The organism is Jeotgalibacillus sp. ET6 (assembly GCF_029667115.1).
In the GTDB taxonomy this organism is placed as follows: domain Bacteria; phylum Bacillota; class Bacilli; order Bacillales; family Jeotgalibacillaceae; genus Jeotgalibacillus.
The window spans coordinates 115,343-173,013 of record NZ_JARUIU010000001.1 but is presented as its reverse complement, the minus strand read 5'-3'; the positions used below and the strand labels follow the sequence as shown (position 1 = coordinate 173,013).

At 42.2% G+C, this 57,671-nt stretch carries 57 protein-coding genes and 1 other annotated feature (2 of these 58 running past the window's edge); of the genes, 2 read left to right on the top strand and 55 right to left on the bottom strand.

Annotated features, from left to right (window positions below; genetic code table 11):
* The 27 genes from sucC to P6709_RS00725 form a co-directional block, all read right to left on the bottom strand.
* Positions 1 to 444, bottom strand: the beginning of a protein-coding gene (gene sucC, locus P6709_RS00855; RefSeq protein ID WP_278238989.1) for an ADP-forming succinate--CoA ligase subunit beta. The gene continues 717 nt to the left of window position 1, outside the view; 444 of the gene's 1,161 nt are visible here — the first part of the coding sequence; its start codon is at positions 442 to 444; its stop codon lies beyond the left edge, outside the window.
* Positions 445 to 593: 149 nt separating this feature from the next.
* Positions 594 to 878, bottom strand: coding sequence for an EscU/YscU/HrcU family type III secretion system export apparatus switch protein (locus tag P6709_RS00850; protein ID WP_278238988.1), 285 nt, complete (start codon positions 876 to 878; stop codon positions 594 to 596).
* A complete protein-coding gene (locus P6709_RS00845) occupies positions 875 to 2,704 on the bottom strand; it encodes a hypothetical protein (RefSeq protein WP_278238987.1) in 1,830 nt (609 codons plus the stop codon). Before P6709_RS00845 ends, P6709_RS00850 begins: the two co-directional genes overlap by 4 nt.
* Positions 2,705 to 2,716: 12 nt before the next feature.
* Positions 2,717 to 3,484, bottom strand: a complete 768-nt coding sequence (locus P6709_RS00840) for a ribonuclease HII (RefSeq protein ID WP_278238986.1) — start codon at positions 3,482 to 3,484, stop codon at positions 2,717 to 2,719.
* 123 nt (positions 3,485 to 3,607) lie between these two features.
* Positions 3,608 to 4,483: a ribosome biogenesis GTPase YlqF gene (gene ylqF, locus P6709_RS00835; RefSeq protein ID WP_278238985.1), complete on the bottom strand. Its 876-nt coding sequence runs from the start codon at positions 4,481 to 4,483 to the stop codon at positions 3,608 to 3,610.
* 106 nt (positions 4,484 to 4,589) lie between these two features.
* Positions 4,590 to 5,153 (bottom strand): signal peptidase I, encoded by a 564-nt coding sequence (gene lepB / locus P6709_RS00830; protein WP_278238984.1) that lies wholly within the window; start codon positions 5,151 to 5,153, stop codon positions 4,590 to 4,592.
* A 147-nt stretch (positions 5,154 to 5,300) separates the two neighbouring features.
* On the bottom strand, positions 5,301 to 5,645 hold the full coding sequence (gene rplS / locus P6709_RS00825) for a 50S ribosomal protein L19 (RefSeq protein WP_278238983.1): 345 nt from the start codon (positions 5,643 to 5,645) through the stop codon (positions 5,301 to 5,303).
* A gap of 123 nt (positions 5,646 to 5,768) precedes the next feature.
* On the bottom strand, positions 5,769 to 6,515 hold the full coding sequence (gene trmD / locus P6709_RS00820) for a tRNA (guanosine(37)-N1)-methyltransferase TrmD (protein ID WP_278238982.1): 747 nt from the start codon (positions 6,513 to 6,515) through the stop codon (positions 5,769 to 5,771).
* Positions 6,512 to 7,030, bottom strand: a complete 519-nt coding sequence (rimM, locus tag P6709_RS00815; RefSeq protein WP_278238981.1) for a ribosome maturation factor RimM — start codon at positions 7,028 to 7,030, stop codon at positions 6,512 to 6,514. The genes trmD and rimM overlap by 4 nt, the downstream gene beginning before the upstream one ends.
* 1 nt (position 7,031) lies before the next feature.
* On the bottom strand, positions 7,032 to 7,424 hold the full coding sequence (locus P6709_RS00810) for a YlqD family protein (protein ID WP_278238980.1): 393 nt from the start codon (positions 7,422 to 7,424) through the stop codon (positions 7,032 to 7,034).
* Positions 7,425 to 7,481: 57 nt separating this feature from the next.
* Positions 7,482 to 7,718 (bottom strand): KH domain-containing protein, encoded by a 237-nt coding sequence (locus P6709_RS00805; protein WP_278238979.1) that lies wholly within the window; start codon positions 7,716 to 7,718, stop codon positions 7,482 to 7,484.
* Between the two features lie 8 nt (positions 7,719 to 7,726).
* Complete coding sequence (rpsP, locus tag P6709_RS00800) at positions 7,727 to 7,999, bottom strand: 30S ribosomal protein S16 (RefSeq protein WP_104056010.1); 273 nt, start codon at positions 7,997 to 7,999, stop codon at positions 7,727 to 7,729.
* 108 nt (positions 8,000 to 8,107) lie between these two features.
* Entirely contained in the window at positions 8,108 to 9,457 is a 1,350-nt protein-coding gene (gene ffh / locus P6709_RS00795) for a signal recognition particle protein (RefSeq protein ID WP_278238978.1), read from the bottom strand.
* A gap of 14 nt (positions 9,458 to 9,471) precedes the next feature.
* On the bottom strand, positions 9,472 to 9,804 hold the full coding sequence (locus P6709_RS00790) for a putative DNA-binding protein (RefSeq protein ID WP_278238977.1): 333 nt from the start codon (positions 9,802 to 9,804) through the stop codon (positions 9,472 to 9,474).
* Positions 9,805 to 9,895: 91 nt separating this feature from the next.
* Entirely contained in the window at positions 9,896 to 10,900 is a 1,005-nt protein-coding gene (ftsY, locus tag P6709_RS00785) for a signal recognition particle-docking protein FtsY (protein ID WP_278238976.1), read from the bottom strand.
* A 15-nt stretch (positions 10,901 to 10,915) separates the two neighbouring features.
* Positions 10,916 to 14,485 carry a chromosome segregation protein SMC gene (gene smc / locus P6709_RS00780; protein ID WP_278238975.1) on the bottom strand — a complete coding sequence of 1,190 codons (3,570 nt, stop codon included), beginning with the start codon at positions 14,483 to 14,485 and terminating at the stop codon, positions 10,916 to 10,918.
* Positions 14,485 to 15,240, bottom strand: coding sequence for a ribonuclease III (gene rnc, locus P6709_RS00775; RefSeq protein ID WP_278238974.1), 756 nt, complete (start codon positions 15,238 to 15,240; stop codon positions 14,485 to 14,487). The genes smc and rnc overlap by 1 nt, the downstream gene beginning before the upstream one ends.
* A gap of 137 nt (positions 15,241 to 15,377) precedes the next feature.
* The gene (gene acpP, locus P6709_RS00770; protein WP_278238973.1) at positions 15,378 to 15,611 is read right to left on the bottom strand and encodes an acyl carrier protein; all 234 of its coding nucleotides are present in this window, start codon (positions 15,609 to 15,611) and stop codon (positions 15,378 to 15,380) included.
* A gap of 67 nt (positions 15,612 to 15,678) precedes the next feature.
* Positions 15,679 to 16,422 (bottom strand): 3-oxoacyl-[acyl-carrier-protein] reductase, encoded by a 744-nt coding sequence (fabG, locus tag P6709_RS00765; protein ID WP_278238972.1) that lies wholly within the window; start codon positions 16,420 to 16,422, stop codon positions 15,679 to 15,681.
* The gene (gene fabD / locus P6709_RS00760) at positions 16,423 to 17,367 is read right to left on the bottom strand and encodes an ACP S-malonyltransferase (protein WP_278238971.1); all 945 of its coding nucleotides are present in this window, start codon (positions 17,365 to 17,367) and stop codon (positions 16,423 to 16,425) included.
* A gap of 15 nt (positions 17,368 to 17,382) precedes the next feature.
* Positions 17,383 to 18,366 carry a phosphate acyltransferase PlsX gene (gene plsX, locus P6709_RS00755; RefSeq protein WP_278238970.1) on the bottom strand — a complete coding sequence of 328 codons (984 nt, stop codon included), beginning with the start codon at positions 18,364 to 18,366 and terminating at the stop codon, positions 17,383 to 17,385.
* Position 18,367: 1 nt separating this feature from the next.
* Complete coding sequence (gene fapR / locus P6709_RS00750; RefSeq protein ID WP_278238969.1) at positions 18,368 to 18,943, bottom strand: transcription factor FapR; 576 nt, start codon at positions 18,941 to 18,943, stop codon at positions 18,368 to 18,370.
* 78 nt (positions 18,944 to 19,021) lie between these two features.
* A complete protein-coding gene (gene recG, locus P6709_RS00745) occupies positions 19,022 to 21,058 on the bottom strand; it encodes an ATP-dependent DNA helicase RecG (RefSeq protein ID WP_278238968.1) in 2,037 nt (678 codons plus the stop codon).
* A 5-nt stretch (positions 21,059 to 21,063) separates the two neighbouring features.
* Positions 21,064 to 21,951, bottom strand: a complete 888-nt coding sequence (gene sdaAA, locus P6709_RS00740) for an L-serine ammonia-lyase, iron-sulfur-dependent, subunit alpha (RefSeq protein WP_278238967.1) — start codon at positions 21,949 to 21,951, stop codon at positions 21,064 to 21,066.
* A 53-nt stretch (positions 21,952 to 22,004) separates the two neighbouring features.
* Complete coding sequence (sdaAB, locus tag P6709_RS00735; protein WP_278238966.1) at positions 22,005 to 22,667, bottom strand: L-serine ammonia-lyase, iron-sulfur-dependent subunit beta; 663 nt, start codon at positions 22,665 to 22,667, stop codon at positions 22,005 to 22,007.
* A gap of 113 nt (positions 22,668 to 22,780) precedes the next feature.
* Positions 22,781 to 24,454: a DAK2 domain-containing protein gene (locus P6709_RS00730; RefSeq protein WP_278238965.1), complete on the bottom strand. Its 1,674-nt coding sequence runs from the start codon at positions 24,452 to 24,454 to the stop codon at positions 22,781 to 22,783.
* Positions 24,455 to 24,470: 16 nt separating this feature from the next.
* Positions 24,471 to 24,833, bottom strand: coding sequence for an Asp23/Gls24 family envelope stress response protein (locus tag P6709_RS00725; RefSeq protein ID WP_278238964.1), 363 nt, complete (start codon positions 24,831 to 24,833; stop codon positions 24,471 to 24,473).
* Positions 24,834 to 25,202: 369 nt separating this feature from the next.
* On the opposite strand from P6709_RS00725, the gene rpmB reads away from it, so the two are divergent.
* Complete coding sequence (gene rpmB, locus P6709_RS00720; protein ID WP_039808810.1) at positions 25,203 to 25,391, top strand: 50S ribosomal protein L28; 189 nt, start codon at positions 25,203 to 25,205, stop codon at positions 25,389 to 25,391.
* A gap of 58 nt (positions 25,392 to 25,449) precedes the next feature.
* Here rpmB and spoVM read toward each other — a convergent pair whose 3' ends face one another.
* From spoVM to P6709_RS00645, 15 genes are all read right to left on the bottom strand, one after another.
* Positions 25,450 to 25,548, bottom strand: a complete 99-nt coding sequence (gene spoVM, locus P6709_RS00715) for a stage V sporulation protein SpoVM (RefSeq protein ID WP_278238963.1) — start codon at positions 25,546 to 25,548, stop codon at positions 25,450 to 25,452.
* A 12-nt stretch (positions 25,549 to 25,560) separates the two neighbouring features.
* The gene (locus tag P6709_RS00710) at positions 25,561 to 26,205 is read right to left on the bottom strand and encodes a thiamine diphosphokinase (protein ID WP_278238962.1); all 645 of its coding nucleotides are present in this window, start codon (positions 26,203 to 26,205) and stop codon (positions 25,561 to 25,563) included.
* 101 nt (positions 26,206 to 26,306) lie between these two features.
* Positions 26,307 to 26,963 carry a ribulose-phosphate 3-epimerase gene (gene rpe, locus P6709_RS00705; RefSeq protein ID WP_278238961.1) on the bottom strand — a complete coding sequence of 219 codons (657 nt, stop codon included), beginning with the start codon at positions 26,961 to 26,963 and terminating at the stop codon, positions 26,307 to 26,309.
* Between the two features lies 1 nt (position 26,964).
* Positions 26,965 to 27,846 (bottom strand): ribosome small subunit-dependent GTPase A, encoded by an 882-nt coding sequence (rsgA, locus tag P6709_RS00700; RefSeq protein ID WP_278238960.1) that lies wholly within the window; start codon positions 27,844 to 27,846, stop codon positions 26,965 to 26,967.
* Positions 27,847 to 27,866: 20 nt separating this feature from the next.
* Positions 27,867 to 29,903 carry a Stk1 family PASTA domain-containing Ser/Thr kinase gene (gene pknB, locus P6709_RS00695; protein WP_278238959.1) on the bottom strand — a complete coding sequence of 679 codons (2,037 nt, stop codon included), beginning with the start codon at positions 29,901 to 29,903 and terminating at the stop codon, positions 27,867 to 27,869.
* A complete protein-coding gene (locus tag P6709_RS00690) occupies positions 29,900 to 30,661 on the bottom strand; it encodes a Stp1/IreP family PP2C-type Ser/Thr phosphatase (protein WP_278238958.1) in 762 nt (253 codons plus the stop codon). Before P6709_RS00690 ends, pknB begins: the two co-directional genes overlap by 4 nt.
* Positions 30,662 to 30,829: 168 nt before the next feature.
* Positions 30,830 to 32,164, bottom strand: a complete 1,335-nt coding sequence (rsmB, locus tag P6709_RS00685; RefSeq protein ID WP_278238957.1) for a 16S rRNA (cytosine(967)-C(5))-methyltransferase RsmB — start codon at positions 32,162 to 32,164, stop codon at positions 30,830 to 30,832.
* Positions 32,157 to 33,110, bottom strand: coding sequence for a methionyl-tRNA formyltransferase (gene fmt, locus P6709_RS00680; RefSeq protein WP_278238956.1), 954 nt, complete (start codon positions 33,108 to 33,110; stop codon positions 32,157 to 32,159). The genes rsmB and fmt overlap by 8 nt, the downstream gene beginning before the upstream one ends.
* Positions 33,107 to 33,592: a peptide deformylase gene (def, locus tag P6709_RS00675; protein ID WP_278238955.1), complete on the bottom strand. Its 486-nt coding sequence runs from the start codon at positions 33,590 to 33,592 to the stop codon at positions 33,107 to 33,109. Before def ends, fmt begins: the two co-directional genes overlap by 4 nt.
* Positions 33,593 to 33,618: 26 nt before the next feature.
* Entirely contained in the window at positions 33,619 to 36,024 is a 2,406-nt protein-coding gene (priA, locus tag P6709_RS00670; RefSeq protein ID WP_278238954.1) for a primosomal protein N', read from the bottom strand.
* Positions 36,021 to 37,235 carry a bifunctional phosphopantothenoylcysteine decarboxylase/phosphopantothenate--cysteine ligase CoaBC gene (gene coaBC, locus P6709_RS00665; RefSeq protein ID WP_278238953.1) on the bottom strand — a complete coding sequence of 405 codons (1,215 nt, stop codon included), beginning with the start codon at positions 37,233 to 37,235 and terminating at the stop codon, positions 36,021 to 36,023. Before coaBC ends, priA begins: the two co-directional genes overlap by 4 nt.
* A 141-nt stretch (positions 37,236 to 37,376) precedes the next feature.
* The gene (gene rpoZ / locus P6709_RS00660; protein ID WP_278238952.1) at positions 37,377 to 37,604 is read right to left on the bottom strand and encodes a DNA-directed RNA polymerase subunit omega; all 228 of its coding nucleotides are present in this window, start codon (positions 37,602 to 37,604) and stop codon (positions 37,377 to 37,379) included.
* A gap of 1 nt (position 37,605) precedes the next feature.
* A complete protein-coding gene (gmk, locus tag P6709_RS00655; protein WP_278239779.1) occupies positions 37,606 to 38,220 on the bottom strand; it encodes a guanylate kinase in 615 nt (204 codons plus the stop codon).
* A 5-nt stretch (positions 38,221 to 38,225) separates the two neighbouring features.
* Entirely contained in the window at positions 38,226 to 38,489 is a 264-nt protein-coding gene (remA, locus tag P6709_RS00650; protein WP_041057365.1) for an extracellular matrix/biofilm regulator RemA, read from the bottom strand.
* Between the two features lie 29 nt (positions 38,490 to 38,518).
* A complete protein-coding gene (locus P6709_RS00645) occupies positions 38,519 to 39,394 on the bottom strand; it encodes a YicC/YloC family endoribonuclease (RefSeq protein ID WP_278238951.1) in 876 nt (291 codons plus the stop codon).
* A gap of 134 nt (positions 39,395 to 39,528) precedes the next feature.
* Here P6709_RS00645 and P6709_RS00640 point away from each other — a divergent pair, with 134 nt between their 5' ends.
* Complete coding sequence (locus P6709_RS00640) at positions 39,529 to 41,238, top strand: Rqc2 family fibronectin-binding protein (RefSeq protein ID WP_278238950.1); 1,710 nt, start codon at positions 39,529 to 39,531, stop codon at positions 41,236 to 41,238.
* A 189-nt stretch (positions 41,239 to 41,427) separates the two neighbouring features.
* On the opposite strand, the gene pyrE is transcribed toward P6709_RS00640, so the two are convergent.
* The 13 genes from pyrE to ileS all read right to left on the bottom strand — a co-directional run bounded on the left by pyrE (position 41,428) and on the right by ileS (position 57,450).
* Positions 41,428 to 42,036 carry an orotate phosphoribosyltransferase gene (gene pyrE / locus P6709_RS00635; protein WP_278238949.1) on the bottom strand — a complete coding sequence of 203 codons (609 nt, stop codon included), beginning with the start codon at positions 42,034 to 42,036 and terminating at the stop codon, positions 41,428 to 41,430.
* Positions 42,017 to 42,742, bottom strand: coding sequence for an orotidine-5'-phosphate decarboxylase (pyrF, locus tag P6709_RS00630; RefSeq protein WP_278238948.1), 726 nt, complete (start codon positions 42,740 to 42,742; stop codon positions 42,017 to 42,019). The genes pyrE and pyrF overlap by 20 nt, the downstream gene beginning before the upstream one ends.
* Positions 42,714 to 43,655 (bottom strand): dihydroorotate dehydrogenase, encoded by a 942-nt coding sequence (locus P6709_RS00625; protein ID WP_278238947.1) that lies wholly within the window; start codon positions 43,653 to 43,655, stop codon positions 42,714 to 42,716. Before P6709_RS00625 ends, pyrF begins: the two co-directional genes overlap by 29 nt.
* Positions 43,652 to 44,431 carry a dihydroorotate dehydrogenase electron transfer subunit gene (locus tag P6709_RS00620; RefSeq protein WP_278238946.1) on the bottom strand — a complete coding sequence of 260 codons (780 nt, stop codon included), beginning with the start codon at positions 44,429 to 44,431 and terminating at the stop codon, positions 43,652 to 43,654. Before P6709_RS00620 ends, P6709_RS00625 begins: the two co-directional genes overlap by 4 nt.
* Positions 44,428 to 47,631, bottom strand: a complete 3,204-nt coding sequence (gene carB, locus P6709_RS00615) for a carbamoyl-phosphate synthase large subunit (protein WP_278238945.1) — start codon at positions 47,629 to 47,631, stop codon at positions 44,428 to 44,430. Before carB ends, P6709_RS00620 begins: the two co-directional genes overlap by 4 nt.
* Complete coding sequence (locus P6709_RS00610; RefSeq protein WP_278238944.1) at positions 47,624 to 48,715, bottom strand: carbamoyl phosphate synthase small subunit; 1,092 nt, start codon at positions 48,713 to 48,715, stop codon at positions 47,624 to 47,626. The genes carB and P6709_RS00610 overlap by 8 nt, the downstream gene beginning before the upstream one ends.
* Positions 48,712 to 49,986: a dihydroorotase gene (locus P6709_RS00605; protein ID WP_278238943.1), complete on the bottom strand. Its 1,275-nt coding sequence runs from the start codon at positions 49,984 to 49,986 to the stop codon at positions 48,712 to 48,714. Before P6709_RS00605 ends, P6709_RS00610 begins: the two co-directional genes overlap by 4 nt.
* On the bottom strand, positions 49,970 to 50,878 hold the full coding sequence (locus P6709_RS00600; protein ID WP_278238942.1) for an aspartate carbamoyltransferase catalytic subunit: 909 nt from the start codon (positions 50,876 to 50,878) through the stop codon (positions 49,970 to 49,972). The genes P6709_RS00605 and P6709_RS00600 overlap by 17 nt, the downstream gene beginning before the upstream one ends.
* 132 nt (positions 50,879 to 51,010) lie before the next feature.
* On the bottom strand, positions 51,011 to 52,336 hold the full coding sequence (locus P6709_RS00595) for a solute carrier family 23 protein (protein ID WP_278238941.1): 1,326 nt from the start codon (positions 52,334 to 52,336) through the stop codon (positions 51,011 to 51,013).
* A 138-nt stretch (positions 52,337 to 52,474) separates the two neighbouring features.
* Positions 52,475 to 53,014, bottom strand: coding sequence for a bifunctional pyr operon transcriptional regulator/uracil phosphoribosyltransferase PyrR (pyrR, locus tag P6709_RS00590; protein ID WP_278239778.1), 540 nt, complete (start codon positions 53,012 to 53,014; stop codon positions 52,475 to 52,477).
* Positions 53,015 to 53,174: 160 nt separating this feature from the next.
* Positions 53,175 to 54,086 (bottom strand): RluA family pseudouridine synthase, encoded by a 912-nt coding sequence (locus tag P6709_RS00585; RefSeq protein ID WP_278238940.1) that lies wholly within the window; start codon positions 54,084 to 54,086, stop codon positions 53,175 to 53,177.
* Positions 54,052 to 54,540, bottom strand: coding sequence for a signal peptidase II (gene lspA / locus P6709_RS00580; RefSeq protein ID WP_278238939.1), 489 nt, complete (start codon positions 54,538 to 54,540; stop codon positions 54,052 to 54,054). Before lspA ends, P6709_RS00585 begins: the two co-directional genes overlap by 35 nt.
* 132 nt (positions 54,541 to 54,672) lie before the next feature.
* Positions 54,673 to 57,450 (bottom strand): isoleucine--tRNA ligase, encoded by a 2,778-nt coding sequence (gene ileS, locus P6709_RS00575; RefSeq protein ID WP_278238938.1) that lies wholly within the window; start codon positions 57,448 to 57,450, stop codon positions 54,673 to 54,675.
* Between the two features lie 102 nt (positions 57,451 to 57,552).
* Positions 57,553 to 57,671: a binding site (T-box leader), on the bottom strand (it continues 106 nt past the right edge of the window).

Below are 57,671 nucleotides of genomic sequence, written 5' to 3'. Positions count from 1 at the left end.
TGTTTCACGGAAGATCTTTTCAGGAGTCGCTTCTGCAACCTCTTCAATTTCTGTTCCGCCTTCTTCAGATGCCATCAGCGTAATGCGGGAAGTTGCGCGATCAAGTACCAGTCCGATATAGTACTCACTCTTGATATCACAGCCTTCTTCAATGAGAATACGCTTAATTTCTTTGCCTTCGGGTCCTGTTTGATGTGTAACAAGCGTTTTACCGAGCAATTCTTTAGAATATGTACGCACATCATCTAAGTTTTTAGCTATTTTTACGCCGCCTGCCTTGCCTCTTCCTCCGGCGTGAATCTGTGCTTTAACCACTGTCACAGCAGAGCCTAATTCTTTAGCTGCATCTACCGCTTCTTTCGGTGTAAATGCAACAAATCCGCGTGGAACGGATACCCCATATTTCCTGAGGAGTTCCTTGCCTTGATACTCATGGATATTCATGTTCCATCCTCCTATCAAACTCTTTTGAAAATAGACTGCGCTTTCATTGTAATAAATGACAGAGCAGGTGTCTACCATTTATGACAAACTAGTGAAAAAACCGACAACCTGTGCTTTTTAAAGGTATTCAATTAATCGATGCGATTCGTTTATTTTTCAGTTTCTGTCTGATCAAGTCTGTATATAAACGCGAACACTTCTGCTACAGCCTGATATAAATCATCTGGAATTGATTCGTTTACCTCCAGCTGACTGAGGAGTTCAACTAATGCAGGGTCTTCCTGAATCGGCACATTATGTTCACGCGCTTTTTCAATAATGTTTTCAGCTGTTAAGCCTTTTCCTTTACCCGTGACCACAGGCGCAGCACTCAGCTCCTGGTTATAAGTAAGAGCTACCGCCTGTTTTCTTTTGTAGACTGGTTTCTTTTTCATATTCTGATATCTACTCCTGAAGAAAAAGTATTCATTTGCGCTGCCGCCGGATCCAGAGGCGGTGGTGAAGCCTGCTTTGAAGACAAAAATTTAATATGTGAAAGCTGATAATCAGCCTTTTCCAATTGCGATTTTAAAAAAGGCTTTAAAGATTCACCGAGCTTCTGCAACCCTTCTTTATGCGTATATACATCTATTGAAATTATTCTTTTTTGAACGGTCATATCAATAACGGTTTCTTTTAAGTTTTCCAGATTTATATAAAATAAAATTCTTGAGTGATCCGCATCGAGCTTTCCGTTTTTTTGCTTTTTTCCAGTCCACTGCATCGTCAAGTCCAGCAGCTTTTCTTTCATGTAAACGGGAAGCTGAAAAAAAATGTGTGATGTGTTTCCTGATTCGGAGGATAGGAGCTGCTGGCCGTTAAATTTATTAATTAGCAGCTGCACTGTTTCTTTAGCAGATAGTGATAAATTAGGATCTTTTAACAGCATCGTTAATTGCGGCTTTAGACCTTCTGAAATCTGTTCGATCGATTGCGGGGAACCGGTCAGCCTGCTTTCATAATCGATGCCGAGTACTGAAAAAATCCCCCTGAACATCTCTGTCAGCTGCCGCCCTGATGGCAAAGAATTAAAGGCTTTTTCTGCTTCACTTGATACAGACAGAATGAGATCGTGAACTTCTTTTACAGCAGGGCTCTGCCTATTTGAATGTAAAAGAGCAGGGTTTAATAAGCGATCTTTTGGAGTTAAGTGAAGCTCTTCAAAAATAAACGTTTTGCCTGCAAAGGGATTTTTTTGAGAAGATTCATGCATCGCCTGAATTTCTATCATTCGTTCAAAGAGCTGTTTAGATAGAGTTTTCACCGTTTCATCTGAGCTGTTTTTCACAAATGAAACCAACTCCTCTGCCCTTTCACTGACGCGGCCCTCTGACTTCAGTAAAGCGGATCGCTGGACTGCTTCTTCAGTGAGGCTTAGGAAAAGTCCCTTACTATCTTTCTGAACTTCTCTTCCGCTCATATAAGCCTCTCTAAGGCCCTCTGACCAATCCGATAGGTTTACCGACCAGGGCAGAACTTCAAGCTGTTTTAGGGTGTGCAGAGCGGTTTCACGAACGTGTGAGGCGGTTGAGGGATCAGTTAATAATCCGAAAAGTTTTGCCGTCATTTGCTGGGATATAAAATACTGTGAAGGATTTTGAATTTTTTTCAGCGTATGTATGACCTGGGAAGCTGCAGCAGACTTTTCACTGGAAAGTGATTCAACTAAGCGTGATAAATCGGCCTGCAGGTTTTGTTCGGTTCCCTGCATTCCTCTTTGATAGGAATGAAATACCGCATCAGTAAACGGCTGTTTTTTTAAAAACATCAGGTTGATAATGGAACGTGCCTGTTCCTTGTTAATGGATGCAGCAGTCCAGTCAGTTGCTTTAGCTTGCTGTTCCCTGCTTAACGGAAGCGGGTCTTTCAGGAATTCAGCTGATACACCCCTATTTTCCTTTAAAAAATCCAAACGGGGGGGCCTCATGGTCTGGTCGGTTCTGTTTATCTTGTCAGCGCCTGCTTTTTCGCTGATTGGTTTTAACTCAATTTCGTCTTCGTTTACCGAAACCTGATACAGTCCTTTACTCCCTTCTCTCATCTCTTTGGAAACGTTCACTGTTACATGCTGGCTGCCGATTTTCATAATGGCTTTTTGTTCAGAAACTTTTTTCTCAACCAGCCCAAGTACCAATTGTCCGTGTTTTAATGTTTGAGGTTTTTGAGAATACATACGGGAGAGGTTATATTCACTTTTTGCACCGGCTTTATTATGCTCCATCTCTTCACCTCTTTACTTATTTAAGGACTTAACCGGGGCAAACGACATTCTATGCTCTGCGCAGGGACCGTGAGTCTGCAGCCCTTTTAAATGTTCTTTTGTTCCGTATCCTGCGTTTTTTTCAAATTTATAATAAGGATACGATTGTGCAAGTTCCCCCATATACCGGTCTCTAGTAACTTTTGCCACTATGGACGCCGCAGCTATAGAAATGCTTCTGGAATCGCCTTTAATAATGGACTTCTGAGGGATTTCAGTTTCAATAGCCATCGCGTCAATGAGCAGCATCTCCGGCACCATCCCTAAATCGTTAACAGCTCTGTTCATTGCCAGTTTAGTTGCCTGGTAAATGTTCACATCATCTATTTCTTGTGCCTCTGAAAATCCGATGCCAATCGCTGTTGCCTGGTGGTGAATTTCTTTATATAAATACTCTTTTTTTACATCGGTTAGTTTTTTTGAATCATCCAGTCCAGGGAGGTAAAAGCCTTCCGGCAAAACCACAGCTGCTGCTACTACTGGTCCTGCAAGAGGTCCTCTTCCCACTTCATCGATACCAGCGATACTTTCATACCTTTTTAATCTCGCTTCTTTTTCAAACACTTGCATTTGTGTAAATTTTTTGTGAAGTTCCTTCTTCTTTTCCATCCTTAAGTAGAATGACTTTAAAAGCTTTATGACTCCTTTTCGCGAATCTTCCTTCCACTCATTGAGCCTTACATCATCATCTGTTTCCAATGAATTTAGGATTCTTTCAATTTCCTTAATTGACTGATTCATTCCATTATCCATCCTTATCTTGTTTATCGGTTATGTAAGAAAAAATTAAAGACCCCGCTGCTGCAGGGTCCAAGGCATTAAAACTACTTTTACGATCTGCAAATAAGTGATTCTTTGAACTGTTTAATTACTGTCCGCTGATTCAGACTGCTCTAAAAGATCCAGATCGAATGTTATGGGTCCGAATTGTACATTTCTGATATCCCTTACGATGACGTCAGCTGTCTTGTCAAAGTCGATCAATCCGCCTCCTGAAAGGCAGCCCCTTCTTTTGCCTATTGCTTCAAATAATTGAACAAGATCCTCAGGGATGTCTTCAATCTCATAACGTTTTTTTAATCGGTCAGGATAATATGTTTCCATAAACCTTAAACCATATGTTGCAATATCCTGCAGGTTGAGCAGCGTATCTTTAATCGCTCCTGTCAATGCTAGGCGGTAGCCAACTTCAGGATCTTCAAATTTAGGCCATAAGATCCCTGGAGTATCAAGAAGCTCCATTTCTTTTCCTACTTTAATCCATTGCTGCGCTTTTGTAACACCGGGGCGATTGCCAGTTTGTGCAATGTTTTTCTTCACAAGACGATTTATAAGCGTTGATTTCCCTACGTTTGGAATTCCAACTATCATGGCCCGGACTGCTCTTGGCCGAATGCCCCTGGATTCCATGCGGCTCCATTTTTCCTTCAATATTTCCATTGTGACTTTATGGATAGACTGGAGCCCCACTCCTTTATCTGAATTAATAGCAAGAGCACGTATCCCTCTTTGTTCAAAATAGGAGATCCATTGTTTCGTTCGGACAGGATCAGCCATGTCTGCTTTGTTAATTAAGATCAGCCGGGGTTTCTGATTAATAATTTCATCAATCATCGGATTTCTGGAGGAAACAGGGATCCGTGCGTCTACCAGCTCAAAAATAATATCCACAAGCTTTAATTTTTCAGTTACTTGCCGTCTTGCTTTTGCCATATGGCCCGGAAACCATTGTATTGTCATACTAACACTCCTGACTCGTTGTCATCAGTCTTCTGTTTTATTTATCAAATACTATACCTATTTTGAAATTGATTCTGTATAGAGTTTTTTCCTGAAGCATCTTGATTTAATTTTTTTCACTTTCGTTTACCATACCCATGTCATTCAATGGCCAAAAAACAATGTTCGTGGTTCCCATAACTTCATCCATCTCTACAGTTCCGATATGTCTGCTGTCCTTGCTGTATCGTCTATTATCTCCCAGAACAAAAATTTCCCCCGGCGGGACTTTTTGTTCTCCAGTCAATTCCTCTAATGTGAAGTCTCCAGTTAAGATCTCCCCATTAAGTTCACGTTTATAATTCTCAAGAAATGGTTCGTCTATGGGTTCCTCATTAATATAAAGCTGATCATTTTTATAGACTATTTCGTCACCAGGTAAACCAATGACTCTCTTTATATAATCAGAGTTTTCAGTTGTATGAAAAACGATCACGTCAAAACGGGATGGCTGAGAAATTGAATAGCTGAATTTGTTTACAATCATTCGATTTCCGTCATGCAGCGTCGGCATCATAGAAAGACCTTCTACAACAATTGGGGTAAATAAAAAGAAGCGAATTACACCAGCAACGGCAACTGCAATCAGCAACGCTTTTGCCCATTCCCACCACTCATTTTTTCCGTTCAACGTTCACCCTCCGTACTTATAATAATCTAAATCCTGCTTTTATATTGTAGCATAATTGAGAAAATGAATCTGATGCAATTATGCTTTTAATCATGAGACTCAAAAAAAAAAGAAGCTCGCAAAAGCAAGCTCCTTTTTAAAAAACCATTATCGAATTTCTTTAATGCGGGCCGCTTTACCACGCAGATTGCGTAGGTAGTAAAGTTTCGCACGGCGAACTTTACCGCGACGCACAACCTCAAGCTGGGCAATTTTAGGCGTGTGTACCGGGAATGTACGCTCAACACCTACGCCGTAAGAGATCTTACGAACTGTAAATGTTTCACTGACACCACCACCACGGCGTTTAATCACAACACCCTCATACACCTGAATACGCTCACGGGTTCCCTCAACAACCTTAACGTGTACTTTAACAGTATCACCAGGCTTAAATGACGGAAGATCCGAACGCAGCTGCTCTTGAGTAATTTCTTGAATTAAGTTATGCATCGATTTCAACTCCTTCCAACAGATGCTCTTGCCTCTATTGCGTTTGCAGCGGAACACCGTTTTCAATGGCCTGTTTACTTCAGTAAACTTGGCACAAAATCTATAATACCACAGTGAGGATATTCAATCAACATTCTTTTTATCTTTTTCAAAATGATGAAGCCATTCCTGCTGCTGTGAATCCAAATTGATTTCTTTAAGCAAATCAGGTCTCCGTTCCCAGGTTCTTCTTAGGGATTCCTTCTTTCGCCACTCTTCTATATTCGCGTGATTTCCTGAGGTTAAAACTGCAGGGACTTCAAGACCTCTGTAAGCAGCAGGACGTGTATAATGAGGGTGTTCAAGAAGGCCGCTTGAAAACGAATCTTTTGCTGCAGACTCTGCATTTCCAAGCACTTCCGGAAGAAGACGGACAATGCTGTCGATCGCGACCATGGCACCGAGCTCTCCTCCTGTCAAAACAAAGTCTCCTATTGAAATTTCGTCCGTTACGAGATGCTCACGGATCCGCTCATCATACCCCTCATAATGACCACATATAAAAACCAGATGCGATTCAGTCGAAAGTTCTTCCGCTTTCCTCTGGGTAAATCTTTCTCCCTGAGGACACATCAGGATCACTCTTGGTTTTTCAGTATTGGATGTTGTAATGGCGTCGACTGCTTCAAAAACAGGTTCCGGTTTAAGGACCATTCCTGCTCCTCCGCCATAAGGGTAGTCATCAACAGATTTTTGCTTATGAGGGGAGAATTCTCTGAAATCAATCACATTGAAACTCACAGCTTCTTTTTCCTGCGCCTTTTTTAAGATCGACTCTCCGAAAACACCTTCAAACATTGCCGGAAACAGAGACAATACATCTATCTTCATTCCAGCAAACCCTCCATAACGGTTATAATAACTTGCTTGGAAGAGACATCAACTTTTTTTACGACGGATTCGATATAAGGGATTAACAGTTCTTTTCCCTCATGAGTCTGAACCACCCACACATCATTGGCTCCAGGTGACAGAATCTCTTTTATGACGCCAAGTTCTACCTGTTCGTCTGTCCATACATGGCAGCCCACAATCTCGTGATAGTAAAATTCATTTTCATCCAGTGAGGTTAATTGGTCCTCAGAGATTTTCAGCATACCTTCTTTAAAAGGCTCGACTTCATTCACATTATCAAAGCCTTCAAATGTGAGGAGATCAAAGTTTTTATGCTTTCTGTGTGACTTAATGATCAGTTCTTTTGCATCCTGCTGCCCATCTTTAAACAAAAAAAGAACGTTTCCAGGCACATAGCGCTCATCCGGGAAGTCCGTTCTGGAAATGACACGCACTTCACCGCGTATGCCATGCGTATTAACAATTTTACCTACATTAAACCATGTTGTCATTTTACCACCTCTGCCGTATCTCTTTCACCATGCCGTCCTCAAGAACAATGACCGGCTTTTGTTCAGGATGCCATATACTGCCCTCATGCAGTTCAACGACGGTGTCTGTTTCCATCAAAGTATACTCTGTTCCAAGCGGTGTTTCTTCAATTGATTTTAACTGAGTATTTATCGAGCGGACAAGCTGCTTTCTTTTATTAATTTCCTGCTGAATTTTTTGTTTAACGGCTTCTGAAGATTGTTCAAATTGTTTTTCAAGCTTTTTTTGCTGAAAAACAAGCTGGTCCATTTCTTTTTCCGCCCGTTTAATTTTTTCATTTAATGTTTGTTTGAGTCGGGATTTAGATGAGTTTGTCATTATTTCCTTTATAATCGTTTTTTGTGTAACTTGCATGATTATTTTCCCCCTAACAAATCTCTATATGGAAAAAGGGAGGACGGAGCCTCCCTTTTATTGATCCACTATTTCAATGACGGTTCGCTTTTGCTGATGTGCAGGCACACCAGCAAAAGCGACTGTACGTATAGCTTTCGCAACTCTGCCTTGCTTGCCAATGACTTTTCCCATATCGTTCTTGTGAACGAAGAGCCTGAAGGTGATCAAACGGTCTGTTTCATCTTTTTCAATCCTTACCGACTCCGGGTGAGCTACAAGTGGCTTGACAATCGTTTCGATAAGCTCTTTCATACAGTCTCTTACTTGCCGTGCTTAGCGTTATGGAATTTTTCCATAATGCCTTCATTTGATAATAGGTTGCGTACTGTATCAGACGGCTTAGCACCGTTGTTCATCCACTTAAGAATCAAGTCTTCTTTAAGGTCAACGATTGCTGGGTTTGCAACCGGGTTGTACGTTCCAACTGTTTCAATGAAACGTCCATCACGTGGTGAACGAGAATCTGCTACTACGATACGATAGAATGGGTTTTTGTTAGCTCCCATACGCTTTAAACGAATTTTTACTGCCATTTTAATTGCACCTCCGAATAGTTTCACACAAGATAGTATAATATCAAGGGTTTGTTTCTTTGTAAAGTCTTTTTTCTTAACACACTAATTTTTTTATAAAAAAAGTGATTATTGCATAAACGGAAAGTTAAAACCGCCGCGTTTTTTCCCTTTTTGCTGGGAGTTGGTCATCTGCTTCATCATTTTTTTCATATCTTCAAATTGTTTTAGAAGGCGGTTTACTTCCTGGATCGTTCTTCCGCTTCCTTTAGCAATCCGTTTTCTGCGGCTGGCGTTAATGACTTCGGGCTGTTCTTTTTCCTTCATTGTCATGGATTTAATAATGGCTTCCACGTGCCCGAGCTGCTTTTCATCAACCTGAAGATTGTCAATGCCCTTCATCTTGTTGGCTCCGGGAATCATCTTGATTAATTCATCAAGCGGACCCATTTGCTTTACCTGCCCCAGCTGCTCTAAAAAGTCGTCAAGCGTAAACGAAGCCGTTCGGAGTTTTTTCTCCATTTCTTTTGCTTTTTCTTCGTCTACATTTGTCTGTGCTTTTTCAATCAGGGACAGCATATCGCCCATTCCAAGAATTCTTGAAGCCATACGTTCGGGGTGAAATGCCTCTAAAGCATCCATCTTTTCCCCCATACCAACAAATTTAATCGGTTTTTCGGTTACAGAACGGATGGATAATGCAGCACCGCCTCGCGTATCTCCATCAAGCTTGGTTAAAACAACACCTGTTACACCAAGTGCGTCGTCAAAATTCTTCGCAACATTAACCGCATCCTGACCGGTCATTGCATCAACCACAAGAAAAATTTCTTCTGGTGATGACAGTTCTTTAATCTGCTTTAATTCATCCATAAGGTCTTCATCAATATGAAGTCTGCCCGCAGTATCAATCAAAACATAGTCCTGATGTTCTTCTTTGGCTTTGGCTATGCCCGCCTTCGCAATTTCAACCGGACTCACCTGATCCCCCATCGAAAAGACAGGAAGATCCAGCTGTTTCCCAATCGTTTCAAGCTGTTTAATAGCAGCTGGTCGATAAATGTCAGCAGCTACGAGCAAAGGTTTACGATTATGTTTTTTTCGCAAAAGGCTGGCCAATTTTCCAGCAGTCGTTGTTTTACCTGCCCCTTGAAGCCCGACCATCATAATAACGGTTGGCGGCCTTTTCGCCACAGCAATATGGCTTTGCTCTCCGCCCATAAGTTCCGTTAACTCGTCCTTAACCACTTTAATTACCTGCTGTCCAGGTGTCAGGCTTTGCATTACTTCCTGACCTACTGCCCGCTCACTGACTTTTTTTACAAAGGTTTTTACAACCTTAAAGTTAACATCAGCCTCCAAAAGTGCGAGACGGACTTCTCTCATCATTTCTTTGACATCCGCTTCATTTACTTTTCCTTTTCCGCGGATTTTCTGTATGGAGCCCTGCAGCCGGTCGGCTAATCCTTCAAATGCCATTATCGTGCCGCCCCCTATTCCAGTTTCTCGAGTGAATCAACAATCGAAAGCAAAGTAGATGTATCTGCCGGTTTTTCTCCTGCAGCTTCCCGTAATTGATCGATCATTTTTGCTCGTTTTTGAAATTTTTCAAAAAGCAGAAGCTTGGACTCATATTCCTCGAGCATTGCTTCTGTCCTCCGAATATTATCATAGACAGCCTGTCTGCTCACGTCATATTCATCTGCGATTTCTCCAAGAGAGTAGTCATCGAGATAATAAAGGGACATATAACTGCGCTGCTTTGCTGTTAACAACATCTGATAAAAATCAAATAAAAAATTTACACGGGTCGTTTTAGCAAGCATCCTTCGCCCTCCCTTTGTTAAGTGAAAAGCCTTTACACTAAAATCATACCGACTCTATTCCTCTGTGTCAAGTACTGGACAGGCAAATCATTTACACGTCTGAGTGATCCTGTTCATCCTCGATTAAATCTGCAAATAATCCATAAACGTATTTTTCAGCATCAAAAGGCTGCAAGTCATCCATTTTTTCTCCCAGACCCACAAATTTAACTGGTATGCCAAGCTCCTGCTTGATGGCAAGAACGATACCCCCTTTTGCAGTACCATCAAGCTTGGTCAGTACAATTCCGGAAACGTTTGTTGCTTCCTTAAATATTTTTGCCTGTGTTAATGCGTTTTGACCGGTTGTTGCATCTAGTGCCAGGAGCACTTCATGGGGCGCACCTGGAATCTCCCGCTCAATTACTTTTTTCACTTTTTCTAATTCCTTCATAAGATTCACTTTGTTTTGAAGTCTTCCTGCTGTATCACAAATTAAGACATCCGCTTTTTTTGCTTTTGCTGACTGAACAGCATCATACATCACAGCTGCCGGATCTGACCCTTCTCCGTGCTTAACCACATCTACTCCCACACGGTTTCCCCAAACTTCAAGCTGTTCAATGGCGCCTGCACGGAATGTATCACCGGCTGCGAGCATAACTTTTTTACCGTCCTCTTTAAATTGGTGAGCAAGTTTTCCGATTGTAGTCGTTTTTCCTACTCCATTTACGCCTACAAATAAGATGACAGTCAGGTCCTCTTCCTGAAGGTGAAGCAGAGCATCCGTATCTTGGTCTTCTCCCTGATAAATTTCCACCAGCTTTTGTGAAATAACTCCACGGATATCCTTCGTATCTTTAATATTTTGTCTGCGTACTTCCATTTTCAGTTCTTCGATCAGCTTAACAACTGTTTCAAATCCTACGTCAGCCTGGAATAAGATTTCTTCAAGTTCTTCAAAGAAATCCTCGTCAACCGTTCTGTATCTGGCTACCAGATCATTCATTTTTGTTGTGAAATTATCCCGTGTTTTGGTAAGACCTTCACGGAATTTATCTGACATATTATCCTGTGACTGAGTTAGCTTATCTTTAATTTTTTTAAAGAAGCTCATTATTTTCTCTCCTTTTTAGGAAAATGATTTAACTGGATTCTGTTCTTCAAGTCGGACAGAAACTAATTTGGATACTCCGGATTCCTGCATCGTAACGCCATAAAGAACATCTGCACCCTCCATCGTCCCTTTGCGGTGAGTAATGACGATAAATTGCGACTGCTCACTGAAGCGGTGGAGATATTGACTGAACCGGTGTACATTCGCTTCATCCAGGGCTGCTTCGACTTCATCAAGTATGCAAAACGGCACAGGACGAACTTTTAATATCGCAAATAATAGGGCGATGGCTGTCAATGCTCTTTCTCCTCCGGACATTAAGCCAAGATTTTGAAGTTTTTTCCCAGGCGGCTGTGCGACAATGTCGACCCCTGAGTGGAGCAGGTCGTTCGGATCTGTTAATTTCAGTTCCGCTCGCCCTCCTCCAAATAATTCCTTAAATACCTCGGAAAAATGACCTTTCACTTGATTAAAGGTTTGTCCAAACCGGCGCGCCATTTCTTCGTCCATTTCTTCAATTATTTCCTGTAAATTTCTTTTTGCCTCTAATAAGTCCTCCTGCTGTTCAAGGAGAAATTCATATCGCTCTGATATTCTGTCATACTCATCTATCGCACCAAGATTAACATTCCCAAGCTCATCTATGGACATTTTGATCAATTTGACCTGTCTTCTGGCATCATCAGCAGACAATGTCATCTGATAAAGCTCTTTTGCTGCGGCAAACGTAAGCTCATACTCCTCTTGAAGTCGATTTAAGCGTGAGTCGATTTCCACTTCAAGCCGGTTGATGCGAATTACTTCATCCTTCAGTCCATCTTGCAGCCCTTTTAGCCCTCTGGAAAATTCTTTTAACGAACGTGTGACCTGTTCCATTTCTTCCTTCAGGAATGTACGCGTTTGCTTCGTCTTGTCAATCAGCGACAGAATTTCTTCTCTCTTCTGCTGCTTTAAGTCGATCGTTCGCTTTAATGTTTCGGATTGATCCTCGCCGTTTGTAGCTTCGTCTGCAATCCAGAGCATGTCTTCTTTCAAAGATGTGCTTCGTTTTTTCAATTGATTGAGAGCTGTTTTGAGCCCATCTTTTTCACGGATGATTTGCTGCTGCTGTTCCCTTGATACAGCCAGATCCGATTTTGAAGCAGACAATTTTTGAGTAATGTCTTCTTTTGACGTGCGCTGTCTATCTTTTTTCTCCGTTAATTCTTTCATGGAGTCTGTCAATAAGGATAGGGTCTCTTCGATCGTAACCAGTCTGATGTTTAAAGTCTTTTTCTTCTCCTTCATTTCATCTGTATAATCTTTAAACTCTCCCATTTCAAGGTCATACATGGAAAGCTCCCTGTCGGATCTTTCCAGAAACACTTCTGTTTCTCTGAGACTCGACTTTAATTCGGACTCTTTTATTCTTAAAGACTCGCCTTTTGTTCTTAAAAGCTCAATTTGGTGATCTTTTTCACTTAATTGGCTCTTTGTTTCTTTAAGTTTCATCTCTAACCGGGCTGCTGTCTCTTCCATAGCAGGTATTTGATCTGTTAGTTCATCCAGCTCATTTTTACGGGATAAGATCGATGCGCCTTTTTTGGATTGAGCTCCGCCAGTCATAGAACCTCCAGGGTTTACGACATCGCCTTCAATTGTGACGAAGCGGAACCGATGCTGAAGTTTGGCAGCAAGCTCGTTTGCACCTTTAAGATCTTTCACAATTAAGACCGTTCCAAGCAGGTTTTCAACAACCAGCGAGTACTTGCTGTCGGACGTTACAAGAGAGGAAGCTACTCCGATAAAGCTGCCGTGCGTTTTAAGAACGTCTGCCTGATGAGAGGCAATTGATTTTGATTTAATTACCGATAATGGAAGAAAGGTCGCACGTCCAAAGCGGTTTTGTTTTAAATACTGAATAGCTGCTCTTGCGTTTTTTTCATCTGTTGTCACAATACTTTGCATTGAACCGCCTAATGCTGTTTCAATAGCCAATTCATGTTGTTTGTCTACGGAAATGATTTCTGCAACTGCTCCTTCAATTCCGTGGAGTTTATTTTTTCGTGCTTTCAGGATTTCTTTTACACCTTGAAAAAACCCTGAAAAGTCACCTTCCATGGTCTCAAGCATATTTTTTCTTGACTTGGCTTCACTAACATATTGATAGGCTTTATAAAGATTTTTTTCCATCTCTTCATACTCTTTTGCGAATCGGCTGCGAACTTCATGTGTTTTTTTAAACTGATCACGTGTTTGCTGTATTTCATCAGCGACTTCTGAGATCCTCTTCGCAGTCGTTTCTCTTTGCTGAAGTTTATCCTTTCTTTCGCTGATAAAATGAGCATTTTGATCATGCAATTTGCTGGCTCGTTTTGCCTGCTGTTCAAGCTGCTGATCAGCATAGCTAAGTTCATTATTAATTGATGTTTTTTCATTCAATGCATCGAAGTATTCGTCTTTCACGTTCTCAAGCTGTTCTTCAATATTTATTTCCAGGCTGTCAGCAGAAGCTTGAAGGATGTCGACCTCTTTTTGAAGTTCTGCTGTTCTTATAGCGCATTTTTCAGCTCTATTTTCATTTTCAGCCAGGGATCGTTTAGTCTGCTTGATTTGCTCATTTAATTCCTCAAGCGTTTTTTTCATCTGTTCTTCATTTTGGGCAGTATTTTTTTTCCTTTCCAGGAGTACCTGCCTTCGGCCTTCGAGCTGCTCTGCTTCCTCGGTGATCGTCAACAATGTTTTTTGATATTCATCAAGCTCCGAGTCGTACTTTGCAAGCAGCAATCGTTTAGAAGAGAGAATTTCTTCCTGTTCCTTTATCTTTGCTTCTTTCTGCTCTTCCTGCGCCTGAATGTTTTTGTAATTCCCTTTGCTTCTTTCCCACTCTTCATTCATAGATTCTATATCATGTACAAAAAGGGCTACCTCTGTTTGTTTAAGTTCCTCTTTTTTTTCCAGAAATTCTTTTGCAAGTGACGCCTGTACCTTAAGAGGTTCCACCTGCCCTTCCAATTCGTGTAATATATCCTGGACACGGTACAGATTTTCCTGCGTTTCGATTAAACGAATGTCTGCTTTTTTCCTGCGATTTTTATATTTTAGAACGCCTGCTGCCTCTTCAATAATTACTCTGCGCTCGTCTGGCTTGCTGTTTAAAATTTGTTCAACTCTGCCCTGCCCGATGATGGAAAATGCCTCTTTTCCTAAACCGGAATCAATGAATAAATCAATGATATCTTTCAAACGGCACGGCTGTTTATTCAATAAATATTCACTGTCTCCAGAGCGGTAAACTCTCCGGGTTACGCTCACTTCTGCATACTCAAGAGGCAACGCCTGGTCCTCGTTATCGAGTGTCAGCGTCACCTCAGCAAGATTTACAGGTTTTCTTGAATCACTTCCTGCAAAAATAATATCTTCCATTTTTCCTCCGCGCAATGATTTCGCGGACTGCTCCCCTAAAACCCAGCGTATAGCATCTGTAATATTGCTTTTTCCACTGCCATTCGGTCCGACTACGGCAGTTACGCCGGGAACAAAGTCTATCGATATTTTCTCTGCAAACGATTTAAATCCAACAATGTCCAGTCTTTTTAAAAACATTATGTGTTCACCTGCTGCTCGTCCGGCTTATTTTTTAGGTATTCCAGTGCTTTTTGAGCTGCATGCTGCTCGGCTTCTTTTTTCGATCGGCCTGAACCAGTACCCAGCTCTTTTTCCCCAAGAAGAACTCGGGAAATAAATTCACGGTTATGGGCAGGCCCTTTTTCTTTTAATATTTCATAACTTAATGCTCCAGAGTGGTGACGCTGAATAAACTCCTGAAGCTGGCTTTTATAATCCATCACATGCGAAAAAGCACCTGTATTTACTTTAGGAAAGACCACTTTCTCCAATATCATCTTAACCGGTTCTAATCCCTGATCCAGATAAAGGGCGCCTATAAATGCTTCGAACACATCAGCAAGCAGTGCGGGTCTCATTCTGCCGCCTGTCTGTTCCTCCCCTTTTCCAAGCAGGATTAATTCGCCAAAGTTAAGTTCATTAGCAAATATGACAAGAGAGGGCTCACATACAATAGCTGCTCGAAGCTTTGTCATTTCCCCTTCGCTCATTGCAGGAAATCGCTCGAATAAATAATGAGAAACGGTTAATTCAAGTACAGCGTCTCCCAAAAACTCCAAGCGTTCATTATCCTCATAGGGCTTCCTTCGATGCTCATTCACATAAGATGAATGTGTAAATGCTTTCATTAGGAGTTTAAAATCATTAAATTTAATATCATGCTGCTGCTGAAAGGTTTTAAAACGCGCTTCTGATTTTTTCACAGCAGTCAGATCTTTTCTCGTTTTATTCATGGGACTTCACCTTGCCATTTCTGTCTCAATAATTTAATGGGTAACAAGATAAAACAAAACTTGGCATGATTTCTCATGCCAAGTTTTCTATCAAATAGCCGAAACACGATCATCTTGGCGGGATGATTTCATTACATTTAGATTTTTTCCTGTATGTAATTGACTGCATCACCAACTGTACCGATCTTTTCTGCATCTTCATCAGAGATAACCATATCAAATTCATCTTCAAGCTCCATTACCAATTCTACTACATCAAGTGAATCAGCACCAAGATCTTCTTTAAATGAAGCTTCAAGCTTAACTTCAGATTCATCAACGCCTAAGCGGTCAACGATAATTTTTGTTACACGATCCATAACTTCTGCCATGTTCGTCACCTCCCTTCAATCATTATAGTTGAAAACAGGCGGTAAATAAACTCCTGCTTTTTTAAATTTACATGACCATTCCGCCATCTACATGTAATGTTTGACCTGTGATATATGAGGCGTCGTCACTGCTCAAAAACAAGACTACTTTTGCAATATCTGAAGGACTGCCAAAACGTGCAAGAGGGATTTGCTTTTTCATTTCAACTTGAATATCTTCAGTCAGTTTATCAGTCATGTCCGTTTCAATAAAGCCAGGGGCTACAGCATTTACCGTAATGCCTCTTGAGGACAGCTCTTTAGCAGTGCTTTTCGTCAAACCAATCACACCAGCTTTTGAAGCTACATAATTCGATTGACCCGGGTTGCCCATGACGCCTACGATCGAGGATATGTTTATAATTCTGCCGCTGCGCTGTTTCATCATGCTTCTTGTGACAGCTTTGGTTGTTAGGAAGACGCCTTTTAAATTGATATTGATAACCTCATCCCACTCGTCATCTTTCATTCGCATCAATAAATTGTCTCTTGTTACTCCTGCATTGTTGACCAGAATATCAATTGAGCCAAAATGAGATAACGTTTCCTTTATCATATTTTGGACCTGATCGGCCTCCCCAACATTTGCCTGGATAACAAAAGCTTTTCTGCCAAGCTCTGATATTTCTGCGGCAACCTGTTCTGCTCTATCTTTGCTGCCGCTAAAATTAATGGCAACATCTGCGCCGTTTCTTGCAAGTTCAAGCGCAATTTCTTTTCCAATGCCTCTTGAAGCACCTGTTACAAGCGCTGTTTTGCCTTCTAGCTTCATTTATTGTACCTCCTTTAAAGCGTTTAATGCGGTTTGCAATGTTTCTTCATCATATACCGGAAAGGTCTTAGCGCGTCTATCCACTTTTTTTACAAGTCCCGATAACACCTTCCCCGGACCAACCTCAATAAAGGTATCCACTCCAAGGCTGATCAGCTTATTGATCGTATCTTCCCATAATACCGGGGAGTAAAGTTGAGCAACTAATAATTTCTTTATTTTATCTCCGTCAAGCTCAACGTCAGCTGTTACATTTGCAATGACCGGGATCGTCGCATTCTGGACTGACACAGAGGAAATCACTTCCTCAAACTCTTTAGCTGCCGGTTTCATCAGGCTCGAATGAAAAGGACCGCTGACCTGAAGAGGCAGACATCTCTTTGCTCCTCTTTCTTTTGCAAGAAGTGAAGCCTTTTCAACACCCGCACTTGAACCGGAAATAACGATCTGGCCAGGGCAGTTTAAGTTTGCAAGCTGAACCGGGTCCCCCTGTTCAGAGATGAGGTCGGTAATACTTTTTAAGTCTTCCCGGTCCATGCCAAGGACTGCTGCCATTTTTCCTTCTCCATTCGGCACGGCCTGCTCCATTAATTCTCCGCGTTTTCTCACAGTTACAACAGCATCCTCAAAGCTCATGGAACCTGAAGCAACTAAAGCGGAGTATTCCCCAAGGCTGTGTCCTGCTAAAAAATCAGCATGAATATTATGTTCTCTAAGGACATTCATAATCGCCGCACTTGCAGTTAGCAAGGCCGGCTGGGCATTGACTGTTTTCGTTAATTCTTCCTGCGGTCCTTCAAACATTAAACCTGACAGGCTCTCATTCAATTGTTCATCTGCTTTCATATAAATATTCTTTGCTGAATCATATAAATCTGCAATTTCACGTCCCATGCCAACAGCCTGTGACCCTTGGCCAGGGAATAAGTAAGCAACTTTTGCCATATGCATCCTGCTCCTTTACTTTGTTTTTATTGCTTCAGAAATTAGCTGGCCGACATGTTCTTCAGCCATGCTGTTAGCCTGCTTAACAGCATTATAAATCGCATGTTCATTTGATGACCCGTGTGCTTTGATTACCGGGGCATTCAAGCCAAACAAAGCTGCTCCGCCATATTCAGTGTAATCCATTTTGCTTTTAAGCCCGCGTAAATCATTTTGCACAAGGCCAGCTGCAAGCTTGGATTTCAATGAAGAGGAGAATGTTTCTTTTAACATTCCAAAGATCGCCTGCGCAGTACCTTCCAGTGTTTTAAGTACCATATTGCCTGTAAACCCATCTGTTACGACAACATCTGCAGCTCCATTAAGCAGGTCTCTGGATTCTACATTTCCAATAAAATTCAACCCAGATTCTTTAAGCAGGAGGTAAGTTGCTTTAGTCAGTTCGTTTCCTTTTCCTTCTTCAGTTCCTATATTTAAAAGCCCCACTGTTGGATTGGAAATGCCTCTGACCTTTTCTGCATAGATGCTTCCCATCATGGCATATTGAAGCAGATGCTCAGGTTTGGCATCAGCATTTGCCCCTAAATCAAGCATCACAAATCCTCTGCCGTCCATAGTCGGAAGCGTAGGGGCAAGAGCTGGTCTTTCGATCCCGCTTATTCGGCCCACAACAAAAAGCCCCGCTGCCATTAAAGCCCCGGTATTTCCGGCTGATACACATGCCTGGGCCTGTCCGTCTTTAACCGCCTGTGCCATTAAAACCATTGAAGCTTCTTTTTTTCTTCGAACTGCTCTTACCGGCTCATCCGTACTTAATATTTTTTCTTTAGTATGTATAACTTCAATATTCTGCTTATCGGTCAGATGTGCATTAATGGCTTCACTGTCGCCATATAATTTTATGTGAATGGAAGGATTTTCTTTTACTGCTTTCATTACACCGAGAACGACCTCTTTTGGCGCGTGGTCGCCGCCCATTGCATCAACTGCTATTTTCATTTCAATTCTCCTCCCCTAATTGAGATGTGGAGCGATACATTTCAAATTCTCCTTTGAACACCAGCGTTTTGTCTACATAAGACATCACTTCCACAGTGGTTCTATGCATATCTCTATGGCTCACCTTCGCTTTTGCTACTACCCTGTCGCCCATTTGTACAGGCTTGCTGAAAAGCAGATTGGCCCTAGCTGTCAGGGCAAGCTCATCATTGATTAAAGCAACAGCAAGAGAGTTGGCCTGAGCAAAAAGGTGATGTCCCCTTGTAATCTGATTGCGCTGAAAAACATGTTCTTCTTTCACATCAAAAATTGAGATTCCGCTTTTATCGAGTTCTATATCAATCACTTCACCAATCACTTCATCAATCGGCAGAGAACGCACCTCATCTTCAAATGTTTGTTCTGCTACTGATTTTATCCGCTCCCGGAGTTCAGGTATTGATAATTCCATCCGGTCAAGACGGATTGTCTGAACGCTTACGCCGAACCGTTTTGCCAGATCATCATCTGTTACAAAAGGATTATCTGTGATTGTCTGATGTAAAGTGAGCTGACGCTCTTTTTTAGATAACTTCATTCCAACACCGCCCGCTACTAGCACTAGGTACTAATAGGAGTATATAAATAAAACAGACAGAATGCAACTGCATTCTGTCTAATCAAGTTTACTGCCGCTCAATATACCATCCTCCACGAGAATCGCTTTTAGCAGTTCGAATCGCTGTTCATTCCAGAATTCACGGCTTTCAATCAGCTTGTGGGCATCGTCCCTCGCAATTTCCAATGCCCTGTAATCGTGAACCATATCCGCTACTTTAAATTCGGGAAGGCCGCTTTGTTTTCTCCCGAAAAAATCCCCCGGACCTCTTAATTCAAGGTCCTTTTCACTTAATACGAAACCATCATTAGTTTCAGTCATGATTTTCATCCGTTCTTTTCCCACTTCGTTCTTAGGGTCTGCTAGGAGGATGCAGTAAGATTGATCGCTGCCTCTCCCAACTCTGCCTCTCAACTGATGAAGCTGCGATAAACCAAACCGTTCCGCATCATAGATCACCATTAAAGATGCATTAGGTACATTAACGCCTACTTCTACAACCGTGGTTGAAACCAGTACATGAAATTGATTTTCACTAAATGCTTTCATGACCCGTTCTTTTTCGTCAGCATGCAGTCTGCCATGCATAAGCCCTACTGAATATCTGTCAAAAAAATATTGCTCAAGCTGCACATGAACATCTATCGCATTTTGCACATCCAGTTTTTCAGATTCTTCTATAAGGGGACAAATGACATAAACCTGCCGGCCGTTAGAAAGCTCTTTTTCCATAAAAACCAGAATACGATCGAGCATATTTTCTTTTGCCCAATAGGTTTGAATCGGTTTTCTGCCAGCTGGCATCTCATCAATGATCGATACATCCATTTCACCAAACACTGTAATGGCAAGCGTTCTCGGAATAGGAGTTGCCGTCATAAATAAAACATCAGGGTTTTCTCCTTTTTCACGCAAAACCCTTCGCTGGTTTACTCCAAACCGATGCTGCTCGTCTGTGATCACAAGACCTAAGTGCTTAAAATCCACCTCATCCTGTATCAGGGCGTGCGTACCTATTAATATATCAATTTCCCCTGCAGCCAACTTTTCCAAAAGAAGCGTCCTGCGTTTTCCTTTCACCGAACTAGTAAGGAGGGCAACGGTTACTCCGATCGGCTGAAATAATTCATTTAATGATTCCGCGTGCTGCTCTGCCAAAATTTCAGTAGGGACCATTAATGCTCCCTGATAGCCGGCTGTAATAACAGCAAGGAGGGAAATCGCAGCCACCACAGTCTTCCCGGACCCCACATCTCCCTGGAGAAGACGGTTCATGCGGTGTGGGGATTTAAGATCTTTAAGGATTTCTTTTAGCACTCTTTTTTGGGCATTTGTTAATGGAAAGGGCAGTCTTGAAATAAAAGCCGTCAGATCATCTTTGATGTAGTCGATTGAGATGCCTTTTGACTGCTCTCTTTCTACCTTTCTTAAAGCCTGCATCTTTAACTGAAAAAGAAAGAATTCCTCGTAAACAAACCGCCTTCTTGCTTGTTTCATCGTTTCAGTATCGGTTGGAAAGTGCATTCCTTCCAATGCCTCTCGTCTCCCGGGCAATTTATATTTAGCTATCAATTCCTCAGGAATCGGGTCAGCTATTGAATCCGCACACCTGGCAAGCGCCTGATGAATTAATTTTTTCAATGTACGATTTGTCATCAAACCTTTTAGCGGATAAACAGGTGAAAACTCTTCTTCCCCCTGCTGAGGACCGATTTTATAAGTTTGAGCCGTAATCATCTGCCGGTGTCTGTCCCATTTTCCGGTGACTGTCAAAATGTCCTGAACGTTCAGCTTTTTCTTAAGATAAGGCTGATTAAAAAATGTCACCTTTATGCTATGTGGACCGCTTAGAAGCCTGAGTGTCAGTCTGGATTTTTTTTTACCGAAAAACTGGAGGGAAGGCTCACTATGAACCCGGCCTTCCACTGTTACTCTCTCTTCGTGCGCTGCCTCTGTTAAATCCTTCATCCTGAAGTCATCATACCGGTAAGGCAGATAATTGATTAAGTCATTTATTGTATGAATTCCCATGTCACGAAGCTGTTGAGCGGTTTCTTCCCCCACTCCGTTTAGAGATAAAACTGATTCCTTCAAACCGTTTAATCCTTTTTATTAAGAGCGAAACCGAATATTTTCGCTTCCAGTTCTCTTCCCGTTGGGGTAGCCGCGAGACCGCCCTGCGCTGTTTCTCTGAGTGCTACAGGCATCGTCTGACCAATTTTATACATGGCATCAATGACTTCATCACACGGGATGCGGCTTGTTATTCCAGCCAGCGACATGTCTGCTGCCACCATAGCATTGGCTGCCCCCATAGCATTTCTCTTTACACATGGGACCTCGACTAACCCTGCAACAGGATCACATACCAATCCGAGCATGTTTTTCAGCGTAATCGCCATTGCTTCGGCACATTGAGCAGGTGATCCGCCAGCCATTTCAACAATTGCGGCGGCAGCCATACCAGAAGCAGACCCCACTTCCGCCTGACACCCTCCGGCTGCTCCTGAAATAGAAGCATTATTAGCAACCACAAAACCGAACGCGCCTGAAGTAAATAAAAAGCGGATTTTTTCTTCTCTGGTCGGATTCAATTTTCTTTGAACCGCAAATAAAGTACCAGGAACCACACCAGCCGATCCCGCAGTTGGGGTGGCACAGATCGTTCCCATAGCTGCATTTACCTCATTCGTAGCTACCGCTTTGCTTACCGCGTCTAGCAGCAGATCACCGCTTAGCGACTTTCCGCCTGCAATGTACTTCTGCAGCAGGACAGCATCTCCGCCAGTTAATCCCGAATGAGATTTTACTCCTTGCAATCCTTTTTCTACCGCTTCTTCCATAACTGACAAGTTCCGCTCCATTTGAGCAAGAACTTCTTCCCTTGAACGGTTTGTTACGCTCATTTCCTGTTCAATCATGATATCAGATATTTTTTTGTTGCTTGTTTCGGCTAATTCTACTAGTTCTGCAACATTACGAAACATCTTATCCCATCCTCTATTTTTTGTAAGCGTTATCAAACCCTTACATTGCGAATTTAACTTACGATTCTTGTGACCTGTGTGACTTCTGGAAGCTTTTTTAATTCATTAATGACCTCTTCGTTTACGTTCTGATCAACTTCAATGGTCATTAACGCCATTTTTCCAACATCCTTCCGGGATACATCCATGTGACCGATGTTGATCTTATGGCTTGCCAGCAGGTTGGAGACAGCAGCGATTGCGCCGAACCGGTCGTCATGGACAACTAAAATTGCAGGATGGTGACCTGTAAGCTTCAATTCAAATCCATTTAATTCAATGATTTCAATTTTACCACCGCCGATGGAGATTCCGACCAGTTCCATTTCACCATTTTTATCTCCCAGGCTAATCCTTGCCGTGTTCGGATGGTCTGTGACCGCTTCTTCTTCACGTATTTTGATGCGGATTTTTTTCTCTTTTGCATGATCAAATGCTTGAATAATTCTTTCATCATCCGTTTCAAAATTCATAATTCCGCCAATCATTGCTACATCCGTGCCATGACCTCTGAATGTTTTGGCAAACGATCCGTAAAAGGAAATAGTTGCCCATTCCGGTTCTCTGCCGAAAAGCTCTCTGGCCATTTTGCCAATTCTGGCAGCACCTGCTGTATGAGAAGATGAAGGGCCAATCATAATGGGGCCAATAATATCAAATACACTTTTGTACTTCATGCAATTTTCACACCTTCACAGTCATTTTGCACTTTCTTCCCTTATATAGAAAATAGAAGGGTTGAATACCCTTCTATTTTCTCTCTTTAAGCAATTGATTTCAATTCATTTCATTATTCAATTGCAAATATATATGAATAGAGAGGCTGCTTTCCATTATGAATTTCAATTTCAAGTTCAGGGTATTCGTCCTCAATAAACGCAGTAATTTCATTCACTTCGTCCTCTGAAGCATCCTCCCCATGCAGGATCGTAAGAATTTCTGCCTCTTCATCAATCATATGTGAAAGGAGTTTTTTTGCAGATTGCAGTCTGGTTTTATCACTTACTACAATTTTGCCTTCAGAAATCCCCATATGATCATCTTTTTGGATCGTAATGCCATCGATGGATGTATCACGAACGGCAAACGTTACCTGACCCGTTTTCACATGCTGCAATGCTTCTTTCATACCTTCAAAATTGTCGCTGATTTCTGCAGTAGGGTTAAAGGCTAAAATGGCAGACATGCCTTGCGGAACTGTTTTGGAAGGAACGACTACCGCTTCCATTTCAACGACTTGGGCTGCCTGTTCAGCCGCCATGATAATATTTTTATTATTAGGCAGAATAATGACTTTTTCAGCATTTGCTTCTTGAATAGCTCTGACAATGTCCTCGGTGCTTGGATTCATCGTCTGACCGCCTTCAATCACATTAGTCGCACCTATGCTCCTGAATAATTCAGCAATGCCCTCTCCCATAGAAACCGTAATAATTGCATAAGGTTTTTTTTCATCAGAGACTTCATTTTTCTGAGGAGCTCTATAATCTGATCCAACAAGTTCAGTATGCTGCTCCCGCATATTTTCAATTTTCATTTTAATTAAACTGCCGTACCGCTGACCGTATGAAAGAGCTGTACCCGGTTCTTCAGTATGAATATGGACCTTAGCCATTTCATCATCTGATATAACGAGCAGTGAATCACCCAGCTCACTTAATTCATTTCGAAACCGTGTTTCATCGAATGGATGCTGAGATGTTTTTTCTTTTTCAAGCTTTACCATAAACTCTGTACAATATCCGAACTCGATGTCTTCTGTGTTCATAAAACCCTGCACGCCAATATGATGCTCGGCGCTTACAAGCTCGTCCATAGAAGGAGTGACAGGAGCATCCTCAATTGTTTCACCCTTTAGTTCCGCCAGGAATCCTTCATAAACATGTACGAGTCCCTGACCGCCGCTGTCTACGACGCCAACTTCCTTTAAAACAGGTAAAAGATCAGGCGTGCGCTTCAATGATGCTTTTGCTTCTTTAACAATCTCTTCCATAAGAAGAACGAAATTATCTTCATTTTTAGACACCTGCACTGCCTTTTTAGCTGCATCTTTTGCTACAGTGAGAATGGTGCCTTCAACCGGTTTCATTACCGCTTTATATGCAGACCCGACTCCATCATTCAGCGCTTCTGCAAATTCAACCGTGCTTAACACTTTTTTACCTTCAACGGTTTTTCCAAAACCTCTAAAAAGCTGCGACAGGATTACACCTGAGTTTCCACGCGCGCCCATCAGCAGCCCTTTGGAAAGAGCTGAAGATACTTTGCCCAAGTGATCTGAAACATTAGCCTGAACTTCCTTCGAGCCTGATGTCATTGATAAATTCATATTCGTTCCTGTGTCGCCATCAGGTACAGGAAAAACATTTAATGCATCCACTGTATCTGCATTGTTGGACAAATTCGTTGCTCCCTGAAAAATCATTTTGGCAAACTGCCTGCCATTTAACTCATTAATAACCACAAAGCTTTCCTCCTCATTACGGGTTCGTTACACGAACTCCCTGAACATATATATTGACGGACTCAACAGAAAGGCCAACAGTTTTGTCCAATGTGTATTTAACAGTTGATTGCACATTGTGAGCAACTTCTGAAATTTTAGTTCCATAGCTTACTACGATGTACATATCAATAAATACCTTATCGTTTTCCTGACGAACGATCACGCCACGAGTAAAATTTTCACGACGCAAGATATCTGTCAAACCGTCTCTGATCTGGTGCTTGGACGCCATGCCTACTATCCCGAAGCATTCAATTGCTGCTCCACCGGCAACCATTGCAATGACTTCGTTTGAGATATCAATCTGTCCAAACTTTGTTGTTAATTCAATAGACATATCTTGCTCCCCCTTTGGATACTGTCTTGGCTAAAGACATTTTACTATACAATCTCTTTATTTAAAAGCTAAACTGGCAAAGAGCTTGACATTATAGGTTTTCTGTTGATTTTTCTCTTCGACAGAGCCGGATAAAAGGTTGGATAATGATCAATATCAAATTAGTTTACATAATAAAATTATACAATATTGACTCATTGTTTCTTCCCTCCTGCTTCAGTCAACGTTGATGTAAAGGAAAAAAACTTGATAGAGTGTTAATTTCTATTGCATATTGAAAACAGGTATGGTAAATTAGTTAAGGTGTGATTGACTAAGTGAAAGATTGAAACAAATGTTTTCAGCTTCATTTGTGAGGAGGGGAATTAAATGGCGAAACAGTGTGTTGTTACTGGTCGTAAGACTCGTTCAGGCAACGCTCGCTCCCACGCTATGAACGCTAACAAGCGTACATGGGGCGCTAACCTTCAAAAAGTTCGTATTCTTGTTGACGGTAAGCCTAAGCGCGTATGGGTTTCTGCACGAGCATTGAAATCTGGTAAAGTAGAGCGCGTATAATATTGAAATTAACATAATAAGAAGGGGAGCTGACTAGTCAGCTCCCCTTCTTATTTGTTTAAACCTGCTTTTTAAAAGCTCCGAGCATTGCTTTTACAATTCCACCAAGCACTCTGGGTAATTTTATGCTGTAAAATCGCAAGTGGATCTCCTCCATTCCGATGATGCATCAAGTGTTGTCCTTGCTTCTTATCATCATAAGTATGCCGGATTGAAACGAAATAGACGCGGATGGTGCAATAAATTCATTGCTGATTGTCAGGGTCGTCCCCATTTTTACATTGTGATCGGTCAAAGGGTACTTAACTCTTGTTAACGTGAGTTTTTCTACTTCCTGTGTAATGGGTATGAATGAAAGATAGCGGTATGCCGTATCGTTCCTAATTTCATATTCACCCTTCTCATAAACCGCGATCCGATTCTGCTCGTCCAGAATCTCAACAGGATGCGAATGTTTTAACACCGGGTGAGAGACAAGCAGCTGAAGGTTTCCCATAAAATGGTCCAGTCTCCCTCCGGTAACACCTATCAAGCGAATGGGCTGCGATTGCTGTAGAGCCCATTTTAAAGCCATTTCTAAATCAGTCTCATTTTTTTCTGGTTCTGCTGTTTCAATTGTTGGGACAAATGAAACAATCCGTTCATACTCCTCCTTTGATACAGAGTCAAAATCTCCAAACGCTCTTTCTACTGAAGCACCTGCTTTTATCAGCTTGTCAGTTCCACGATCTACTCCAATCCATCTGGCTTCCTCTTGCTTCAGGCTGACTAGCCACTGATGATCGATCGGACCCCCGCCAACAAGATAAATCATGTTCTCACCTTCCATCTATATGATCTGATTTCACGCTATATTCGTGGTTGTACCTGCATTAAATGAATGACCTCACTTCATTTTGAAGTGAGGTCATTCATTTACTCCTTAGAAGCTTTTTTCAACAGCTTAATGGCTAATTCGCGATCCTTTTCTCCAAACACTGCAGATCCTGCAACCATTACCTCTGCCCCTGCATCTTTACATGTTTTAATTGTATCCTTGTTCACTCCGCCGTCTACTTGAATTAAAAAGCTGTAGCCTTCTTCTTTTTTCAGCTGTGCCAGTTCCCTTACCTTTTCAAGCGCTGACGGAATAAAGGCCTGTCCTCCAAAGCCGGGATTCACCGTCATAACAAGAACAAGATCAAGGTCGCCTAAAACATGCTTAATGGCATGAATGGGTGTATGCGGGTTTATAACTGCTCCTGCTTTTACCCCTTTTCCACGGATGAGCTGAATGGCTCTGTGCAAATGATGTGTAGCTTCTGCATGAACAGAGATGTAATCTGCTCCTGCATTTGCAAATTGTTCAATATAATTTTCAGGCTGGACCACCATCAAATGAACATCTAAAATCAGGGAAGTGACCGGGCGAATGGCATTCACTACCAAAGACCCCATCGTAATATTCGGAACAAACTGGCCATCCATGACATCGATATGAATCCAGTCTGCTCCTCCATTCTCAACTTCCTTTATTTCTTCTCCCAGCTTCGAAAAATCAGCTGATAAAATAGATGGAGCAATTTTGACCATGTTAATACCTCGGCTTTCTTGATTTAATTTCCTCATAAAATTGCTGATAATGGTGATAGCGGTACTCCGGAATATTCTTTTCCTCTACTGCAGATTTCACCGCACATTTTGGTTCATTCATATGAAGACACCCTCTGAATTTGCACTGTTCTCCATAATGGACCATTTCAGGGAAGCAAAAAGGCAGTTCCTCAAGTTCAAGTTCACTAAACTCGAGTGCACTGAATCCGGGTGTGTCTGCAACCAGTCCTGTTCCGATAGATAGAAGCTCTACATGCCGGGTTGTATGCTTGCCTCTCCCAAGGGAAGAAGAAATCTGATCCGTTTTTATATCAAGATCAGGTCTCAACGCATTTAAAATGGATGATTTTCCTACGCCGGATTGTCCAGCAAATACAGATATTTTATCTTCAAGATAAGGAATGAGGGTATCGAGACCATCTTCCCATTTTGCAGATGAGCGCAATACAATATAACCGATATTTTCATATTCCTTTGCATACTGCTCGATTTCTTTCGTTTGATCGCTGGATAAAAGATCCATTTTTGATATACAGATGATCGGCGTGATCTGGTGACTTTCAACCAGTACTAAAAAGCGGTCCAGCAATGACGTACTGAAGCTGGGTTCTATAGCAGAAAAAACCAGAACGGCCTGATCTACGTTGGCAATGGGAGGACGAACAAGTTCATTTTTTCTTTTTTCTATTTCTGTTACGTAGCCTTCCTGATCATTTTCCGCCTGATATGTCACATAATCTCCAACTAATGGTGTGATCTTTTGCTTGCGGAAGACCCCCCTGCCGCGGCATTGAACCACTCTGTCCTCATCTTTTACATAATAAAAGCCGCTAAGAGCTTTCATAATTTTTCCATCCGGCATTCGATCTCTCCTTATACGATTTAGTTGTTTGAATCGTATGGTATTTCTTTTTCTATGATGGTTTCGCCATCCCGTTCAACTCGGTAGGCTCCCGTCTCTCCAGGCCCAATTAATAATTCAAGACTTCTTTCGACTGTCTCAGTAATGGTAAATTCTTCGATAGGTTCATCCATCGTCCGGTTTGAGTCTTTTACGAATATTCTGATCGTCTGCGGTTTTGGGTCACCCGGAACTTCTGGAGGATCTTCTCCTTCTCCCGGATCAGATTCTTCTGGTTCCTCAGGTTCTTCAGGTTCTTCTGGTTCTTTATATTCAATAGTCAACGGCACAAATATCTCTTTTGGCGGCAGGGGCTCCACTCCGAGTGAGATCACAACATTAATTGAACTGCCGACTGCAAGAGAGGTTCCCTCCGATGGGTCCTGTGATAGTACCGATCCTTCTGCCTGTTCAGAGGAATATTCTTCTCTGGTGGTGTTTACAACCAATCCGGTTCGAGATTCAAAATCCTCTATTTCCTGAGGTGATTTCCCGATTAAATTTTCTACTACTGCAGTCTCTTCCCCCAAACTGATTGTCAACTGCAGCTCGGTTTCACTAGGAATTATTTCATTCCCTTTTCCAGGAGTCTGGTCAATTATTGTACCTTCGGACGAAGCATCATATTGTTCTTCTATAGTAACTTCTTCAAAACCCATTTCCTCAATTAAATCTTGAATATCCTCATAGATTCTACCTGTGTAATCATCCATTTCGACTTCGGACTTTCCGCTGCTTACTACGACATTAATTTCTTCACCCTCATCAACCGATCTGGTCGCCTTTGGAGAAGTTCTGATAATGACATCTTCCGGTACATCTTCGCTTGATTGGTACTCAATTTCACCGAGCAGAAGCCCTGCTTCTTCCAGAATCTCTTCTCCCTCATTAAGCGGTTCTCCTACAATGTTGGGTACTTCTATACGGGCTGGGCCAAATACACCAAGGGCAGCCATCGTTGCTGTACCTGCAGAGAGAAGCAGCAGAACAAGGACAAGAATCCAGGGCCATTTCTTTCTTTTTTTCTTTTGTTTCACCTGGGGCTCTTCTGTTTTTGGCATGATCTTTGTTTTATTTTGATCTTTATGAACTTTAGTATCTACTGCTTCAGTAAATGACCGCTCATTGCGAATAATTGGTATTGCTCTTGTTGCGTCATTATCCGGCTCAACCATAAATTTGGGCTCATGAAAACGATCTTCATCAAGTACAGATTTTAGATCCTCATGCATCTCATCCACGGTTGAATAGCGATAGAAAGAATCTTTTGTCGTAGATTTTAAAATGACATTTTCCACACTCTGCGGCAAATTAGGTGTCAGTTTTGAAGGAGGCGGAATTTCAGATTGCAAATGCTTTAATGCGATTGAAACCGCAGATTCTCCTTCAAATGGCAAGCGTCCCGTAATCAGCTCGAACATGACAATCCCTAAAGAATAAATATCTGATTTTTTGGTTGCAATACCGCCTCTTGCCTGTTCGGGGGATAGATAATGAACCGTCCCCATTACGGAATTGGTTTGGGTAATTGAAGTTGCACTTAAAGCCATTGCAATTCCAAAGTCGGTGATCTTAATATCGCCATTATGATCTACTAGTATATTTTGAGGTTTGATGTCTCTGTGAATGATGCCGTTATGATGCGCATGTGAAATAGCAGAAGTCAGCTGAGACATAATTTTAATCGCATCATACATTGGTACTGGTGAGTGATGCTGAATATATTCTTTTAACGTCATCCCCTCTACATACTCCATAACGAGATAGTATTGATCATCTTCGTCCCCCACATCATACATGCTTACGATATTGGGGTGCGTTAAACTTGTGGCAGATTGCGCTTCACGCTGAAATCTTTTCATTGAATCATTTTCATTCACGTAATCCAGCCGCAGTACTTTTACTGCCACATCTCTATCCAAAATCATGTCATGTGCGAGAAATACGTTTGCCATTCCGCCGCCGCCGATGGATCGAAGAATTTTATAACGACCGTTTAATCTTTTTCCGATCATCATTTTTTGTCCTCGCTTTCTTCGGAGACAATGTACTCAACTGCAGCGATGGTGATATTATCTTCACCGCCGTTATCATTGGCAATATCAACCATTTTTGAAGCGCGCTCATTAAGTGAAATTGCCTGAGTAATCGTATCAGCTAATATAATTTCATCGAGCTTATTCGATAATCCATCCGAGCATAATAAAATAATATTTCCATCATCAATTGTGATGGTGGATATACTCGGCTTTACAAGACCGTCTGACCCCAGTGATTTTAAAAGCAAATTTTTTCTCGGGTGATGCTCTGCATCCTGTTTTGTAATTTCACCTGATTGAACAAGCGCATTCACGAAGGAATGATCTTCTGTTACCTGACGTATTTTTCTTGCTTGTGAAATTATGTACCCTCTGCTGTCTCCTACATTTCCAATTGTGACAAATTCATCGGTACAAATTGCAGCTACAATTGTAGTTCCCATTCCTTCACAATCTTTATTGGCCTTTGCATAAAGATGTAAATTTTCATTTATGTTTTCAATACTTGACTGAAGCCATCTTTCAGCATCTACGGGCTTTATAATGGCAGGACTGTCCATCCATAGTTCATGAATTTTATTAACTGCCATTTTACTGGCAACGTCTCCTGCTCTGTGTCCTCCCATGCCATCTGCTACGACGGCCAGCAAATGTCCTTGCGGGTGTAAATAAATACCCCCCGCATCTTCATTTAAACGACGTACTTTTCCTTGATCGCTAATGAAAGCAGACTGCACGTTTTGTCACCTCATTTGTAGTCTTGCAAATTAAGCTGTACTTCTCCACACTGAGAACAGCTGGATTACACACCTTACCTGACTTCTAATAAAATTTGGGCGGTGGAATACAGCTTCTAACGGATTATTGCTCTAATATATCAGCCGGTGGTTCGAGGCAGCTTCGATTTACTGCCTTTTCTTTTCAAAACAGGCAATGAAAAAGCCGTCACCATTAAAATCCTGAGGGAAAACCTGCAGAATATCATCTTGTATCAACGGCTTTACGTGATCCGGAAGATTCTCCATTGCAGTCAGCTCCATTTCAGGATGTTCACCTAGAAAATGTGCAACCATGTCACTATTTTCAGCATGATCGACTGTACAGGTACTGTAAACAAGTCTTCCGCCCGGTTTTACCATATCAACTGCAGCTGCTAGTAAAGATTTCTGTACAACGGTTAATCCTTCAAGGTCTTTTTCAGATTTAGCATATTTAATATCCGGTTTTCTTCTTACTACTCCCAAGCCGCTGCAGGGTGCATCAACTAACACGCGGTCAAACGAACCCGGCTTAAATTTTCTTCCAGCCTCCCGGGCATCAAGGGCAGCGCCTTCAATACACTCAATCCCCAAACGGTTGGCGTTGTCATCTATCAGCTTAATTTTATGAGGATGGAGATCCATCGCAATAATCTGTCCTTCATTTTTCATTTTCTGAGCAAGATGAGTTGTTTTGCCCCCCGGTGCTGCACACATATCAAGGATTGTTTCACCTGGCTGAGGATTTAAAGCATAAGCAACAAGCATGGAGCTTTCATCCTGAATGGTCAGCATACCGGATTTATAGGCGTTTGTATGAGCAATATTTCCCCTCGTGATTGAGATCCCTTCCGGAATGATGCTGCTTGCCTGTGCTTCAATTCCTTCTTCATTTAACTGCTCTAATATGGATTCCCTCGTGGTTTTTAATGTATTGACACGTGCAGTTTGAACAGGTGCAAGCAGATTCTTTTCACACATGGCTTTTGTTTTTTCCATTCCATATTGTTTGTGCCAGCGCGCTGCAAGCCAGTATGGGTGACTTGTTTCAATTGACAGACGCTCGATCGGATCCTTGATCTTGTTCAGAGAAGGCGCGCCTTCCCGCTGAATCGATCTGAGTATGCCGTTTACCAGTCCGGCAACTCCCTTATGACCTCTTTTTTTTGCAATCTCCACTGCCTCATGAATGGCTGCTCTTTCAGGCACCCGGTCTAAATAAAGCATTTGATATAAGCTCAAGCGCAGTAAATTTCTTACCCAGTTTTCAATCTTTTTTTTAACAAAAGGCGCCAGGAAATAATCCAGTGTCAGTTTACGCTGAAGGGTTCCGTATGTCAGTTCTGTTAAAAGACCTGTATCCGGGCCTTTAATAGAAAACTTCTTAATGGCATGATTGAGCAGCAAGTTGCTGTAGGATTGATTTTTATCAATTTGTTCTAATATTTCCAGTGCCGCTTCTCTCGCTGTTGTGTTACTCATTTTGTTTTCCCACTCTTTCCCCTATTTCCATGTCAGACCCTGCACCTCTTAAAAAGTCTGCAGCCCTCATTTTCTTTTTTCCAAAAGGCTGAAGCTCAGTAATTAATAAAGCTGCACCATCACCGGTGGAAATAATTGGGCCATTGGATGTCTTATCCAGTATAACACCTGGGTCTTCATCATGTTTTATTTCTATTTTTTCAGCCTTCAAAATTTTCATGGTTTTATCCCGGTAGAGAGTATAAGCTACAGGCCATGGGTACAGACCGCGAATTTGGTTATAAATTTCTGTTTGAGAACGGCTCCAGTCAATCTGTTCTTCTTCCCGTTTAATATTCCATGCAAAAGTCGCTTCCTCGTGATTTTGTTCTATCCGCTCAGCAGATTGCTCAGCGATCAACGGAAGTGTCCGGGAAAGCAGGTCTGCACCTGCTTTGCTTAACTTATCATGCAATGTAGCTACGTCATCCTGCTCTGTTATTTCCACTTTTACCTGGCTGATGATGTCACCGGCATCAAGTTTTTCTGCCATATACATGATCGTAATACCCGTTTCTTTTTTTCCCTGCATGATTGCATGGTGAATCGGTGCTCCACCCCTCAGCTCAGGCAGGAGAGATGCATGTACGTTTATACAGCCAAGCTTAGGGGCTGTAAGTAATTCAGGCGGCAGCAGCTGGCCGAATGCAGCCGTTACAATAATATCAGGCTCTAACGATATAATCCTTTGAAGTTCTTCAGATCCCTTCAATTTTTCCGGCTGAATGACCGGTATATTCCGGCTTAATGCTTCCACCTTTACAGGCGGCGGTGTCAGTATTTTTTTTCTGCCTGAAGGGCGATCCGGCTGTGTGACCACTGCAATAACATCCATTTTATCTTCGATTAGCTGCTCAAGAATGGGAACTGAAAAATCGGGAGTACCCATAAAGATCACTTTCATCATTCTTCTTCCCACCCTTCCATTTCTTCCTCGCTGATGTAACGGATGACTTTTGAAGTAAACAGAACTCCGTATAAATGATCTACTTCATGCTGAATGGCTCTTGCCATATAGCCTTCTGCTTCAAGCTCATACCATTCTCCCTGTCGGTTCTGCGCTTTTAAGTTAATTTTATCCGCCCGTTCCACTTCACCGTATAGGCCAGGAAAGCTAAGGCAGCCTTCCACGTCAATATCACTGCCGGTAGTATGTGTGATTACTGGATTAATCATTTCAAGCGTTCCTTCATCGTCATCAAGATCCACGATGGCAGCTTTTTTGCATACTCCCACCTGCGGAGCAGCTATACCAACTCCATCGCTGTGAATCATCGTTTCATAAAGATTATCCAGCAGCAGATAAAGATCCTCTGTAAATTCGGTAACCGTTTCGCATTCCTTCTCCAGACGATTATCCGGATGCTTAACTATATCTAAAATTGACAAATCAATATCCTCCTTGACGACTTTCCTCACATCATGATGTATGGCTGCACATCTATATGAATCATTACAGAATCTTTTTTAGCCGATTGATAATCATTTAAAATCGCTTTCAGTAATGGTTTTAAGCCTTCTTCTTTTTTGTATTTTATCAAACATTGATAACGATATCTATTTTGTATTCTGGCGATTGGTGAAGCAACGGGTCCCAAAATAACGGCCTGAGATGATAATTTTTGCTTTAATAGCTGGCTGATTTCTTCACTTACGGAAACGACTTTTAACACATTTTCGTGACTGATTGTAATAAGCGCCATAAAATAAAAAGGGGGGTATTGACCTAATTTTCTCATCGTCATTTCCTGGTTATAAAACAGCTCAAATTGCTGTGTTTTTGCCAAATCGATGGAAAAATGCTCAGGCGTGTAGGTTTGGATGACGACCTCTCCTTCTTTTTCATGTCTGCCTGCACGTCCGCTCACTTGAGTTAGAAGCTGAAAGGTTTTTTCTGCAGAACGAAAATCAGGCAAATGAAGCATGGTATCTGCACTGAGAACACCTACGAGCGTAATATTTGGAAAATCAAGACCTTTAGCAATCATCTGGGTGCCAAGCAGAATGTCCGCCTGACCTTCACCAAAAGCAGTCAGGAGCTTTTCATGCGAGCCTTTGCGTGTAGTCGTATCGACGTCCATCCGGATGACTCTTGCATGGGGGACTAATTTAGTTAATTCTTCTTCGACTTTTTGAGTGCCTGTTCCAAAATACCGGATATGTTCACTTTGACATTCCGGACAAGTAGAGGGAACATGCGCCTCTTCTCCGCAATAATGACATTTCATTTTTTCAGAATTCCGGTGATAAGTCATCGATACTTCACAATGGGGGCATTGCATGACATATCCGCAGTCTCTGCACATGATAAAAGAAGAGTGGCCCCGCCGGTTTAAAAATAAAACGGTTTGTTCCTTTTTCTCCAGGCGTTTCTGCAGCTGTTCCAATAACTCACGGGAAAACATGGAACGATTTCCTTCTCTTAACTCTTCTCTCATATCGATTATAGAGACTCTGGGCATTGCCTGGTTATTCATTCGTTTAGACAATGTCAGCAGCTTGTAATTTCCCTTCTGTGCTCTCGCAAAGCTTTCGAGCGAAGGTGTAGCACTGCCCAAAATAACAGGGCAGTCATGACGCTTCGCTCTTTCAATTGCCACATCCCTTGCATGATATCGAGGGGCGTCCTCCTGCTTATAACTTGATTCATGCTCTTCATCAATTATGATAACGCCAAGTTTTTCAAAAGGGGCAAACACAGCCGACCTCGCTCCAACAACCACGTTGACTTCTTTTCGGTGAATCTTTCGCCATTCATCATACTTTTCTCCAACCGATAAACCGCTGTGCATCACAGCTACCTGTTCACCGAATCTCCCTTTAAATCGTTCCACCATCTGAGGTGTCAGAGAAATCTCAGGCACAAGCATAATCGCCTGCCGCTTTTGACTGAGCACTTTTTCTATCGTCTGAAGATAAATTTCAGTTTTCCCGCTGCCAGTGACGCCATGTAATAAAAAAGTATCATGGCTGTACTGCTCTACAGATTCTAAAATTGGTTTAATAGACGCACTTTGCTGATCGGTTAACTGAAAGGAAACAGAACGTTCAAATGACCGGTGCTCAAAAGGATCACGATACACTTCCTGATAAGATTCAGTAAGATACCCCTTGTTCAGCATCGTTTTAATGGTTGAATCAGACACCTTTGCTTCGGCTTTAGCTTCAGTAACACTTTTAACATTTTCCTGACTGGCTAATAGATAACTCAACACATTTTTTTGCTTTTGGGCTGAAGTTGAAAGTGATTCCAGTAATTGTTCGCTTTCTTCCTTCGATTTAGCAAGGGAAATTACGCGAATTTTTTTAAAGTTGGTTTTACTTTTCACTTTATACCGTAAATCCATTTTACCGTCAGCTACCAGTTCCTGAAGGATTTTAAGCAGTCCATTTGCAACAGCGTCTTTCCATGGCAGACAGCCCTCTCTATTTAATAAAGAAGACACCGCCTCCGGAAGAGCTTCTTTGTTTGCTAGAGGTTGAAAAATTTTTTCATACTTTGCTTTCATAGCAGCTGGAAGCATGACCTGCATAGCGGATATCCGAAAGCATAAGGTCTCTTCTGAAAGCCAATAAGATAGTGACATTAATTCATCATTCAAAACCGGCACAATATCCAGTACTTCTTCAATTTCTTTTAAATTGCTAAAAGAAGACTTCTCTTGAAAATCAATCACAAACCCCTGTATTTTCCTAGGGCCGAACGGAACAACCACCCTCATGCCTGTTTTTATTATTCCCTGCAGGTGATCAGGCACTTTGTAATCAAATGGCCGGTCCGTCTGTTTTGCGGGTACATCTACAATGACCGAGGCAATCATTCAGTATCAATCCTTTTAGACGGTGTATTCATCAGGCCGATTTCAACGAAAAGTTTTTCAGCAACCTGGTGCTTTGACAGAAGGGGGAGTTCTTTCTTTTCTCCATTTTTAAAATAAAGGGTCACGATATTTGTATCACCGCTAAAGCCTGCGCCCTCTTGTTTAATATTATTCGCTACAATAATATCTGCATTTTTAGATTGCAGTTTTTTCTTTGCATTATACTCAACATGGTCTGTTTCTGCAGCGAATCCTACCAGAATTTGATGTTTTTTTTGCTGACCTAATAATTTTAGAATATCTTCTGTTCGTTCAAAATCCAGAGACATCGGCCCCTCTGATTTTTTCATTTTTTCATCATATCGCATAGCCGGCCGGTAATCTGCCACCGCTGCACTTTTAATCACGATATCTGCAGATGAAAAGTGCTCCATGACTGCCTGTTTCATCTCTTCAGCGGTTTCTATTGAGATCACTTCTGCTCCTTCAGGTTCTTTCAAGGCCACCGGTCCTGAGATAAGAGTCACTTTTGCCCCAAGCTCAACAGCTGTTTGGGCGATCGCGTATCCCATTTTACCCGTTGAATGGTTGGTAAAAAAACGGACAGGATCAACATGTTCCCTTGTTGGTCCTGCTGTAATTAATACATGCTTCCCTGACAAACTTCCTTTATCGTGCTGGAATTTTTTTCTAATTAATTCAACGATTTTTTCCGGTTCTTCAAGTCTGCCTTTTCCGACGTAGCCGCATGCTAAAAAGCCCTCAGACGGTTCAATGAACCGGTATCCATAGGAATAAAGGGTGGCAATATTATTTTTCACAGCCGGATGGTCGTACATATGAACATTCATGGCTGGAGCTATCCACACTGGAGCCGTTGCTGCCAATAGGGTAGTTGAAACCATATCATCAGCAATTCCGTTGGCGAGTTTCCCTATTGCATTTGCAGTAGCTGGTGCGATTACAATTAAATCTGCCCAATCCGCCAAATCAATATGAGCTATTTTTTTTGAATCTTTTTCGTCAAATGTATCATAGTAGACATCATTGCGTGACATAACCTGAAATGTCAGAGGGGTCACGAATTCCATTGCACTTTTCGTCAGGATTATTTTTACATTGAAATCCGACTGACTTAATTTGCTCGTCAGCGCAACTGCCTTATAAACTGCAATTCCTCCGGTTACACAGAGCAGGATATTTTTTTTCATGGATCACATCTCCCTTGATCATCAATCATTACTTTTTATTATGAAGGAAGTTCGCCTATTTTTCACTTAAATACTTACTGATCATTTGCTCCTCTGTTGAAAATAGCTGTAAAAAAAGAAAAAATAACAACCCGGAGGCTGTTATTTTTCATCTTCATATTCAATCCCTGCAACAGGCTGCTTCATCAGCAGATGCCCTGCCGCTATCTCTTCAAGCGCCTGCCCGACAAATTTAATGGAATGATAAGAGGCAAGGGTTCCCTTATCCCCTTTCTCCTGCATATTTCTGGCACGTTTTGCTGCCACACTTACAAGAGAATACTTTGAATCAATATTTTTTCTAAGAGAATCAGACGATGGATATAACATATTATTCAACCTCCAGCATTTTTTTATAGCGTGCTTCTACTCGATCCCGCCGCAGATGTTCAGCAAGAACAATTGCATGAATTCGTTCACACGCCAATTCAACATGGTCATTTTCAACAACATAGTCATACAAATTCATCATTTCAAGTTCTTTTCTTGCTTTTTCCACCCGGCTTGCAATGATATCGCTGCTTTCTGTGCCCCGGTGAACGAGTCTGCTTTGAAGTTCGGACAAACTAGGAGGAGCAAGAAAAATAAAAAGTCCTTCCGGAAACTTTTCTCTGATTTGACGTGCGCCCTGCACTTCTATCTCCAAAAAGACATCTCTGCCTTTATTGATAGTTTCTCTCACATAATCAACTGGCGTGCCATAATAATTCCCCACATATTCAGCAAACTCCAGCAATTTATCTTGCTCAATCAGTGCTTCAAACTCGCTTCTGGTTTTAAAAAAATAGTCCGTCCCATTCACTTCGCCTTCCCTGGGAAGACGGGTGGTCATGGAAATGGAATATTCATACGTCGTTTTCGGGTCAGAAAACAACTCTTTTCTGACGGTCCCTTTTCCTACACCAGATGGACCTGACAGCACGATCAGCAATCCTTTTTCATTCATTATCATTACCCTTCTTCCTGACCGTCATCTTTATCAGTAAAACGTGAGGCAACAGTTTCCGGCTGAACTGCTACTAAAATCACATGATCACTGTCCATAATCATAACTGCTCTTGTTCTTCTTCCATATGTAGCATCTATTAATGTTCCACGCTCTCTTGCATCCTGAACCAGGCGCTTAACAGGAGCCGATTCCGGAGAAATAATTGTAATGATCCTGTTTGCGGATACAATATTCCCAAACCCGATATTAATTAACTTTATAGACATTGTGACTCCCCTTTTGCGTACCAATCAGTTTATTCGATATTCTGTATTTGCTCTCTAATTTTTTCAAGTGAAGATTTCATTTCCACAACGAGGGAAACTAATGCCGCGTCATTTGCCTTAGAACCAATTGTATTAACTTCCCTGTTCATTTCCTGGGTGAGAAAATCAAGTTTTCTTCCAACGGCTCCGTCGAAAGACAGTGCATTTTGAAATTGATTCAGATGACTGGTAAGCCGGACAAATTCTTCTGTAACATCTGTTTTTTCTGCAAAAACAGCCACTTCTGTCAGCAGCCTGTTTTCATCAATCTGTCCATCTGCAAACTCTTTTATTCTTTTTTCGAGTCTGGTGTGGTATTTGGATACTATAGCCGGATTGAGGCCTGCAGCTTTATCCGTACACAATTTAAAAGAATGCAAATGATGAAGAATGTCTTTTTCAAGTTCTTTTCCTTCAGCAGTTCTCATAGATTGCAAAGAATCAAGAGCCTGTTTTAAAGCTGTTTCGACAACCGGCTCAACTTCATCACGGTTTATATGTGCTTCTTTTATTGATACAAGATCAGGATTTTCAAGAAAATAAGAGATCGGTACTTCCTGTCTAAGATTATACCGGTCTTTAAGCTGATTTGCATACTTAAAATAAGCATCTGCCAGATCCCAGTCAATGGACAATGACCGGTCCGCAGCACCCGAACCTGCAAGAGAGATAAATACATCCACTTTTCCCCTGTTAATCGTTTGACCAATTAAACGCTTGGCATATTCTTCAAGGTATACGTGCTCTCTAGGCACACGGATCGCGCATTCTAAATATCGATGATTGACAGATTTAATTTCTACCGTCACGCTGAGATCGTTAACCTTAGCTGTTCCGGTGCCAAATCCGGTCATACTGACTACCATAGGTCGATCTCACCTTCATTCTGTGTATTTTATCGAGTGATCGTCCATTCATCAGCCCATTATAGCACATTTTACACGTGAAACGTAAAAAAATGATAAGATGAAAAAAGAATGCTTTGAAATGAGGGAACACAATGTCATTTGACGGACTATTTACTAGAGCTATGACAAATGAATTAAAGGAAACGATCAGCGGAGGGCGAATAAGCAAAATTCACCAGCCGTTTAAAAATGAACTACTATTCGTGATACGTGCACAAGGAAAAAACCATAAACTGCTTATTTCAGCACATCCAACCTACTCAAGAGTTCAATTAACGAAAGAACAAAGCGATAACCCAAGTGAACCTCCTATGTTTTGCATGCTTTTAAGAAAGCATCTTGAAGGAGCGATTATCGAATCCATTTATCAAAAAGATATGGAGCGAATTCTTGTTCTTGAAGTAAAAGGACGAAATGAGATCGGAGACATCTCTTATAAGCAGCTGGTCATTGAAATTATGGGCAGACATTCAAACATTACACTCGTGGATAAAGAACGCTCTATGATTCTTGACAGCATTAAGCATCTTTCCCCTGCAGTAAACCGGGTAAGAACCATTATGCCGGGCTCTCCCTTTGAGTGGCCGCCTGAGCAGGACAAACTTGACCCATTTAAAGCAGACAAAGATCAGTTAATCAAAAGCATTGACTGGAACGCAGGAAAGCTGGATGGGCAGCTCGTCCGGATCTTTGCAGGACTGTCACCGCTGTTTGCAAAAGAAGTAGTCGCGCGTGCCGGCCTTTCAACAAAAGAAGCCATATGGGATGCTTTTGCTGATTTAATAAATAAACTTCAAAATCATCTGTATGAACCGTCCTTCATGCAAAATAAAGATAAGGATTTTTACTATCTTTTTCCACTTCAACAATACCCTGAAGCGAAGAAAACTTCTTTTCAATCCTTAAGTGAAATGCTTGACCGGTATTACTTCGGCAAAGCAGAACGTGACCGGGTCAAACAACAGGGCCACGATCTGGAACGGTTTATCCGTAATGAAAAAGACAAAAACACTGCTAAGATCAAAAAGCTTGAAAAAACGCTTCAACAGGCTTCAAAAGGCGATCAGTTTCAATTGCAGGGAGAACTTTTAACCGCCAATCTTTTTGCTGTGAAAAAAGGAATGAAAGAAATCACTGTACAAAACTATTACAGTGAAAATAACGAAGAAATTGTGATTCCTCTTGACCCTAGAAAAACGCCTTCAGAAAATGCACAACGTTTTTTTACCAAATATCAAAAAGCGAAAAATGCTTTAATTATTGTAGAAGAGCAAATTAATAAAGCAGAGCAGGAAGTTCATTACTTTGATCAACTGCTTCAGCAGCTTGAAGCTGCTTCAACGTCTGATATTGAAGAAATCCGCGAGGAATTAAGTGAAGAAGGCTACTTAAAAGCCAAACATAAAAAGAAGAAAACAAAACCGGCTAAACCAAAGCTCGAAGAATATTCTTCCTCTGAAGGATTACTCATCCTTGTCGGGAAAAATAATAAACAAAATGACTTTTTAACAAATCGTGCCGCAGCAAGGGATGATGTTTGGTTTCATACAAAAGATATACCAGGGTCCCACGTAGTCATTAAAGATCCCAATCCATCGAAAGAATCCATCATTGAAGCAGCAAGCATCGCAGCTTATTTCAGTAAAGCAAGATCCTCAAGCTCCGTGCCGGTGGACTTTACGAAAATCAGGCATGTAAAAAAGCCAAGCGGTGCAAAACCAGGTTATGTGATCTATGATCATCAGGAGACCGTTTTTGTCACCCCTACAGAAGAACTGATCTTGAAGTTAAAGAAAAATTGATTCAGTAAAAACCAAAACATAATTATTTTAAAAAAGCATGGGACAAAAGTGTCTCATGCTCTTTAATCGGTTCACTGTACTTTATTGGCACATGGCCGAGATGGGGATCAGGCTTTCAGGCCCTGCCCGTGAAAGGCTTGAGCATCTGTCATTTCTGCAGGAGCCCCTGCTTCCACTCATGATATATTATTAAACAGTTGACTGCCATGCAGTTAAATACTCAAGATCCTCTTTTTTTACATATCCGAGTTCTGCTGCTTTTTTTATCAGCGTTTCATAGTCCGTCAATGATTGCTGTCGGATACCCGCCTCTTTAAACGCATGTTTTCCTTTTGAAAGACCGTATGTAAAAATGGATGCAACCCCAAGCACCTCACATCCAGCCTCCTGTAATGCGAGTGCTGCTTCCAGACTGCTTCCGCCAGTTGATATTAAATCCTCAATGATGACAACTTTCTGCCCTTTGGTGACAAGCCCTTCTATCTGATTGCCTTTTCCATGTTTTTTGGCAGAGGAGCGGACATAGCACATCGGAAGATCGAGCAAATCACTGACCCATGCGGCATGCGGTATTCCTGCTGTTGCTGTTCCTGCTATGACTTCTGCTTCTGCATAATGATTTTTAATCAGCTCCGCCAATCCGCTGGCGATCTCTTTTCGGACTGAAGGGTATGACATTGTCAGCCGGTTATCGCAGTAAATAGGCGACTGAATTCCAGATGACCATGTGAAAGGTTTTTCAGGTCTTAAGAATACAGCTTCAATCCTAAGCAGACTTTCAGCTATTTGATTTTTCATAGAAAGCTCCCTCCCATTCATTTTTAACTGAATAATACGCCCGTACCGGATCGCTGCTTTGGGTAATCGAGCGTCCTACAACGATGGCACTTGAACCTTTTTCAAACGCTGTTTTTGGAGTGGCGGTTCTTACCTGATCATGTGCGTGGTCACCCTGCATCCGGATCCCTGGCGTAACTCTTAAGAATTGGCTTCCTGTTTTTGCTTTAATCAAACCTGCCTCTTGAGCAGAACATACTACTCCATCCAATCCGCTGATTCGGGCAAGATCAGCATAGTGCAGGACAGATTCTTCGAGCGTCAGCGCACTTTTTTGCTCGTTCTCAACCATTTGAGGGGAAGCGGAGGTAAGCTGCGTAACGGCAATCAGCTTTGGGCGATTCCCATGTGAGGATCCAGCCGTTAATCCTTCAAGCGCCTCTTCCATCATTTTTCTTCCGCCGGCAGCGTGTACATTGATCATGTCGATCCCTAGTGATGAAAGGCCCTGCATTGCTTTTCTTACAGTTGTTGGTATATCGTAAAGCTTTAAATCAAGAAAAATTTTATGATTTCTTTTATTTAGTAAATCAAAGACTGCAGGCCCATTTTGTAAATAAAGCTCCATGCCCACTTTTACGTATAAAGGTTCATTAAATAAGGATAAAAACTGATCAACTTCCCCCATTCCAGGAAAATCAAGAGCGATGATAGGCTGCTTCTCCAATATCCTTCCAGCTCCTTCCTCTTAAATCGTGGATATGTTCAATCTCCCATTCCTCAAGAATGTTATTGAGATTCTTAATGATTTCCGGGCAGACAAGAGGATCCACAAAGTTCGCAGTGCCTACAGCTACAGCACTAGCTCCTGCAGATATAAAATCTATGACATCCATTTCATCTGAAACTCCCCCCATTGCTATGATTGGAAGAGTTGTTTTCTGACTTACTTCATAAACCATTCTAAGGGCAACTGGTTTTATAGCAGGTCCGGAAAGTCCCCCGGTTTTATTTGCAATCACGGGTTTTCCGGTGCGGCTGTCGAGTCTCATTCCAAGGAGTGTATTAATCATGGAAAGTCCATCGGCGCCGCCTTCTTCCACTGCATATGCCATTTCTGTAATGCTGCTGACGTTTGGAGATAGTTTTATATAAACCGGGACAGAGGAAACCCTCTTTACCTTTTCTGTCAGTTCTCTTGCTGTGTCTGGATGTGTTCCAAATGCAATCCCGCCTTCTTTAACATTCGGACATGAGATATTGATTTCAAGAGCATGAACATTCGGAGCTTTTGAGATGGCTTCTGCCACTTGCTCATAATCTTCAATTGTTGATCCGGCTACGTTTGCGATCACAGGTACATCATATTGTTCGAGCCATTTTAATTCATGCTGTAAAACATGGTCAAGACCGGGGTTTTGCAATCCGATCGCGTTTAACATCCCAGAGGATGTCTCTGCTACCCTAGGGGTCGGATTGCCAAAGCGTACTTCTCTCGTCGTAGCTTTTACCATAATCGCGCCAAGAAGGCTGAGGTCATAAAATTGACTGTATTCTTTTCCAAAACCGAAGCACCCGGAAGCGGGCATGACCGGATTTTTCAATGTTAAACCTGGAAGTTCAACTTGAAGCCTGCTCATATTACTACCTCCCCGCTTTTGAATACAGGACCGTCACTGCAAACTTTTTTGTACTTAAGTCCGCTTTCATCCCCTGCAACATGGCATACACAGGCCAGACAGGCACCGATTCCGCATCCCATCCGCTGCTCCATGGAAATAAACCCGTTAATCGTTTCATATTTCGATTCTACTGCTTTTAGCATAGGCGAGGGTCCGCATGTAAAATAAGCATCCGGCTGAATAGACAGCTGCTCAGCCACATCCGTTACAAACCCCTTAACACCATGTGTTCCATCTGCAGTAGCGATATGAGTTTCACCAAGTTTTTCAAACTCATTTTTGTAAAACATGTCACTTTCTGTTTGAAAGCCAAGAATATGAGTCACGTGAACACCTTTGTGAACCAGTCGTTTGGACAGTTCATAAAGCGGGGGAACCCCTATTCCGCCTCCAATTAACAGCGCTTGTTCCCCTTCTTTCAGATAATCGTCAGGAAAGCCGTTGCCTAACGGTCCAAGCACATGGACAACTGCTCCCGGTGCCCGTTCCGATAAAACTTTGGTGCCGTTCCCGGAAACTCTGTAGAGCATAGTAAATTGGTTCATTTCCTGATTAATCGAACAAATGCTTATTGGACGTCTTAATAAAGGATCGTTCCCGGACGTGACCTTAAGATGGACAAACTGTCCTGGAGAAGTCATTTTTTTTGTTAACTCACCCTCAAGAACAAGCTCAAATATATTCGCTGCTATTTCCTGATGAGAGACAATTTTCATATTTTCCTGGCCAATCATACTTTCACCATCTCTTTTTTGGGAGCACCCATTGGATCCATGATAAAATTCATGGATTCAAACACTTTCAGCATGGCTTCTGCTGTATCCAGAGAAGTCAGGCACGGGATGCTGTTCTCCACAGACTCTCTTCGAATACGGAATCCGTCTCTTGCCGGCTGTTTCCCTTTTGTTAAAGTATTTATAACCAGTTGAATCTCCCCGGTTTGTATGAAATCCAAAAGGGTTTTTTCTCCCTGACCAATTTTATTTACGATTTCATAAGGAATTTTAAGCTCGTCGAAAATAGCAGCGGTTCCTTCTGTGGCCAGAATTTTATAGCCCAGTGCATGAAAACGGCCAGCAAGATTTGCTGCTTCCTGCTTATCTTTATCTGCTACGGTCAACAGGACAGAACCATGGTTTTTCATACTCATTCCAGCTGCGACTAACCCTTTATATAAAGCTTTTTCCAGCGTAGCGTCTTTTCCCATTACCTCTCCGGTTGATTTCATCTCAGGCCCGAGTGTAATATCGACTCTTCTCAGTTTGGCAAAGGAGAATACCGGTACCTTTACAAATACTCCGGGTCCCGGCTGAACCAAACCTGTGCCATACCCAAGCGAAGGAAGTGCAGCTCCAAGGATTGCTTTAGTCGCCAGATTCGCCATCGGAATGCCTGTGATCTTACTTAGAAACGGAACCGTTCTGCTTGATCTCGGATTAACTTCAAGTACATAGATTTCCCCTTTTGAAATCACATACTGGATATTGATCAGCCCTTTAATATTCAGACCTTTAGCCAGCTTTTCCGTGTAGTCTGCAAGCTGATGGATTTGATGATCTGAAAGGGACTGCGGAGGATAGACCGCAATGGAGTCGCCTGAATGAACTCCTGCCCGTTCAATATGTTCCATGATGCCTGGAATTAAAACATGTTCTCCGTCAGATATTGCATCTACTTCAATTTCTTTGCCTGTAAGGTAGCGGTCGATTAACACAGGATGCTCCCGGCTGGCTTTCACTGCGCTGGTCATATATTGCTGCAGTTCTTCTTTGTGATACACAATTTCCATCGCTCTGCCTCCAAGAACATAAGAGGGTCTTACCAGCACGGGATAGCCGATTGATTCTGCAATAATCAATGCCTGTTCAGCAGAGGCAGCTGTTTTTCCTTCCGGCTGTGGTATGCCTAGTTTTGTTAATGTTTCTTCAAATTTATCTCTGCTTTCCGCTCTGTCAAGGTCCTCAAGACTCGTTCCAAGTATTTTCACCCCGCGTTTGACAAGACCTTCGGCAAGATTTATGGCAGTTTGTCCTCCGAATTGAACCACTACTCCATCAGGCTGTTCCAGGTCGACAATATGCATCACATCTTCAAGAGTTAGCGGTTCAAAATACAGCTTATCGGAGATGGAAAAATCAGTTGAGACTGTTTCCGGATTATTATTAATTATAATCGCTTCATACCCGGCTTCTTTAATAGCCCACACTGAGTGGACGGTTGCGTAATCAAATTCAACTCCCTGACCAATTCTGATTGGTCCGGAGCCAAGAACGATCACTTTTCTGCGATTACTTACAACGGACTCATTTTCTTCTTCATAGGTTCCGTAGAAGTAAGGGGTTTCCGACTCAAATTCAGCAGCACATGTGTCTACCATTTTATAAACAGGGATAATATTTTTCTCTTTTCTTCTGTCATAGACATCCTGCTCGGAGCAGCCCCACAAAGCAGCGATTGTTTTATCAGAAAAGCCCATCCGCTTGGCTTTCCATAAAACTTCATCTGTCTGGCTGTCCGTGATCACTTCTTCAAACTGTATGATATTTTGCATTTTATTGAGGAAATAAAGATCGATTTTACTCCAATCATGGATGGTTTCGACTGAAACGCCTCTTCTTAATGCTTCACCTACGTAAAAAAGTCTTTCATCTCCTGCTTTTCGTATCCTTCTTTCAATCCACTCATCTGTTAAAGCATCACCCTGGTCAAGCTCTAAATGATACACGTCATTTTCAAGGGAACGGACTGCTTTTAACAGCGACTCTTCTATGGTTCGCCCTATCGCCATGATTTCGCCTGTGGCTTTCATTTGAGTCCCCAGATTTCGTTTGGCAGATTCAAATTTATCAAAAGGCCATCTAGGAATTTTTGTTACAACATAGTCAAGAGCAGGCTCAAAGCATGCATATGAAGTTCCTGTTACCGGGTTCAGCATTTCATCCAGTGAGAGCCCAACGGCAATTTTAGCTGCGAGTTTAGCAATCGGATAACCGGTCGCTTTTGAAGCCAGTGCCGACGAACGGCTGACTCTCGGATTTACTTCGATAATATAATACTGGTAGCTGTCAGGATCGATGGCTAATTGGACATTACAGCCGCCCTCAATCCCAAGCTCTCTGATGATCTTTAAGGAACAGTTTCTAAGCATTTGATATTCCCGGTCACTTAATGTCTGCGAGGGTGCTACCACTATAGAATCCCCTGTATGGATGCCTACAGGATCTATATTTTCCATATTGCACACCACAATGGCATGGTCATTGGCATCTCTCATTACCTCGTATTCTATTTCTTTGAAACCGGCAATGCTTTTTTCAAGCAGACATTGAGTAACAGGGCTGTACTTTAATCCCGATGAAACAATTTCCTTCAATTCACTTTCATTGTGACAGATACCGCCTCCTGTACCTCCAAGTGTAAATGCAGGACGGACAATGACAGGGTAGCCGATTCTTTCCACAAATAATTTTGCTTCTTCAAATGTATGAATAATATCGCTTTCGGGAACCGGTTCACCCAGTTCATTCATTAAGGTTCTGAAAAGATCGCGGTCTTCAGCCTGCTGAATCGCTGACAGCTTAGTCCCTAATATCTCCACATTATTTTCTTCCAGGACACCTGACTGGGATAATTCAACTGCCAGGTTTAATGCGGTTTGACCTCCCAATGTAGGAAGAAGCGCATCCGGTCGTTCTTTTCGGATGATTTGACTGATAAATTCCACAGTGAGCGGCTCCATATAAACTTTATCTGCAATTTCTGTATCTGTCATAATAGTAGCAGGATTCGAGTTTACTAAAATGACTCTGTATCCTTCTTCCCGCAGCGCCAGACAGGCTTGAGTACCTGCATAATCAAATTCTGCCGCCTGTCCGATAATAATAGGGCCTGAGCCGATAACCAGAATGGTTTTAATGTCTGTTCGTTTAGGCATGAATGGCTTCCTCCTCCGTAAACTGTTCCATCATCGTCATAAATTGATCAAATAATTCGTTTGCATCATCAGGTCCTGGTGAGGCTTCAGGATGATACTGCACGGAAAATGCAGGTGCTGTTTTATGCTGCAGCCCCTCTACCGTTCCATCGTTTAATGCGGTATGAGTAATTTCTAGAAAAGTGCCGTGAAGTGATGCCGGATCCACTGTATACCCATGATTTTGAGCTGTTATATGAACCGTGTTCGTGTGAAGGTTTTTTACCGGGTGATTCGAGCCTCGATGACCGAACTTCAGTTTAAATGTATCTCCTCCGCAGGCAAGCGCGAATAACTGATGGCCAAGGCAGATCCCAAACACCGGCACTTTCCCAAGCAGATCGCGAACCATCTCGATGGATTCCGGGACATCTTTTGGATCGCCGGGTCCATTTGACAGCATGACGCCATCCGGGTGAAGCGACAAAATTTTATTGACTGAAGTATTGTAAGGTACGACGATGACGTCGCAATCCCGCCGGTTCAGTTCTCGTAAAATCCCGTGCTTCATACCGAAATCAACCAGCACGACTCTTTTTCCTCTACCTGGACTCGGGTACGGGCTGGGAGTCGATACTTTTTTTACCTGATCTCTTGGAAGCACCGTTTCCCGCAGATTTGTTATGACTTCATCCACGTCCACTTCCATAGAAGTTAATTTCCCTTTTAAAGTTCCGTGCTTTCTGATTAAACGAGTCAGCTTTCTAGTATCAATTCCTGAAAGCCCCGGGATGTTCTTTTCAATCAATAACTCATCAATGGTTGATTCACTGCGAAAGTTGGAAGGTAGATCAGTTGCTTCACGAACGATTAAAGCTTTGATTGAAGGCTGAATGGACTCAAAATCATCCCGGTTGATCCCGTAATTTCCGATTAACGGGTAGGTTAGCGTCACCATTTGTCCGCAGTATGAAGGATCAGATAAAATTTCCTGATAGCCTGTCATTCCCGTGTTAAAAACGACTTCTCCAACTGTCTCCTCTGCGCTTCCAAACCCTTCTCCTGTAAAGATCGTGCCATCTTCCAAAATTAATTGCCTTTTCATTGTGCATTCTCCTCCCAGACGATCCGGCCGCCAACGATCGTCGTCACTGGCCATCCTATTGTTTTTAATCCATTGAAAGGTGTATTTTTCCCCTTAGACAAAAATTCATTTGAATCAATTACTTTTTCCATTTCCAAGTCAATCAGCACCAGATCGGCATCATTCCCTGTCTCTATTTTTCCAGATGGAAGATTAAATGTCTGAGCCGGTTTAATTGTCAGCCAATCCACGAGCTGAGCAAGCGTCCATCTCTCCGTTTTTACAAAGCGGGTGTGCAGCAGTGTAAAAGCCGTTTCAAGACCTACAATGCCAAATGGGGCAAGCTGCATGCCTTCCGCTTTTTCCTCCATCGAATGAGGGGCATGGTCAGTTGCAATGAAATCAATTGTTCCGTCTTCCAATCCTTCTAAAAGGGCTTTTTGATCTTCCATGGAGCGCAGCGGCGGATTCATTTTAAACATTGCATCCTGCTCTGTAATATCCTGCTCATTTAACAGCAGATGATGAGGAGTCACTTCTGCTGTAACTCGAATCCCGGCATTTTTCGCATCGCGAATGACTCTGACCGATTCTTTTGTGGATACATGACAGACGTGGTAATGGCAGCCCGCTGCTTCTGCTAGAAGTACATCCCGTGCAATTTGAACAGATTCACATACAGATGGTATCCCTGGAAGGCCCAGCGCTCTGGATCTTTCTCCTTCATGCATGCAGCCTCCGTGAATAAGTGTATTTTCTTCACAGTGGGCAACAATGGCTTTATTTACTGATGCAGCTTTTTTCATCGCCTCAAGCATCATGTCTGCATTTTGCACCCCCACGCCATCATCCGTAAAAGCGAACACACCAAGGTCAGCCAGCGCACTCATATCTACTAATTCTTTTCCGGTCTGACGTTCTGTTATCGAAGCATAGGGCAGCACTTTCACCACTGCTGATTCTTGAATTCGTTGAAATAAATCCTCTACAAGCTCCACCCGGTCCGGTACAGGACGTGTATTTGGCATCGAACAGATCGTTGTAAATCCTCCGCGTGATGCAGATTGTGTGCCTGTTTGAATCGTTTCTTTATGCTCACCGCCTGGTTCTCTTAAATGAACATGTACATCTACAAAGCCTGGAGCTAAAAACAACCCCTTTGCATCCATGACGTCCTCCCCCATTTCAGACAGAACGGTTTGAATATCACGGATCTTTCCGTTTTTAATCCTTACATCCACGGTTTCCTTCAGGTTTTCTTCTATGTAGACATTTTTAATTAACAAATTCATGTTTTAGTTCCTCCCTTTTTTGTAATACAAATTGAAGCATCGCCATTCGGACAAATACACCATTTGTCATTTGCTTAAAGATTCTTGACCGCTCGCATTCAACTATCTCGTCCGCTATTTCGACTCCTCTATTCACGGGTGCAGGATGCATAATAATGCTTTTTGCTGGCATTCTCTTTACTCTTTCGTCTGTTAATCCATATAAAGCATGGTACTCATCCTTTTCAAAAGACACACCGAACGTATGTCTTTCATGCTGCACTCTTAACATCATCAAAACATCACTTGTCTCCACTGCCTGATCAAAATCGATATAATTTCCCGCTCCCAGAAGCTCTTCATCCATCCATTCCTTCGGTCCTGAAAACTGGACAATGGCTCCAAGCCTTCGCAATGCTGAGGCGTTGGACCTTGCCACTCTGCTGTGCCTAATATCGCCCACAATGGTAACGGCAAGTCCCTCGAATGAAGAAAATTCCTGCTGAATGGTCATCAAATCGAGCAGACACTGAGAAGGATGATGACCCATTCCGTCGCCGCCGTTTATAATGGAGAGCTTAACCCTGCCTTCCAGCTGATCAAAATACCTGTCTTCTCCATGGCGGATCACTGCGACATCTACCCCAATGGCTTCGAGTGTTTTTACCGTATCGTAAAGTGATTCTCCTTTTTGAATGGAGGCGGTTTGAGCATCAAAAGATAGAACATCGAGACCCAGTTTTTTTTGTGCCATTTCAAAGCTGCTTTTCGTTCTAGTACTGTTTTCAAAAAATAAGTTCGCTGCATAACAGGGAGCCGTTATTTTTGTAATGGAATGCTGATAATTCTCTGCATGACGCAAGATCTGAAGAATTTCTTCATTGGTTAAATCGTCCATTGTTAAAATATGCATGGTTTCTTCCTCCTCATTAAAAAACACCTTCTGAGAGAAGCCTCAAAAGGTGTTAAAAGATAGACTGAGCCTCATGGCTGCAGCTTATCTTCCCTTTTGAAAGCCTCTCTGGACTTTAATTAAAAAGGTTACTTATGCAATTTCTTTTTCTTCATTAAAAAGCGTTTCTTCTTCTTTCTTGCGGCCGGGAAGAACCAGGTTTAACAAAATGCCGACGATCGCGGCAAGTGCCATGCCGGGAAGAGTGAAGGTCGGGGTGAACTCAAGGAATGCCCCTCCGACTCCAATAATCATGATTACGGATGCTATGATTAGATTTCTTTTATATGAAAAATCCACTTTCGCTTCTATCAGCATTCTCAGACCGCTTGAAGCAATTATACCGAACAACAGGATCGATACGCCTCCCATTACAGCGGTCGGGATCGAGCTGATGAGAGCAGATATTTTCCCCACAAATCCAAAGGAAATCGCAAGTACTGCCGCTCCTCCTATAACAAAAACACTGTACACTCGGGTTATTGCAAGTACTCCAATGTTTTCACCATACGTTGTATTGGGAGGTCCTCCTATCAATGAAGCAATAATCGTTGCCACCCCATCTCCAAGAATGGAGCGATGGAGACCAGGCTTCTCCAAAAAATTTCTTCCGACAACTTTACTGACAACCATTTGATGGCCAGTGTGTTCGGACAGGGTAACGACTGCGATCGGTACCATCAAGGCAAGAGCACCAAGAGAAAAGTTTGGAGTATAATCCACAAATGGCATTAAAAAGTCCGGCATCGCAAACCATTTTGCATCAAGTACGGGCTGGAAATCGACCAGACCTGCAAACAGCCCCGCAATATATCCGCCTGTAATACCGATTAAAATCGGAATCAGTCCAAAGAATTTTTTAAAATAGATGGAACCGATGATCGTAATAGCCAGGGTGATCAAGGCAACTGTGATGTGCCTAATGCTATAAACAAAATCAAGCGGATTTTGAGCAAGCGGATTTTCATACATTGCCATGTTTACCGCTGTTCCGGCAAGACCAAGTCCAATTACGATTATGACTGGTCCCACCACTACCGGAGGCAGGATCCTGGTCAGCCAGTTAATGCCGAATTTATAAATAAGAAGTGAAACAAGTCCATAGGCAAGCCCGGCGAAAAATGCGCCAAACATTGCAGCCTGAGGGCCTCCCAGTTCTGTTGCCGCTATAATAGGTGCAATAAAAGCAAAGGATGATCCAAGATAAGCAGGAATCTGCCCTTTTGTAATTAACAAATAGGCAAGTGTTCCAAGTCCGCTCGATATTAGTGCCACTCCCGGACTCAGCCCGACCAGCATCGGCACCAGCACCGTTGCTCCGAACATCGCGAATAAATGCTGAAGACTTAATGTCAACCACTGGTTTGCTTTAGGTACTTCCTGAACATCCAATACCGGTTTCTTAGTTTCTGCTGCCATCGTTTGCGCCTCCTTATATACAAAAGCCCTCTTCGTTCCAGAGGGATGCAAAGAGGGCATGCAGCGAGGTCTTTCGTGGTCTTTCATTCGCTTACAGTTCCTTTGTCAGCCTCTCTGGACTGCTATTAAAAGGGATATTTATTTGTGAATAGATACTAAATCTTTTTTATCTACTTCGATCAATTCCACTTTAATCTGTTCTTCACTTGATGTAGGAATATTTTTCCCTACAAAATCTGCCCGTATGGGAAGCTCCCGATGTCCCCGGTCTATTAGGACAGCCAGTTGAATTTGTTTCGGTCTACCCTGATCCATTATAGCGTCCAGTGCTGCTCGTACTGTCCTTCCTGTATACAGTACGTCATCAATGACAATAACTTTTTTATCGTCAATCGCTTCAGCCAGATCTACTTCATTCACGACCGGTTCACCGTTTTCATGCTTAGCTTCCAAATCATCCCGGTACATGGTGATGTCCAGCTCACCTACAGGAACATTTACACCTTCGATTGCTTCAATGCGTTCTTTTAACCGGTTCGCTAGGTAAATGCCTCTTGTTTTAATCCCAACCAGTACACACTGCTCCACACCTTTATTCCGTTCAATAATTTCATGAGCAATTCTTGTAAGTGCTCTTTTCATCATTTGGTCGTCCATTACTGTGTTTTGCTGGCCCATTTTCTGCCCCTCTCTCATATAAAAACCCTCTCAGTCAGCAGACTGAGAGGGCATAGGTGCACCAAAAAAGCGCAGCAAGTTCCTTCTCAGCCTCTCTGGACTGATTTAAAGGGTCCGTTCAATTAAGTTGTTTACATTGTATAGCCGAAATCGAATTTTGTCAACGGTCGTTTCGAAGCTGTGTTAAAAGCTCTTCAAAATCTTCAGGAAGCGGAGCTTTAAATTCAATGTATTCTTCCGTTCTTGGGTGAATAAAACCAAGCACTCCGGCATGAAGGGCCTGTCCACCTATATCAAGTGTTTTTCTTGGTCCATATTTTGGATCTCCCGCTAATGGAAAACCTATATACTTCATATGAACTCTAATCTGGTGTGTTCTGCCTGTTTCAAGTTCACATTCCACAAAAGAAAATTCTTTAAAGCGGTCAAGCACCCGAAAATGAGTGACTGCGTTTTTTCCATTGTTAACAATCGCCATACTTTGACGGTCTTTTTGATCTCTTCCGACAGGAGCATCTATCGTACCGTATTCATGTGGAATTAAGCCGTGAACAATGGCACGGTATTTACGGGTCACCGTTTTATCCACCAGCTGCTGAACAAGTTTTTCATGTGCCATATCATTTTTTGCAACCATCAGCAAACCTGAAGTATCCTTATCAATCCGGTGAACAATACCCGGGCGCAGAACTCCATTAATGCCTGAAAGATCCTTGCAGTGAGCCATCAGACCATTGACGAGGGTGCCTCTTAAATGACCTGGTGCAGGATGAACCACCATCCCTTTTGGTTTGTTTACAACCAGGACATCCTCATCTTCATAATAAATTTCCAGATTCATTTCTTCTGCTTCTACATCCAGCGGCTCGGGATCGGGAATTTGAATGTCAATTTCATCCCCTAAAGCACTTTTGTAATTTGGTTTTGAGACAGAACCGTTAACGGTTACGATTCCATCCTTTATCCATTGCTGCACCTGTGAACGGGACCAGTCTTCTTTAAGACCCGCTATAACCATATCGAGTCTGCTGCCTTTTTCATTTTCCTGTATGATGTGTTGAATGCTTTCCATTCTTTTTCCTCTTTTCCTGCACTTCTTCCAAAATCATTTGAACAAATAACAGCACCACTCCTAAAGTAAGAGCAGCATCAGCAATATTAAAAATGAAATTAAAGAATGTAAATTGAATAAAGTCCACGACTTCCTGTCTGGTGATCCGGTCTATAAAATTCCCAATTGCTCCTCCTAGCAGAATCATCAGGCTCAAGCTGAACAAGTGGTTTCCTTTTGCATGACGGTAGTAATAAAAAAGGATACCGAAAATGACCAGAATAGTAACAATATAAAACAGCCACATTTGGCCTTCAAGCATGCCCCATGCAGCTCCTGTATTCCGATGGGAAGTAATGTAAAATACGTTATCGATTACACTAATCGATTCTCCCAGCTCCATGTTTCGAACGACTAAATATTTTGTCAGCTGGTCAAAAACGATAATAAAAAGAGCAATTAAATAATAGATCACAGGTCTACCTCCGAAGTTATGATGCCATACCTTATCGTATTGTAGCATAATTTGTATGGATAAACATCAAACCTTTAACAAAGGGCAAAGAAAAACCCGGGAAAGTATTTAATATTTTCCCGGGTTCTCTTATTATTCAGCTGTCAAATGAGAATAGTTTTCCTTAACGACCTGTGCACATCTTGGACACAGACCTGGATGATCCGAATCTTTTCCAACCTCAGGAGAGATGATCCAGCACCTTTCGCATGTTTCACCCTCAGCTTTTGCAACCAGTACCGCGTGGCCGTCAAATTGAACCGCTTCAGCAGGCGCATCAGCCTCTCCTTCTTTAATAGTCAAATTCGATACGATAAAGAGCTGCTTTAGGTCTTCATTGATCGAAGCTAAGAGAGAATTCGTTTGTTCTCCCGTGTAAATTGTAATTTCTGCAGCCAGAGATTTCCCAATTGTTTTTGCGTTTCTGGCTTCTTCAAGTGCTTTTAGCACATCATCACGCAAATCTAAAAAGGCTTCCCATTTTGCTGTAAGTTCCTTATCCTTTTCGTACTTTTTCACCTCAGGCATGTCTGTCAGCTGAACACTTTCTTCTTGAACGCCCGGGATAAATGCCCATACTTCGTCAGCAGTATGAGAAAGAATAGGTGAAATCAGTTTAGTCAGAGAAGTCAGTGTCTCATACATAACTGTCTGCATGGCTCTTCTCGTATGATCATTTTTTGCTTCAATGTACAATATGTCCTTCCCAAAATCCATATAGAAGGAGCTCAGTTCAAATGTACAGAAATTGCTCACAGTAGAATAGACGTCAGCAAATTCGTAATGATCATAAGCTGTTTTTACGTTGCCGATTACCTGGTTTAGGCGGACCATCATAAATTGATCTACTTCCCGGAGCTCATTAAATGGAACAGAATGCTTTTCGGGATGGAAGTCCGAAAGATTCGCCAGTAAAAAGCGCAGTGTATTGCGTATTTTTCTGTATACTTCAGCTACCTGCTTTAAAATCGGATCAGAAACCCGTACATCTGCCTGATAGTCTACTGAAGCTACCCACAAACGGAGAATATCCGCACCAAGCTGATTGATTACCTTAGAAGGTACGACGACATTGCCAAGAGATTTACTCATTTTCCGGCCGTTTCCATCAAGCGCAAACCCGTGGCTCAGCACGCCTTTATAAGGAGCTTTTCCGGTAACAGCCACTCCTGTGGTCAGGGATGAGTTGAACCAGCCCCGGTATTGATCTGATCCTTCCAAATAGAGATCAGCCGGACGCTGCAGGTCCTCTCTTGCTTCAAGAACAGATTGATGGGATGAGCCGCTGTCAAACCAGACATCCATAATATCCTGTTCTTTTGTAAAGCGCCCATTAGGACTACCCTCGTGTTTAAAGCCTTCAGGCAGCAATTCCTTGGCGTCTTTTTCAAACCAGATATTTGAACCGTGTTCTTCAAACAGCGCAGAAACGTGGTCGATCGTTTCTTCTGTTATAATTTCCTGGCCATTTTCAGCATAAAACACCGGGATTGGAACTCCCCAGGCACGCTGACGCGAAATACACCAGTCACCCCGGTCCCGCACCATGTTGAATAATCGGGTTTCGCCCCAAACCGGTACCCACTTTGTATCCCGCACCGCCTGCATCAGTTCGTCCCTGAATTTGTCAATCGAGGCAAACCATTGTGCTGTAGCCCGGAAAATAATCGGTTTTTTTGTGCGCCAGTCATGAGGATAGCTGTGCGTGAAGAACTCCAGCTTCAGCAGAGCCCCTGCTTCTTCTAACTTCTCAGTAATCGATTTATTGGCCTTATCGTAGAAAAGACCTTCAAAACCAGGCGCTTCAGCAGTGAAAACTCCGCGGTCATCAACCGGACAAAGTACGTCCAGATTATACTTTTTGCCTACCTGGAAATCATCTTCACCGTGGCCAGGTGCTGTATGAACGCAGCCTGTTCCTGCATCAGTCGTAACATGTTCACCCAGTACGACTAAAGAAGACCGGTCATAAAGAGGATGCTGTGCTTTAATATGTTCAAGCTCCGCTCCTTTGACTTCTTTAACGATTTTTGGAGAAGTCCATTCCATAGTTTCGGTCACTTTTCCGAGAAGTTCTTTAGCTACTACATACCTGCTGCCCTGTTCTTCAACTACCACGTAATCGAGTTCAGGATGAAGAGCGATCGCTAAATTAGCAGGAATTGTCCAAGGTGTCGTGGTCCAAATAACAAATTTAACTCCCTCATCAAGAATGCCCTTTCCGTCTGTTACATCAAAGCTGACATAAATGGATGCTGAACGTTTATCCTGGTATTCAATTTCTGCTTCTGCCAGAGCAGACTCACTTGAAGGAGACCAGTAAACCGGTTTTTTACCCTTGTAAATATATCCTTTCTTCGCCATTTCACCAAAAACTTTTATCTGCTGTGCTTCGTATTTAGGTTCAAGAGTAATATATGGGTGATCCCAGTCGCCGCGAACGCCAATTCGTTTAAACTGCTCCCGCTGGCTGTTCACTTGGCTGTATGCGTATTCTGCACATTTTTCTCTGAACTGGGCAACCGTCATCTCTTTTCTTTTTACGCCTTTATTTGTCAGTGCCTGTTCAATTGGCAAACCATGTGTATCCCAGCCTGGCACATAAGGAGCCTGATAGCCATTCATTGATTTAAAGCGGACAATAAAATCCTTCAGCACCTTATTTAATGCGTGCCCCATGTGAAGGTCTCCATTTGCGTAAGGGGGACCATCATGAAGAACAAATAAAGGTCTTCCTTCTGTACGTTTTTGAACTTGATCATAAATATTCATGTCTTCCCATTTTTGTTGAATTTCCGGTTCGCGGTTAGGCAGGTTGCCCCGCATTGGAAACTCAGTTTTAGGCATTAATAAAGTATTTTTGTATTCCATTGTGTACCTCCCAGAATCTTTTCTATTACAAAGAGTATATTTTTGAGTCATTATCTTAAATTAAGCAGGCTTAAAGCGAAAAAAAGCCCTCCTGTCCCTATAAAAAGGGACGAGAGAGCATTGCTTCACGCGGTACCACCCTTATAGAAAAAAAGACTTTTTCCACTCAAAGGAGCCTGTAACGGAGGCCAGCCGCTGCTGCTTACTTCATTTCAGCATCA

Coding starts and splice junctions, on each gene's coding strand:
- P6709_RS00850 (WP_278238988.1), bottom strand. CDS start 878: ATGAAAAAGAAACCAGTCTACAAAAGAAAACAGGCGGTAGCTCTTACT.
- P6709_RS00845 (WP_278238987.1), bottom strand. CDS start 2,704: ATGGAGCATAATAAAGCCGGTGCAAAAAGTGAATATAACCTCTCCCGT.
- P6709_RS00840 (WP_278238986.1), bottom strand. CDS start 3,484: ATGAATCAGTCAATTAAGGAAATTGAAAGAATCCTAAATTCATTGGAA.
- ylqF (WP_278238985.1), bottom strand. CDS start 4,483: ATGACAATACAATGGTTTCCGGGCCATATGGCAAAAGCAAGACGGCAA.
- rplS (WP_278238983.1), bottom strand. CDS start 5,645: ATGCATAACTTAATTCAAGAAATTACTCAAGAGCAGCTGCGTTCGGAT.
- trmD (WP_278238982.1), bottom strand. CDS start 6,515: ATGAAGATAGATGTATTGTCTCTGTTTCCGGCAATGTTTGAAGGTGTT.
- rimM (WP_278238981.1), bottom strand. CDS start 7,030: ATGACAACATGGTTTAATGTAGGTAAAATTGTTAATACGCATGGCATA.
- P6709_RS00810 (WP_278238980.1), bottom strand. CDS start 7,424: ATGCAAGTTACACAAAAAACGATTATAAAGGAAATAATGACAAACTCA.
- P6709_RS00805 (WP_278238979.1), bottom strand. CDS start 7,718: ATGAAAGAGCTTATCGAAACGATTGTCAAGCCACTTGTAGCTCACCCG.
- rpsP (WP_104056010.1), bottom strand. CDS start 7,999: ATGGCAGTAAAAATTCGTTTAAAGCGTATGGGAGCTAACAAAAACCCA.
- ffh (WP_278238978.1), bottom strand. CDS start 9,457: ATGGCATTTGAAGGATTAGCCGACCGGCTGCAGGGCTCCATACAGAAA.
- P6709_RS00790 (WP_278238977.1), bottom strand. CDS start 9,804: ATGCTTGCTAAAACGACCCGTGTAAATTTTTTATTTGATTTTTATCAG.
- ftsY (WP_278238976.1), bottom strand. CDS start 10,900: ATGAGCTTCTTTAAAAAAATTAAAGATAAGCTAACTCAGTCACAGGAT.
- smc (WP_278238975.1), bottom strand. CDS start 14,485: ATGTTTTTAAAAAGACTGGACATTGTTGGATTTAAATCGTTTGCAGAG.
- rnc (WP_278238974.1), bottom strand. CDS start 15,240: ATGAATAAAACGAGAAAAGATCTGACTGCTGTGAAAAAATCAGAAGCG.
- acpP (WP_278238973.1), bottom strand. CDS start 15,611: ATGGCAGAAGTTATGGATCGTGTAACAAAAATTATCGTTGACCGCTTA.
- fabG (WP_278238972.1), bottom strand. CDS start 16,422: ATGAAGCTAGAAGGCAAAACAGCGCTTGTAACAGGTGCTTCAAGAGGC.
- fabD (WP_278238971.1), bottom strand. CDS start 17,367: ATGGCAAAAGTTGCTTACTTATTCCCTGGCCAAGGGTCACAGGCTGTT.
- plsX (WP_278238970.1), bottom strand. CDS start 18,366: ATGAAAATAGCAGTTGATGCAATGGGCGGCGACCACGCGCCAAAAGAG.
- fapR (WP_278238969.1), bottom strand. CDS start 18,943: ATGAAGTTATCTAAAAAAGAGCGTCAGCTCACTTTACATCAGACAATC.
- sdaAA (WP_278238967.1), bottom strand. CDS start 21,951: ATGTTTCGTAATGTTGCAGAACTAGTAGAATTAGCCGAAACAAGCAAC.
- sdaAB (WP_278238966.1), bottom strand. CDS start 22,667: ATGAAGTACAAAAGTGTATTTGATATTATTGGCCCCATTATGATTGGC.
- P6709_RS00725 (WP_278238964.1), bottom strand. CDS start 24,833: ATGTCTATTGAATTAACAACAAAGTTTGGACAGATTGATATCTCAAAC.
- rpmB (WP_039808810.1), top strand. CDS start 25,203: ATGGCGAAACAGTGTGTTGTTACTGGTCGTAAGACTCGTTCAGGCAAC.
- spoVM (WP_278238963.1), bottom strand. CDS start 25,548: ATGGAGGAGATCCACTTGCGATTTTACAGCATAAAATTACCCAGAGTG.
- P6709_RS00710 (WP_278238962.1), bottom strand. CDS start 26,205: ATGATTTATCTTGTTGGCGGGGGTCCGATCGATCATCAGTGGCTAGTC.
- rpe (WP_278238961.1), bottom strand. CDS start 26,963: ATGGTCAAAATTGCTCCATCTATTTTATCAGCTGATTTTTCGAAGCTG.
- rsgA (WP_278238960.1), bottom strand. CDS start 27,846: ATGCCGGATGGAAAAATTATGAAAGCTCTTAGCGGCTTTTATTATGTA.
- pknB (WP_278238959.1), bottom strand. CDS start 29,903: ATGATGATCGGAAAAAGATTAAACGGTCGTTATAAAATTCTTCGATCC.
- rsmB (WP_278238957.1), bottom strand. CDS start 32,164: ATGAGTAACACAACAGCGAGAGAAGCGGCACTGGAAATATTAGAACAA.
- fmt (WP_278238956.1), bottom strand. CDS start 33,110: ATGATGAAAGTGATCTTTATGGGTACTCCCGATTTTTCAGTTCCCATT.
- priA (WP_278238954.1), bottom strand. CDS start 36,024: ATGATTGCCTCGGTCATTGTAGATGTACCCGCAAAACAGACGGACCGG.
- coaBC (WP_278238953.1), bottom strand. CDS start 37,235: ATGAAAAAAAATATCCTGCTCTGTGTAACCGGAGGAATTGCAGTTTAT.
- rpoZ (WP_278238952.1), bottom strand. CDS start 37,604: ATGTTATATCCATCGTCTGATTCTCTTAGAAAAAATATTGATTCAAAG.
- gmk (WP_278239779.1), bottom strand. CDS start 38,220: ATGAATGAAAAAGGATTGCTGATCGTGCTGTCAGGTCCATCTGGTGTA.
- remA (WP_041057365.1), bottom strand. CDS start 38,489: ATGTCTATAAAGTTAATTAATATCGGGTTTGGGAATATTGTATCCGCA.
- P6709_RS00645 (WP_278238951.1), bottom strand. CDS start 39,394: ATGGTAGTCAGTATGACCGGATTTGGCACCGGAACAGCTAAGGTTAAC.
- P6709_RS00640 (WP_278238950.1), top strand. CDS start 39,529: ATGTCATTTGACGGACTATTTACTAGAGCTATGACAAATGAATTAAAG.
- pyrE (WP_278238949.1), bottom strand. CDS start 42,036: ATGAAAAATCAAATAGCTGAAAGTCTGCTTAGGATTGAAGCTGTATTC.
- P6709_RS00625 (WP_278238947.1), bottom strand. CDS start 43,655: ATGAGCAGGCTTCAAGTTGAACTTCCAGGTTTAACATTGAAAAATCCG.
- P6709_RS00620 (WP_278238946.1), bottom strand. CDS start 44,431: ATGATTGGCCAGGAAAATATGAAAATTGTCTCTCATCAGGAAATAGCA.
- carB (WP_278238945.1), bottom strand. CDS start 47,631: ATGCCTAAACGAACAGACATTAAAACCATTCTGGTTATCGGCTCAGGC.
- P6709_RS00610 (WP_278238944.1), bottom strand. CDS start 48,715: ATGAAAAGGCAATTAATTTTGGAAGATGGCACGATCTTTACAGGAGAA.
- P6709_RS00605 (WP_278238943.1), bottom strand. CDS start 49,986: ATGAATTTGTTAATTAAAAATGTCTACATAGAAGAAAACCTGAAGGAA.
- P6709_RS00600 (WP_278238942.1), bottom strand. CDS start 50,878: ATGCATATTTTAACAATGGACGATTTAACCAATGAAGAAATTCTTCAG.
- P6709_RS00595 (WP_278238941.1), bottom strand. CDS start 52,336: ATGGCAGCAGAAACTAAGAAACCGGTATTGGATGTTCAGGAAGTACCT.
- pyrR (WP_278239778.1), bottom strand. CDS start 53,014: ATGGGCCAGCAAAACACAGTAATGGACGACCAAATGATGAAAAGAGCA.
- P6709_RS00585 (WP_278238940.1), bottom strand. CDS start 54,086: ATGGAAAGCATTCAACACATCATACAGGAAAATGAAAAAGGCAGCAGA.
- ileS (WP_278238938.1), bottom strand. CDS start 57,450: ATGGAATACAAAAATACTTTATTAATGCCTAAAACTGAGTTTCCAATG.